57 protein-coding genes and 2 tRNA genes (2 of these 59 only partly in view) are annotated in these 54928 nt (G+C 63.4%); 27 read left to right on the plus strand and 32 right to left on the minus strand.

The window, feature by feature from the left end; genetic code table 11:
• A protein-coding gene (locus tag ACSQ3E_RS14365) for a hypothetical protein (protein WP_436123196.1) crosses the window boundary here: on the minus strand, positions 1 to 56 show its start. The gene continues 3349 nt to the left of window position 1, outside the view; 56 of the gene's 3405 nt are visible here — the first part of the coding sequence; the start codon lies at positions 54 to 56; the stop codon falls past the left edge of the window.
• 103 nt (positions 57 to 159) lie between these two features.
• Here ACSQ3E_RS14365 and bcp point away from each other — a divergent pair, with 103 nt between their 5' ends.
• The 3 genes from bcp (at position 160) to ACSQ3E_RS14380 (ending at position 2291) form a co-directional block, all read left to right on the plus strand.
• The gene (gene bcp, locus ACSQ3E_RS14370) at positions 160 to 627 is read left to right on the plus strand and encodes a thioredoxin-dependent thiol peroxidase (protein ID WP_436123197.1); all 468 of its coding nucleotides are present in this window, start codon (positions 160 to 162) and stop codon (positions 625 to 627) included.
• 24 nt (positions 628 to 651) lie between these two features.
• Positions 652 to 780, plus strand: a complete 129-nt coding sequence (locus ACSQ3E_RS14375; protein WP_436123198.1) for a hypothetical protein — start codon at positions 652 to 654, stop codon at positions 778 to 780.
• A 242-nt stretch (positions 781 to 1022) separates the two neighbouring features.
• Complete coding sequence (locus tag ACSQ3E_RS14380) at positions 1023 to 2291, plus strand: peptidoglycan DD-metalloendopeptidase family protein (protein WP_436123199.1); 1269 nt, start codon at positions 1023 to 1025, stop codon at positions 2289 to 2291.
• Between the two features lie 331 nt (positions 2292 to 2622).
• Here ACSQ3E_RS14380 and ACSQ3E_RS14385 read toward each other — a convergent pair.
• Positions 2623 to 2699: transfer RNA gene (locus tag ACSQ3E_RS14385), tRNA-Asp, on the minus strand.
• 213 nt (positions 2700 to 2912) lie between these two features.
• On the opposite strand from ACSQ3E_RS14385, the gene ACSQ3E_RS14390 reads away from it, so the two are divergent.
• The 3 genes from ACSQ3E_RS14390 (at position 2913) to ACSQ3E_RS14400 (ending at position 5212) form a co-directional block, all read left to right on the plus strand.
• Positions 2913 to 2988 (plus strand) — tRNA-Val (locus ACSQ3E_RS14390).
• A gap of 301 nt (positions 2989 to 3289) precedes the next feature.
• Positions 3290 to 4177: an alpha/beta fold hydrolase gene (locus ACSQ3E_RS14395; protein WP_436123200.1), complete on the plus strand. Its 888-nt coding sequence runs from the start codon at positions 3290 to 3292 to the stop codon at positions 4175 to 4177.
• A 132-nt stretch (positions 4178 to 4309) separates the two neighbouring features.
• Positions 4310 to 5212: a M23 family metallopeptidase gene (locus ACSQ3E_RS14400; protein WP_436123201.1), complete on the plus strand. Its 903-nt coding sequence runs from the start codon at positions 4310 to 4312 to the stop codon at positions 5210 to 5212.
• A gap of 65 nt (positions 5213 to 5277) precedes the next feature.
• On the opposite strand, the gene ACSQ3E_RS14405 is transcribed toward ACSQ3E_RS14400, so the two are convergent.
• The 10 genes from ACSQ3E_RS14405 to ACSQ3E_RS14450 form a co-directional block, all read right to left on the minus strand.
• Positions 5278 to 6105: an aspartate dehydrogenase gene (locus ACSQ3E_RS14405; protein ID WP_436123202.1), complete on the minus strand. Its 828-nt coding sequence runs from the start codon at positions 6103 to 6105 to the stop codon at positions 5278 to 5280.
• Positions 6092 to 6793, minus strand: coding sequence for an ABC transporter ATP-binding protein (locus ACSQ3E_RS14410; protein ID WP_436123203.1), 702 nt, complete (start codon positions 6791 to 6793; stop codon positions 6092 to 6094). Before ACSQ3E_RS14410 ends, ACSQ3E_RS14405 begins: the two co-directional genes overlap by 14 nt.
• The gene (locus tag ACSQ3E_RS14415) at positions 6787 to 7542 is read right to left on the minus strand and encodes an ABC transporter ATP-binding protein (protein WP_436123204.1); all 756 of its coding nucleotides are present in this window, start codon (positions 7540 to 7542) and stop codon (positions 6787 to 6789) included. Before ACSQ3E_RS14415 ends, ACSQ3E_RS14410 begins: the two co-directional genes overlap by 7 nt.
• On the minus strand, positions 7539 to 8522 hold the full coding sequence (locus ACSQ3E_RS14420; protein ID WP_436123205.1) for a branched-chain amino acid ABC transporter permease: 984 nt from the start codon (positions 8520 to 8522) through the stop codon (positions 7539 to 7541). Before ACSQ3E_RS14420 ends, ACSQ3E_RS14415 begins: the two co-directional genes overlap by 4 nt.
• A gap of 19 nt (positions 8523 to 8541) precedes the next feature.
• Positions 8542 to 9456 (minus strand): branched-chain amino acid ABC transporter permease, encoded by a 915-nt coding sequence (locus ACSQ3E_RS14425; protein WP_436123206.1) that lies wholly within the window; start codon positions 9454 to 9456, stop codon positions 8542 to 8544.
• A gap of 78 nt (positions 9457 to 9534) precedes the next feature.
• On the minus strand, positions 9535 to 10698 hold the full coding sequence (locus ACSQ3E_RS14430) for an ABC transporter substrate-binding protein (protein WP_436123207.1): 1164 nt from the start codon (positions 10696 to 10698) through the stop codon (positions 9535 to 9537).
• A gap of 27 nt (positions 10699 to 10725) precedes the next feature.
• Positions 10726 to 11700: an MBL fold metallo-hydrolase gene (locus ACSQ3E_RS14435; protein WP_436123208.1), complete on the minus strand. Its 975-nt coding sequence runs from the start codon at positions 11698 to 11700 to the stop codon at positions 10726 to 10728.
• 4 nt (positions 11701 to 11704) lie between these two features.
• A complete protein-coding gene (locus ACSQ3E_RS14440) occupies positions 11705 to 12250 on the minus strand; it encodes a 3-hydroxyanthranilate 3,4-dioxygenase (RefSeq protein WP_067962779.1) in 546 nt (181 codons plus the stop codon).
• Between the two features lie 45 nt (positions 12251 to 12295).
• Positions 12296 to 13255, minus strand: coding sequence for a dihydrodipicolinate synthase family protein (locus tag ACSQ3E_RS14445; RefSeq protein WP_436123209.1), 960 nt, complete (start codon positions 13253 to 13255; stop codon positions 12296 to 12298).
• 38 nt (positions 13256 to 13293) lie between these two features.
• The gene (locus ACSQ3E_RS14450) at positions 13294 to 14727 is read right to left on the minus strand and encodes an NAD-dependent succinate-semialdehyde dehydrogenase (protein WP_436123210.1); all 1434 of its coding nucleotides are present in this window, start codon (positions 14725 to 14727) and stop codon (positions 13294 to 13296) included.
• Positions 14728 to 14916: 189 nt separating this feature from the next.
• Between ACSQ3E_RS14450 and ACSQ3E_RS14455 the strand changes: the two genes are divergently transcribed.
• Positions 14917 to 15828 (plus strand): LysR family transcriptional regulator, encoded by a 912-nt coding sequence (locus ACSQ3E_RS14455; RefSeq protein WP_436123211.1) that lies wholly within the window; start codon positions 14917 to 14919, stop codon positions 15826 to 15828.
• Between the two features lie 3 nt (positions 15829 to 15831).
• Here ACSQ3E_RS14455 and ACSQ3E_RS14460 read toward each other — a convergent pair whose 3' ends face one another.
• The 3 genes from ACSQ3E_RS14460 to ACSQ3E_RS14470 are packed head-to-tail and all read right to left on the minus strand — an operon-like array spanning position 15832 to position 18706.
• The gene (locus ACSQ3E_RS14460) at positions 15832 to 16701 is read right to left on the minus strand and encodes an alpha/beta hydrolase (RefSeq protein ID WP_436123212.1); all 870 of its coding nucleotides are present in this window, start codon (positions 16699 to 16701) and stop codon (positions 15832 to 15834) included.
• A gap of 12 nt (positions 16702 to 16713) precedes the next feature.
• The gene (locus ACSQ3E_RS14465) at positions 16714 to 17502 is read right to left on the minus strand and encodes an alpha/beta fold hydrolase (protein WP_436123213.1); all 789 of its coding nucleotides are present in this window, start codon (positions 17500 to 17502) and stop codon (positions 16714 to 16716) included.
• 46 nt (positions 17503 to 17548) lie between these two features.
• Entirely contained in the window at positions 17549 to 18706 is a 1158-nt protein-coding gene (locus ACSQ3E_RS14470) for an FAD-dependent oxidoreductase (protein ID WP_436123214.1), read from the minus strand.
• A gap of 228 nt (positions 18707 to 18934) precedes the next feature.
• Here ACSQ3E_RS14470 and ACSQ3E_RS14475 point away from each other — a divergent pair, with 228 nt between their 5' ends.
• Positions 18935 to 19870 (plus strand): LysR family transcriptional regulator, encoded by a 936-nt coding sequence (locus ACSQ3E_RS14475; RefSeq protein ID WP_436123215.1) that lies wholly within the window; start codon positions 18935 to 18937, stop codon positions 19868 to 19870.
• 303 nt (positions 19871 to 20173) lie between these two features.
• Complete coding sequence (locus tag ACSQ3E_RS14480) at positions 20174 to 21346, plus strand: ABC transporter substrate-binding protein (RefSeq protein WP_436123216.1); 1173 nt, start codon at positions 20174 to 20176, stop codon at positions 21344 to 21346.
• A 132-nt stretch (positions 21347 to 21478) separates the two neighbouring features.
• Here the strand turns inward: ACSQ3E_RS14480 and ACSQ3E_RS14485 are convergent, their stop codons facing one another.
• Together ACSQ3E_RS14485 and ACSQ3E_RS14490 are read right to left on the minus strand one after the other, a co-directional pair.
• Positions 21479 to 22456 (minus strand): MBL fold metallo-hydrolase, encoded by a 978-nt coding sequence (locus ACSQ3E_RS14485; RefSeq protein ID WP_436123217.1) that lies wholly within the window; start codon positions 22454 to 22456, stop codon positions 21479 to 21481.
• A 133-nt stretch (positions 22457 to 22589) separates the two neighbouring features.
• Positions 22590 to 23537 (minus strand): helix-turn-helix transcriptional regulator, encoded by a 948-nt coding sequence (locus ACSQ3E_RS14490; protein WP_436123218.1) that lies wholly within the window; start codon positions 23535 to 23537, stop codon positions 22590 to 22592.
• Positions 23538 to 23826: 289 nt separating this feature from the next.
• Between ACSQ3E_RS14490 and ACSQ3E_RS14495 the strand changes: the two genes are divergently transcribed.
• The 11 genes from ACSQ3E_RS14495 (at position 23827) to ACSQ3E_RS14545 (ending at position 34745) form a co-directional block, all read left to right on the plus strand.
• Complete coding sequence (locus tag ACSQ3E_RS14495) at positions 23827 to 24762, plus strand: NUDIX hydrolase (protein ID WP_436123219.1); 936 nt, start codon at positions 23827 to 23829, stop codon at positions 24760 to 24762.
• 82 nt (positions 24763 to 24844) lie between these two features.
• The gene (gene nadA, locus ACSQ3E_RS14500) at positions 24845 to 25819 is read left to right on the plus strand and encodes a quinolinate synthase NadA (RefSeq protein WP_436123220.1); all 975 of its coding nucleotides are present in this window, start codon (positions 24845 to 24847) and stop codon (positions 25817 to 25819) included.
• Positions 25816 to 27354 carry an L-aspartate oxidase gene (locus tag ACSQ3E_RS14505; RefSeq protein ID WP_436123221.1) on the plus strand — a complete coding sequence of 513 codons (1539 nt, stop codon included), beginning with the start codon at positions 25816 to 25818 and terminating at the stop codon, positions 27352 to 27354. The genes nadA and ACSQ3E_RS14505 overlap by 4 nt, the downstream gene beginning before the upstream one ends.
• Positions 27354 to 28205, plus strand: coding sequence for a carboxylating nicotinate-nucleotide diphosphorylase (gene nadC / locus ACSQ3E_RS14510; RefSeq protein ID WP_436123222.1), 852 nt, complete (start codon positions 27354 to 27356; stop codon positions 28203 to 28205). Before ACSQ3E_RS14505 ends, nadC begins: the two co-directional genes overlap by 1 nt.
• Before the next feature lie 62 nt (positions 28206 to 28267).
• Positions 28268 to 29266: a biotin synthase BioB gene (gene bioB / locus ACSQ3E_RS14515; protein WP_436123223.1), complete on the plus strand. Its 999-nt coding sequence runs from the start codon at positions 28268 to 28270 to the stop codon at positions 29264 to 29266.
• Positions 29263 to 30399 carry an 8-amino-7-oxononanoate synthase gene (locus ACSQ3E_RS14520; protein WP_436123224.1) on the plus strand — a complete coding sequence of 379 codons (1137 nt, stop codon included), beginning with the start codon at positions 29263 to 29265 and terminating at the stop codon, positions 30397 to 30399. The genes bioB and ACSQ3E_RS14520 overlap by 4 nt, the downstream gene beginning before the upstream one ends.
• Positions 30396 to 31061, plus strand: coding sequence for a dethiobiotin synthase (bioD, locus tag ACSQ3E_RS14525; RefSeq protein WP_436123225.1), 666 nt, complete (start codon positions 30396 to 30398; stop codon positions 31059 to 31061). The genes ACSQ3E_RS14520 and bioD overlap by 4 nt, the downstream gene beginning before the upstream one ends.
• Entirely contained in the window at positions 31058 to 32320 is a 1263-nt protein-coding gene (locus ACSQ3E_RS14530; RefSeq protein WP_436123226.1) for an adenosylmethionine--8-amino-7-oxononanoate transaminase, read from the plus strand. Before bioD ends, ACSQ3E_RS14530 begins: the two co-directional genes overlap by 4 nt.
• Entirely contained in the window at positions 32317 to 33300 is a 984-nt protein-coding gene (locus tag ACSQ3E_RS14535) for a beta-ketoacyl-ACP synthase III (RefSeq protein WP_436123227.1), read from the plus strand. The genes ACSQ3E_RS14530 and ACSQ3E_RS14535 overlap by 4 nt, the downstream gene beginning before the upstream one ends.
• 32 nt (positions 33301 to 33332) lie before the next feature.
• Positions 33333 to 33785 (plus strand): aspartate 1-decarboxylase, encoded by a 453-nt coding sequence (gene panD / locus ACSQ3E_RS14540; protein WP_436123228.1) that lies wholly within the window; start codon positions 33333 to 33335, stop codon positions 33783 to 33785.
• 186 nt (positions 33786 to 33971) lie between these two features.
• Positions 33972 to 34745 carry a hypothetical protein gene (locus ACSQ3E_RS14545; protein WP_436123229.1) on the plus strand — a complete coding sequence of 258 codons (774 nt, stop codon included), beginning with the start codon at positions 33972 to 33974 and terminating at the stop codon, positions 34743 to 34745.
• A 102-nt stretch (positions 34746 to 34847) separates the two neighbouring features.
• Here the strand turns inward: ACSQ3E_RS14545 and ACSQ3E_RS14550 are convergent, their stop codons facing one another.
• Genes ACSQ3E_RS14550 through ACSQ3E_RS14570 form a run of 5 tightly spaced genes read right to left on the minus strand, consistent with a single transcriptional unit; the run spans position 34848 to position 38833 of the window.
• A complete protein-coding gene (locus ACSQ3E_RS14550) occupies positions 34848 to 35354 on the minus strand; it encodes a GAF domain-containing protein (protein ID WP_436123230.1) in 507 nt (168 codons plus the stop codon).
• Between the two features lie 14 nt (positions 35355 to 35368).
• Positions 35369 to 36112, minus strand: coding sequence for an ABC transporter ATP-binding protein (locus ACSQ3E_RS14555; protein WP_310326838.1), 744 nt, complete (start codon positions 36110 to 36112; stop codon positions 35369 to 35371).
• Positions 36109 to 36939 carry an ABC transporter ATP-binding protein gene (locus tag ACSQ3E_RS14560; protein WP_436123231.1) on the minus strand — a complete coding sequence of 277 codons (831 nt, stop codon included), beginning with the start codon at positions 36937 to 36939 and terminating at the stop codon, positions 36109 to 36111. Before ACSQ3E_RS14560 ends, ACSQ3E_RS14555 begins: the two co-directional genes overlap by 4 nt.
• Positions 36936 to 37841 (minus strand): ABC transporter permease, encoded by a 906-nt coding sequence (locus tag ACSQ3E_RS14565; protein WP_436123232.1) that lies wholly within the window; start codon positions 37839 to 37841, stop codon positions 36936 to 36938. The genes ACSQ3E_RS14560 and ACSQ3E_RS14565 overlap by 4 nt, the downstream gene beginning before the upstream one ends.
• A complete protein-coding gene (locus ACSQ3E_RS14570; RefSeq protein WP_115733861.1) occupies positions 37841 to 38833 on the minus strand; it encodes an ABC transporter permease in 993 nt (330 codons plus the stop codon). The genes ACSQ3E_RS14565 and ACSQ3E_RS14570 overlap by 1 nt, the downstream gene beginning before the upstream one ends.
• A 227-nt stretch (positions 38834 to 39060) precedes the next feature.
• Between ACSQ3E_RS14570 and ACSQ3E_RS14575 the strand changes: the two genes are divergently transcribed.
• The 4 genes from ACSQ3E_RS14575 to ACSQ3E_RS14590 all read left to right on the plus strand — a co-directional run bounded on the left by ACSQ3E_RS14575 (position 39061) and on the right by ACSQ3E_RS14590 (position 43071).
• Positions 39061 to 39714 carry a helix-turn-helix domain-containing protein gene (locus tag ACSQ3E_RS14575; RefSeq protein WP_436123233.1) on the plus strand — a complete coding sequence of 218 codons (654 nt, stop codon included), beginning with the start codon at positions 39061 to 39063 and terminating at the stop codon, positions 39712 to 39714.
• The gene (locus ACSQ3E_RS14580) at positions 39714 to 41306 is read left to right on the plus strand and encodes an ABC transporter substrate-binding protein (RefSeq protein ID WP_436123234.1); all 1593 of its coding nucleotides are present in this window, start codon (positions 39714 to 39716) and stop codon (positions 41304 to 41306) included. The genes ACSQ3E_RS14575 and ACSQ3E_RS14580 overlap by 1 nt, the downstream gene beginning before the upstream one ends.
• 89 nt (positions 41307 to 41395) lie before the next feature.
• Positions 41396 to 42490 (plus strand): M24 family metallopeptidase, encoded by a 1095-nt coding sequence (locus ACSQ3E_RS14585; protein ID WP_436123235.1) that lies wholly within the window; start codon positions 41396 to 41398, stop codon positions 42488 to 42490.
• A gap of 161 nt (positions 42491 to 42651) precedes the next feature.
• Positions 42652 to 43071: a DUF6636 domain-containing protein gene (locus tag ACSQ3E_RS14590; RefSeq protein ID WP_436123236.1), complete on the plus strand. Its 420-nt coding sequence runs from the start codon at positions 42652 to 42654 to the stop codon at positions 43069 to 43071.
• A gap of 85 nt (positions 43072 to 43156) precedes the next feature.
• On the opposite strand, the gene ACSQ3E_RS14595 is transcribed toward ACSQ3E_RS14590, so the two are convergent.
• The 4 genes from ACSQ3E_RS14595 to ACSQ3E_RS14610 all read right to left on the minus strand — a co-directional run bounded on the left by ACSQ3E_RS14595 (position 43157) and on the right by ACSQ3E_RS14610 (position 48507).
• The gene (locus ACSQ3E_RS14595) at positions 43157 to 43429 is read right to left on the minus strand and encodes an HU family DNA-binding protein (RefSeq protein WP_018427423.1); all 273 of its coding nucleotides are present in this window, start codon (positions 43427 to 43429) and stop codon (positions 43157 to 43159) included.
• A 184-nt stretch (positions 43430 to 43613) separates the two neighbouring features.
• Complete coding sequence (lon, locus tag ACSQ3E_RS14600; protein WP_436123237.1) at positions 43614 to 46028, minus strand: endopeptidase La; 2415 nt, start codon at positions 46026 to 46028, stop codon at positions 43614 to 43616.
• Positions 46029 to 46299: 271 nt separating this feature from the next.
• Complete coding sequence (gene clpX / locus ACSQ3E_RS14605) at positions 46300 to 47574, minus strand: ATP-dependent Clp protease ATP-binding subunit ClpX (protein ID WP_115733862.1); 1275 nt, start codon at positions 47572 to 47574, stop codon at positions 46300 to 46302.
• A gap of 300 nt (positions 47575 to 47874) precedes the next feature.
• Positions 47875 to 48507 (minus strand): ATP-dependent Clp protease proteolytic subunit, encoded by a 633-nt coding sequence (locus tag ACSQ3E_RS14610; protein ID WP_310326823.1) that lies wholly within the window; start codon positions 48505 to 48507, stop codon positions 47875 to 47877.
• A gap of 264 nt (positions 48508 to 48771) precedes the next feature.
• Between ACSQ3E_RS14610 and ACSQ3E_RS14615 the strand changes: the two genes are divergently transcribed.
• Entirely contained in the window at positions 48772 to 49374 is a 603-nt protein-coding gene (locus tag ACSQ3E_RS14615; protein ID WP_436123238.1) for a class I SAM-dependent methyltransferase, read from the plus strand.
• 32 nt (positions 49375 to 49406) lie between these two features.
• Positions 49407 to 50054 (plus strand): CatB-related O-acetyltransferase, encoded by a 648-nt coding sequence (locus ACSQ3E_RS14620; protein ID WP_436123239.1) that lies wholly within the window; start codon positions 49407 to 49409, stop codon positions 50052 to 50054.
• A gap of 3 nt (positions 50055 to 50057) precedes the next feature.
• Here the strand turns inward: ACSQ3E_RS14620 and ACSQ3E_RS14625 are convergent, their stop codons facing one another.
• The 5 genes from ACSQ3E_RS14625 to ACSQ3E_RS14645 form a co-directional block, all read right to left on the minus strand.
• On the minus strand, positions 50058 to 50402 hold the full coding sequence (locus tag ACSQ3E_RS14625; RefSeq protein WP_436123240.1) for a cupin domain-containing protein: 345 nt from the start codon (positions 50400 to 50402) through the stop codon (positions 50058 to 50060).
• Between the two features lie 68 nt (positions 50403 to 50470).
• A complete protein-coding gene (locus ACSQ3E_RS14630; RefSeq protein ID WP_310326813.1) occupies positions 50471 to 51754 on the minus strand; it encodes an O-acetylhomoserine aminocarboxypropyltransferase in 1284 nt (427 codons plus the stop codon).
• Positions 51755 to 51899: 145 nt separating this feature from the next.
• A complete protein-coding gene (locus ACSQ3E_RS14635) occupies positions 51900 to 52421 on the minus strand; it encodes a CoA-binding protein (protein WP_436123241.1) in 522 nt (173 codons plus the stop codon).
• Positions 52422 to 52484: 63 nt separating this feature from the next.
• Positions 52485 to 52907: a VOC family protein gene (locus ACSQ3E_RS14640; RefSeq protein WP_310326809.1), complete on the minus strand. Its 423-nt coding sequence runs from the start codon at positions 52905 to 52907 to the stop codon at positions 52485 to 52487.
• Between the two features lie 2 nt (positions 52908 to 52909).
• On the minus strand, positions 52910 to 53731 hold the full coding sequence (locus ACSQ3E_RS14645; RefSeq protein ID WP_436123242.1) for an enoyl-CoA hydratase: 822 nt from the start codon (positions 53729 to 53731) through the stop codon (positions 52910 to 52912).
• 179 nt (positions 53732 to 53910) lie between these two features.
• Between ACSQ3E_RS14645 and ACSQ3E_RS14650 the strand changes: the two genes are divergently transcribed.
• Positions 53911 to 54357: a PaaI family thioesterase gene (locus tag ACSQ3E_RS14650; RefSeq protein ID WP_436123243.1), complete on the plus strand. Its 447-nt coding sequence runs from the start codon at positions 53911 to 53913 to the stop codon at positions 54355 to 54357.
• A 34-nt stretch (positions 54358 to 54391) separates the two neighbouring features.
• On the opposite strand, the gene ACSQ3E_RS14655 is transcribed toward ACSQ3E_RS14650, so the two are convergent.
• On the minus strand, positions 54392 to 54928 hold the 3' portion of the coding sequence (locus tag ACSQ3E_RS14655; RefSeq protein WP_436123244.1) for an NmrA family NAD(P)-binding protein. The gene runs 309 nt beyond the window's last position; the window shows 537 of its 846 coding nt (coding positions 310-846); the start codon falls outside the window, past its right edge; the stop codon is at positions 54392 to 54394.

The following is a 54928-nucleotide window of genomic DNA, read 5'->3' on the forward strand; positions in this document are numbered from 1 at the left end:
GTAATCTCATCGCGCCTGAACCGGATTTTCTCGTGCCGGGGCACTTCCTGATCCACGCTATGTCCCGTAGTCGTTTCGGTCGTGGACGAATCCAAGTCCGGCATTCTTAACCTGACATCCTTGCCGGCTCACCCCGTAACTTCAAACAAGGGTATCGATATGTCTGAACTCGAGACAGGCCAAACCGCCCCGCAATTCACGCTGCCGCGCGACGGCGGGGGCATTCTGACGCTTTCCGACTTCGGCGGCAAACCTGTTGTCCTCTATTTCTATCCCAAGGACGATACATCCGGCTGCACCGCCCAGGCGATCGACTTCACCCAGCTCAAGCCGCAGTTCGAAAAGGCTGGAGCGGTGGTCATCGGCGTTTCGCCCGACAGCGCCAAGAAACACGACAAATTCAAGGCCAAGCACCAAATTGGCATCGACCTCGTCGCCGACGAAGAGCGAAAGGCGCTCGAGGCCTATGGCGTGTGGACCGAAAAGTCGATGTATGGCCGCAAATATATGGGCGTCGAGCGCTCGACCTTCCTGATCGGCGCGGACGGCAAGATCGCCAGGATCTGGCGCAAGGTGAAGGTGCCCGGCCACGCCGCCGAGGTGCTGGAGGCAGTGAAAGCGCTCTAGCGAAAATCGCCTGCTGCGGAACCGATGCCCTCTCCCGACGTTCTCAACCAGACGATCATCAACGGGAGAATAAAGATGTTCCGCAGCGTCATCCTCTGGATGCTTGGCATTCCCATCCCCATCATCATCCTGCTCTGGCTTTTTCTACGTTAATTCACGTCCATTCGAAACCAGCAAAAGAAAGCCCTCTCGCGAATAGTCTTGCGTTATCAAGACCAGTCGCATGATTTCTTCGCATGACTTGGACTGACAGGAACCCGCCACACCTGAAGTGGCGGGTTTTTGATGTCTGCGCCATCACGGAAGCAGGCCGCTGCGCCGTTCCGGGCAAAGCTTTGTTAACCCTAATAATGTGTAATCGGATCGTCGCTGTCTCGTGATGAGAGTTCGGTCCGGTGAAAGCAGCTAGTCAGTCCGCCGTGTTCGGCAGGCGCAAAGAACCCCATACCGTCATCATTGCACGCGGCAACGAGATCCGGCACTTCACCGTGCGCCCCTGGGTCGCGGCTGCCGCCGGCTCGGCACTCGCAGCGGTGGCCATCGGCTATCTCCTCGCTACCTCCTACCTGGTTCTGCGCGACGATCTGATCGGCGCTGCAACCGCGCGCCAGGCGCGCATGCAGCACGCCTATGAAGACCGCATCTCGGCGCTGCGTGCCCAGGTCGACCGCATCACCAGCCGCCAATTGCTCGACCAGCAACTGATGGAAACCAAGGTCAGCGAGTTGCTGGAGCGGCAATCGCAGCTCAGCCAGCGCAACGGCAGGCTCGGCCCGATCCTCGACAAGGCGGCAGCCTCCGAAGTGACCGAAACCGTGCCTGCCGGCAAGGCCGCTGACGAGCGCGCCAACATCACGCCCACCTTGGGACAGCCCCTCGCCTATGCAGCAGCCGATACTGCTGCCGTGCGCCCATTCTCATTCTGGTCGACAAGAACCGCCGAGCCTGATGGCGAAAGCCGGGCCGACCGCGCCGACAAATTGTTCGTCGCCATCAACAAGTCGCTACGCAGCATCGAGGATGACCAGGCGAAGCGTATCGATGCACTTGCCGACAACGCCTACCAGACCGCGGGCGCCATCACCGACACGCTCGAGAATGCCGGCCTGCCCGTCTCCACGGATTTCGGCAAATCGGGTGTGGGCGGGCCTCTGGTGCCGCTCGACAACCCGATGGCCTTCGATAGCAAGATCAAGGAGCTCGACGAAGCGCTCGACACGCTCGATCGGCTCAAGACGGAGGCGCGCAAGCTGCCGCTCGCCAATCCGGCCGCCGGCCGTTCGATCTCGAGCACGTTCGGGGTCCGCACCGATCCGCTGATCGGCACGCCTGCTCTGCATTCGGGCATGGACTTCCGCGCACCCTACGGCTCGCCCGCGCGCGCCACGGCCGCAGGAACCGTCACCAAGGCGGGCTGGAACGGCGGCTACGGCCGCATGGTCGAGATCGACCATGGCGGCGGCTTCACCACGCGCTATGCGCATCTGAGCAAGATCCTCGTCGCCCCGGACCAGCAGATAGCGGTTGGCGACGAAATCGGCGAAGTCGGCAGCAGCGGCCGCTCGACCGGTCCGCATCTCCACTATGAAGTGCGGCGCGACGGCGAAGCGGTCGACCCGCTTCGCTTCATCAAGACGGGCAAGAAGCTCGGCCAGTATCTCTGAGCCGAAGGCGGCACGCCCGGTAATCCACAGGCTACGACATCATCTATCGTGCATCCCGGGATGCGGGACGCTCGGCGAATCTGCCTGAAGCCAGAATCATTCTGCAAAACAGTGCGCAGCGAAAATAACGAACCCGAAGGATGCTTCCCTGCCAGCACGAATCGCTGGCGACGGACTTTTCCGTCAGCGCGATTCGCGCCTACATGTCGCGAACAACGGCAGCGCAAACATGTGTGGAGATTTGGAGAGATCCTCGGTTCCGGTGCCTTCAGGCACTCGTGGAAAACTTAATCTAGAGGATCAGTCGGCAAAGGCTAAGCCTTTGAAAAACTGGCGCGAGTGACGGGGCTCGAACCCGCGACCTCCGGCGTGACAGGCCGGCACTCTAACCGACTGAGCTACACCCGCGCTCTGGACGTTGGCGCTGGGCGCCGCGTCGTTGGCGGTGAATTACGGGGTTCGATGGGGAGTGTCAAGCGACATCGAAGAGATAATCGACAAACTTTGTCGTCTATTTTTCGATGTCCACAAAACCCGGCTTTCCGACGCCTCCACCTGCCGTTGCGGCATGCATTTGAACTTGCGGATCACAGGCGAACCGCTTATTGGTCCGCGCGGTTGGGGCGATTAGCTCAGTTGGTAGAGCGCTTCGTTTACACCGAAGATGTCGGCGGTTCGAGCCCGTCATCGCCCACCAAACTCCCTCGGATAAATGCTGTAGTTTTCGGCCGTGAGGCGCGCGAACGAAACTCGCGCCAATGGCAAACCAGCAATAGCCGCTGCTCGCCAATGGTCCAGCGCATTCGCCTCGCCCGTCCTGAAGACGCATGTTCCGAACAGCACGCTCTATGCATCAGCAGTTGGCAGAATAAGATCGCAATCGGGCATACCTGGATGTCCGCATTAATGCCATTTTCCTGTACCCATCAAGCAAACCGGCAGCGTGAAGCGCGATTGGCCAAGTGCTGCTTGTCCGCAATCTTTGGGGAAGATTTTTCATGCCAGCTCAGTCGCCATTCAAGTCCGACGCGGCAAGAAACAGGGTTCTTGATGACTATCATTTGCTGCTCGCGCAATGGCCGATACCTTATGAAAGCCGTTTCATCGCTACCGATTTCGGCAAGGCCCATCTTATAGCTTCCGGCAATCCGACGGCGTCTCCACTGGTGTTGCTGCACGGCGGGGGCGGCAATGCGACGATGTGGATTCATAACATCGCCGTGCTCGCTGCGAAGTTTCGCGTCTATGCGCTTGATATCATCGGCGACGTCGGCAGGAGCACAGGCGCGCGGCCAAGCTATGCATCCGGCGGCCACGTTCGCTGGCTGGCCCAAGTGCTCGACGGCCTAGGCCTTGAACAAACGGCATTGGCCGGCACCTCTTTTGGCTCATGGCTCGCTGCCGATTTTGCGCTCAAGTTCCCGGATCGCGTGCGAGGACTTGCATTGCTCGCACCGCCCCATATCGAGCCACTGCGTCTGGGCTTCATGCTGAAGGCGGTCCTAGCGACCATCGCTCCAACCGAAGCAAGAATTCGCGGCTTTTATCGCCTTGTCTCTTCGCCGCACGCGCCGCAGCCGACTGAACTGGTCATGCAGGATTTCGTCACGCGCTGGCAGTCGCAACGGCAAAGCCCGCCGCCGCCGCCAAGGATGTCCGTACAGGATCTGCAACGCTTGCCAGCGCGAACCCTGTTTCTTCTGGGGCAGGATGATGCGCTTTACGATGTAAACAAAGCAGCGGCGCGTATTCGCGCGAATGCGCCAGCTTGCAAACTCGCGCTGTTAGCGCAAGCTGGACATACGCTGACAGTAGATAGGCCTCAGGAGGTCAGCGATGCGCTGGTAGCGTTTCTTGCTGAAGTTCCAGCATCAGCTGCCCTGTAACAGGGGGCTTCAAGAGCCCGCAACGACGGCTGCCATCCAGGAAACCAGACATCGCACGCGTATTGCCGCGACCGACACGCCCACATTCGCCTTCACCCTCGCAACGCTGTCCCCGATTCCTATCTCTAGGCAATGTTCGCAGTCGTCGCCCTGATGTCCTTCGTGTCCGTCGCCTTGCCGCTCGCCTTCTGCTGGCGATTGTGGCGGCTCGACGAGCCAACGCGATTGGGCTGGCTGCTGGTGATGGCAGAAAGCGCGGTGCTGGTGACCTTGATCATGGTCGTGGCGCGATGGGACATCGCCGGGATGTGGAGCCGCGTCGTGCTTGTCGGGCTGTTCGCGGCAGTTGCAGCAGTCTCTGCCTGGCGACATCTGCGGCGACCCTGGTTGCCGGTGGATGGCTCCTCGATCTTCCCCAGCCACATCCCGGCATTCGCCTCGGTGGTGGTTTTCGGCGTTGCACTCGCCTATGTGGCGAGCGGCGTTTTCGGTCGGCACGATCCGCGCGACTTCACTTTTCCGCTCAAGCAAGGAGATTTCGTGGTGGCGCATGGCGGCACGATCGGCGTGCTCAACCATCACAGCGATCACGCTGCGCAACGGCATGCCCTCGACATCGCCGCCGTCAACGCTATGGGTTTCCGCGCGTCGGGGCTCTTGCCGGCCGATCCCGCCCGTTACGTCATCTTCGGCAAGACGGTGGTCAGTCCTTGCGACGGCACGGTCCTGGCCGCGGTGGACGGCCTGCCTGACCTTGCCCCGCCCGTGGCCGACCGCGACAATGCCGCCGGCAACCATGTCGTGGTGTCCTGCCTCGACCTGAATGTCGAGCTTGCGCACCTGCGCAAGGGAAGCGTCGTGGTCGCAGCCGGCGACAGGATCGTGGCGGGCGCTTGGGTCGGCCAGGTCGGAAATTCCGGCAACAGCACAGAACCGCACCTGCACATCCACGCCGTCGACGCACGCTCTGGCACAGGCGTTCAGATGTCGTTCGACGACACCGTACCGGTGCGCAACACGCTCATCACAAGATAGCTCGCGCCCGCCAGGGCGAATCGTCGCCTCGACTCAGCGCGCTGGCTGAGTTCTTCGCCTCGCGCTCAGCGCACCAGCGGCGCGACTGCGTTTTCGATCAGGCGCACGAGGCTGAGCGCTGTCATCTCGGATGATTTCGGGTTGGTCTTGAGAGGCTCATTTTCAAGCCTCAGGTCGAGCTTGCCGAAGGCGCCCGTGGCACTGATCTCGTGGATGTTGCGCGAGGCTGAGGGATCGGCGACCAGCACGACGCGGGTGCGGTCCAGGCCGATGCCCGACAAGGCCGAGATGACGGCTACGTTGGCGTTCTGCGGAAACGCATCCGCCGCCTGGCGCGCCGTACCAGCGAAGAACTCGGTGCGCCTGGCCAGCCTGTCCAGGTCGATCATCTCGGCAGCCCGCGTGCCCTTCCAGGCGAGCGGCGGCTTGACGATGGTGTGCCTGACCTCGTCGATGGGCAGGACTGCAGCGGCTGCGAGCGCGCCAAGGTCGCCGAGCGCGCCCGAGGGCACGACGATGCGGCTGCCGGTTTCCTCGGCGACGGCCAGGAGAAGGCCCAGCATCGCTTCGTCAGTGAAGGCGCTTGCCGAAGATACAACGAAGCTTGCCGCGTGGCGCAGGGCCGCCTCGCCCCAGATGGCAACCGCCTGTCGGCCTGCCACCTCGATCACCATGTCGATGTCGAGCCCCGCCAGTTCATCCGGCCCAGTGATCAGGCGCACGCCTTCCGGCAAGCCGAGGCGTTCGAGTTCCGTATCGCGCACGGCGACCGCCACGATCTTGACGCCGGCCGGCTGCCGCTCGGCGAGCAACTCGCCAACCCGCGAGGCGATGGCGCCCCAACCGACGAAGCAGAGCCGCAGACGGCGCTTGCGCTTGTCAGAGGCCGACATAACGCTGCACCAGTTCGGCATTGTTGGTCAGGTCTTCACCGGTGCCTGACCAGACGGTGCGGCCCTTCTCCAAGATGTAGTGGCGGTCGGCGAGACGCTTCAGCACGTTGAGGTTCTTGTCGATCAAAAGGATCGACTGCCCTTCGGCCTTGAGCGCCTCGATGCAGCCCCAGATCTCGGCGCGGATGACCGGCGCCAGACCCTCAGTCGCCTCGTCGAGGATGAGCAGCTTCGGATTGGTCATCAGCGCGCGGCCGACGACAAGCATCTGCTGCTCGCCGCCCGACAGGGTGCCGGCAGCCTGCCCGGCCCGCTCCTTGAGCCTTGGAAACAGCGCATAGACCCGCTCCAGCGTCCACGGGTCCTTGCGGCCAAGACGGTTGGCGGCGGTGGCGACGAGGTTTTCGCGCACGGTGAGCGTCGAGAAGGTCTGGCGGCCCTCGGGCACCAGGCCGACGCCAAGCCGCGCCACCGTTTCGGGCGTGGCACCGCGCACGTCGCGACCGGTGAAGCTGATTTCACCCGACAGCGGCTTGAGCAGCCCCATGATCGACTTGACGGTGGTGGTCTTGCCCATGCCGTTGCGGCCGAGCAGCGTCACCACCTCTCCATCGCCGATTTCGAGCGCAACATCGAAAAGCACCTGGCTGCGGCCATAGGCCGACTGCAGTTTGGCGACGCTCAGCATAGCTCGTCTCCCTCGCCCAGATAGGCGGTGCGGACTTCCGGATTGTCCCTGATCTCGTCGACGGTGCCAGTGGCGATGATGCGACCATAGACCAGCACCGAGATCCGGTCAGCCAGCGCGAACACCGCCTCCATGTCATGCTCGACGAGCAACATCGAGACCTGGTTCCTGAGACCGCGCAACATCTCGATCATCTGCTGGCTCTCAACATGTCCAAGGCCCGCCATCGGCTCGTCGAGCAGCAGCAGGCGCGGCTTTGTGGCCAGCGCCACGGCAAGCTCGAGCTGCTTCTGCTCGCCATGAGACAGGTTGGCGACCAGCTCGCCGGCCCGGTCGCCCAGGCCGGCAGCATCGAGGAAGCTCCTTGCGCTTTCACGCAGCTGCTGCTCGTGGCGAACATTGCCCCAGAAGCGGAAGCTGTGGCCCTGCCGCACCTGGATGGCGATGGCGACGTTGTCGAGCACCGTGTAGTCGGGCAGCAGGCAGGTGATCTGGAAGGTACGTGCCAGCCCCATCCACACGCGCCTGGCGGTTGGCAAGGTGGTGATCGGCTGGCCGTCGAGTTCGATGGTGCCTTCGTTCTGCCTGAGCTCGCCCATCAGCTGCGATATCAGCGTGGTCTTGCCGGCGCCGTTGGGGCCGATCAGGGCGTGGATTTCACCTGGATTGACGGTGAGGTCGACATGGTCGGTGGCGAGCAGGCCGCCGAAACGCTTGACTATGCCCTTGACGTTGAGGACCGGAGTCATGCGCGCCTCCCGAGCAGACGCGCACCCAGCCCCTGGACGCCGCCCTGGGTGTAAAGCACCACGAACAAAAGGATCAGGCCAAGGCCGAGCTGCCAGTTCTCCGTCCATGAGGCGAGGATCGATTCGAGCACGATGAACACGGCAGCGCCAAGCAACGGACCGAACAGCGTGCCGACGCCACCGAGGATGACCATCACCATCAGTTCGCCCGACTTGGTCCAGTGGATCATGTCGGGGCTGGCATAGCGCAGGAAATTGGCCATCAGCGCGCCGGCCAGGCCACAGCCCATGCCCGAGATGACGAAGGCCATCAGCTTGTAGCGGTAGGCCGGCAGGCCGATCGCCGCCATGCGCTTTTCGCTCTGGCGCAGGCCGACAATGACGTTGCCGAAGCGCGAATTGACGATGCGCCAGAGGACGAAGAAGAACGCAACCGTGATCGCCAGGCAGACAAAATAGACGGTCTGCTTGTCGCGCATGTTGAGCCCGGGCAGTTCATTGGCGCGGCGAATGATCAGGCCATCGTCGCCGCCATAGGTCTTGAGCGAGACGAACAGAAAAAACAGCATCTGGGCGAAGGCGAGCGTGATCATGATGAACTGCACGCCGCCGGTGCGCAGCGACAGCGCACCGATGAGTGCCGCCATCAGGCCGGAGACCACCAGCGCCACGGGGATGGTGATCAAGAGTTGGTTGGTTCCGGGAATGAAGCCAAGCAAAGGCTCGCCCAGCGAATAGTGCTGGTAGAGGATGCCGACGACATAACCGCCGATGCCGAAGAACGCGGCGTGGCCGAAGCTGACCATGCCGCCATAGCCGAGCACGAAGTTGAGGCTGGCGGCGGCAATGCCGTAGATCAGCACGCGGGTTGCGAGCGACGTCAGCGCGGCATAGCCGGTTGCGTCGGCGACCGTCGGCAATGCGATCAGCGCGATCAGCACGCCGGCTAGCAAGACGGGTCGCTTGAGTGTCTTTTCCATGGGCCAGTCAGCGCCTAGTTCAGGAATTTCGGATGAACAGGCCCTTCGGCCTGATGAGGAGGACGATCGCCATCAGCAGGTAGATGCCCATCGAAGAGATACCGGCGCCGAGCGCGTCGGCCTCCGAGCCGACCATGACCTGGCGCAGCAAGCCCGGCAGATAGGCGCGTAGGCCGGTGTCGACGACACCGAGGATGAGGCTCGCGAAGAAGGCGCCACGGATCGAGCCGACGCCGCCGATGACGACGACGACGAAGGTGGTGATCAGGATCTGCTCGCCCATGCCGACCTGGACCGCGAGGATCGGCCCGGCCATGAAGCCGGCGAGACCGGCCAGAAGCGCGCCGAGGCCGAAGACCAGCGTGTAGAGCAGCCGGATGTCGACACCGAGCGCGCGCACCATTTCGCGGTTGGTCGAGCCGGCTCGGACCAGCATGCCGATGCGCGTCTTGTTGATGAGCAAATAGAGCCCGAGCGCCACGAGCAGGCCGACGGCGATGATCGCGAGGCGATAGACGGGATAGACCAGCCCCGGCAGCAACTCGACCGAACCGCCCAGCACTTCCGGCATCGACACGAACAGCGGCTGGCGCCCGAACAGGATGGTGATCGTCTGGTTGAAGATCAGGATCAGGCCGAAGGTCGCCAGCACCTGGTCGAGATGGTCACGGCCATAGAGACGCCGCACGACGAGGAACTCGATTGCAACACCGGTGACGGCAGCCGCAGCAAGCGCTGCCGGAATGCCGAGCCAGAACGAGCCGGTCTCGGCGGCGACCCACGTGCCGGCATAGGCGCCGATCATGTAGATCGAGCCATGCGCCAGGTTGATGACGCCCATGATGCCGAAGATCAGCGTCAGGCCGGCCGCCAGCAAAAAGAGCATGACGCCGAATTGCACGCCATTCAGCATTTGTTCGAGGAAGAGCGTCATCGCCTGTCGCTTCGATTGGAAAAACTGGAAATCTGGCGAGCGGCATCGTGGCCGCCCGCCATGGCAAATTGATCGGGCCTACATCCTGCACTCGGCTGCGTAGGCGTCGCCATGGTCCTTGAGGACCTCGCCGACGGTCTTCAGCATCGGCTTGCCGTCATCGCCCTTCTCGACCTTCAGCGCGTACCAGTTCTGCACCGGATGCTGGTTGGGGCCGAAAGCGAACTTGCCGCGCACGGATTCGAAGTCGGCCTTGCGCAGCGCTTCGCGGAAGGCATCGGCATCGTCGAGGCTGCCGCCGGTGGCCTTCAGCGCCGAGGCGTAAGCAAGGGCCGCATCGTAGCCCTGGCTGGCGTAGTAGGTCACGGGACGGTTGTAGGCCTTGTTCCAGGCCGCCATGAACTTCTTGTTGGCGGCGTTGTCGAAGTCCGAGTTCCAGTGGCTCGTCACGTTGAGGCCAATGGCGGCATCGCCGACGGCTGCGAGCGTGACGCCATCCATCGACGGTTCGGCCACGACCATCGGGACTTCCTTCATCAGGCCGGACTGCTCGTACTGGCGCAGGAAGGTGATGCCGAGGCCGCCGGGATGGAACTGGAACACCACGTCCGGCTTGGCGGCGCGGACCTGGGCGAGCTCGGCGGCAAAATCGGTCTGGTCGAGGCGGGTGTAGATTTCGCCGGCGATCTCGCCCTTGAAGTAGCGCTTGAAGCCGGCGATGGCGTCCTTGCCGGCCTGGTAGTTCGGGGCCAGCACGAAGGCCTTCTTGTAGCCAAGATTGGTGGCGTTCTGGCCGGCACTCTCGTGCAGGGAGTCGTTCTGCCAGGAGACAACGAAGTAGTTCGGGTTGCACTCCTTGCCGGCCATGTTCGACGGCGCGGCGTTGGGGCTGACATAGAAGGCGTCGTTGTCGACGATGTCGGGCACGGTGGCGCCGGCGACATTGGAAAAGACGATGCCGGTGAACAGCTTGATGCCTTCCTCGCCCATGAAGCGTTCGGCGATCTGCTTGCCCTGGCCGGGCTTCAAGCCGTCATCCTCGACCATCAGCTCGACTGGCACGCCGCCGAGCTTGCCCTCCTCCAGCGCCAGCATGAAGCCGTCGCGGATGTCCTGGCCGAGATAACCTGCCGGGCCGGACAGCGTGGTGATCATGCCGATCTTGACCGGATCGGCGGCGAAAGCCGGGACTGCCGCAAATACGGCGACCGACGCGGCAAGAAGTGTTTTCCTCAAGTTCATCCTCAGTTCTCCTCTGGTCGGCGCGTTTCAGCGCGCATTGTTGATTGCCGGGTCGTTTGCAGGCTGGCCGGCTGCCTCGATGTCGAGAGGCACGAACCGGAACGAAGCCGCCTCTGCCGTCAGCCGGCCGAAGACAGGAGCGGGAAAATGGTAGGGCGCGAGCACGGTGCCCCTGGCTGCCGCAGCACCGAGCAGCCCGATCCGCGTCGAACGCGCCAGAACCGGGTCCTCGCAGAAATTGCAGACGATGCCGTCGTCGCCGAGTTGTAGTGGATGATGCACGGCGTCGGCCAGGAACAGCACCTCGCCCTCGCCTGATACAAGCGACACGACCACCATGCCGGGCGAATGTCCCGGCGCCGGCTTCAGCCGCAGCCCCACCGCCACCTCGGCGTCCGAAGCCACCGCCTCGAAGCCGACCGACCGGATGATGGGCAACACGCTATCCGCAAAGGCGCCATGCAGCGTGTTGCCGTCGCTCGAGGCCTCATGGACCTTGGTCCAGTGGGCAAGCTCGGTTTCGGCGACGACGTAGCGCGCATTGGGAAAGGCCGGCCGCCAGGTCTCGCCTTCCCGCCTCGTGTTCCAGCCGACATGGTCGGCGTGCAGATGCGTGTTGATGACGATGTCGACGCGCTCGGGCGAAATGCCAAGCGCGGACAAGGTCTGGAGAAATTGCGTCTCGCGGCGATGCCAGGCCGGCCGGTGCGGTCGTTCCTTGCCATCGCCGATGCCGCCATCGATCAGCGCGATGTAGTCAAGCGTCTCGATGACGTAGCAGTTGAAGCTGAGCGCCACCGTTTCGCCTTCGGGGTCGACGGTGCCAGCGGGCGAACGCCTGAAAGCAGCTTCCAGGTCTTCGCGCGAAAGCCCCGCGAAGATCGCCTTTGCCGGCCAGGCGACATTGGCCATGTCAGGAATGCAGGTCACCACGACCGGACCAGCGTGAAGCTGCTCCAGTTCGATGCCGAGTTCCGGAAAATGTCGCCTGATTACCTTCATGCGCCTAGAGCTTCACCCAGCCTTCCGGCGGGGTCTTGCCCGGATGAAGCGCACCGCATTGCGGGCAGGTGCGCGCCTTCTCGTCGGCGTAGAACGCCTGGTAGATCGGCGGCAGGTCGCGGACGATGCTTTTCAGGGTGACCTCGACGCGCTTGACCAGCCCGTTGCACTCGAAGCAGTACCATTCGAAGGCGTCGAGCAGGCCATCATTGCGCTTCGGCTCGACGACGAGGCCAATGGAGCCTTCCTGCGGGCGCTGCGGCGAGTGGCGCACATGCGGCGGCAGAAGGAAGATCTCCCCCTCGCGGATCGGCACGTCGTAGAAATTGCCGTTGTCCACCACCTTGAGCATCATGTCGCCCTTGAGCTGGTAGAAGAACTCCTCGACCGGATCGTCGTGATAGTCGGTGCGCTTGTTGGGGCCGCCGACGACAGTCACCATCAGATCGGCGTCTTCCCAAATCTGCTGGTTGCCGACCGGCGGCTTGAGCAGATGGGCGTGCTCGTCGATCCACTTCGAGAAGCTGAAGGCCGAAAGGCGTCTGGTCATTATCGTTCCTCCTTTGGGTCGGCGCGCAAGCGTCGGATTGTTCGGTCAGGCTGAGGTCTTCAGCCCGCATGCCTCGAAGGCGGCGCGGGTGGCGCGCTTTTCTTCCTCGGTCAGTTCGAGCAGCGGCGGGCGCACCCGTCCACCCGCCTGCCCCAAAAGCTCCTGCCAGTACTTCTGGTGCGAATGCGGCTTCTCGGCCGGGCGCGTGTTCTTGAGTGCAGCACGCACGGGGTCGAGGCTGTCGCGGATGCGGCGTGCTTCCTCGGCTTTGCCTGAAAAGGCAAGGTCGGTGTATTCACGCATGCGCTTGTCGTGCTTGGTCTGGATCAGATAGGGCGGCGACGAGCAGAGGTAGAGCTGCCAGTTGAGCTCGAGGATGTTGTCGAGCCACTCCTCCTCAGAGGCCGTGCTGACGAGGATGCGGTCGCCGGCGAGTGCCGTCAGTTCCTTGTACATCGGGCGCGGCACCGAATACTTGATGGCGACGACGTTCTCGATGTCGGCGAGCTTGTTGCACAGTTCGGGGCTCATCAGGTAGCCGCTGTCGGGATGGCTCCAGAGCGCGATGCCGATATCTACCTTGTCGGCGATGGTGCGGTAGTAGTTGAGCAGCGTCTCGTCCTGCTCCTTGAAGAAATGCAGGATCGGCGCGTGCACGACGATGTAGTCGGCGCCGCATTTCTGGGCATGCTTGGCCAGATCGATCACCACGTCCATGTTCTGGTCGGAGCAGGACATGATGGTCTGGGCGCGGCCGGCGCAGGCATCGACGGCGAGGTCGAAACTGCGCTTGCGCTCGTCGAGCGACATCGAGAAGAACTCGCCCTGCTTACCGGCAATGAAGAAGCCGTCAATGCCGAGGTCGCCGATCCAGTGGTCGACATTGCTGCGGAAACCGTCCTCGTCGATCGAGAGGTCATCCTTGAACGGCATCAGGCCGGCGGCCCAGATGCCCTTCATTGTCGCCCTCGAATGGGCCTTGGCGGTCTTCTTGTCGTATTTCATCTGATTGCAAACCTTTACGAGGCGATTGCAGGCTTCGGCTAGATTGCCATGCGGTGCGAGACGTTCTTGGCCACCATGTAGTGAAGGATGCCTTCGACACCGCCCTCGCGACCGAAGCCGCTTTCCTTGACGCCGCCGAACGGCGTCTCGGCAACAGAGGCTTCAAGCGTGTTGATCGAGACGTTGCCGGCTTCGAGGTCGTCGGTGATCTGGTCGACATTGGCGGCCGAATTGGTGAAGGCATAGGCGGCGAGGCCGAAAGGCACGCCATTGGCCTTCTCGATCGCCTCTTCCAGCGAGGAGACTGGATTGATCACCGCCAGCGGGCCGAACGGCTCCTCGCGCATCACGCGGGCATCATCGGGCAGCTCGGCAAGAATCGTCGGCGGATAGAAATAGCCGCTATTGCGCGGCCGCTCGCCGCCGAGCAGAAGCTTGGCGCCCTTCGAAACGGCGTCGGCGACCAGCACTTCCATCGCCTCGACACGGCGATGGTTGGCCACCGGACCCATTTCGACCCCCTCTTCCAGACCGTTGCCGACCCTGACTGCGCGGGCGCGCTCGATGAAAGCCTCGGTGAACGACTTGTAGACCTTCTCGTGGACGAAGAAGCGGGTCGGCGAGGTGCAGACTTGGCCGGAATTGCGCACCTTGCGGATGGCCGAGGCGATGCCGGCCTTCACCGGATCGGCGTCGTCGCAAACAATCACAGGGGCGTGGCCGCCGAGCTCCATCAGCGTCGGCTTCACATAGCGGGAGGCGAGACCGGTCAGCGTCCTGCCAACCGCGGTCGAGCCGGTGAAGGCGATCAGGCGAACCTGCTCCTGCGGGATGAGGTATTCGGAAATCTGCGCCGGAATGCCGAAGACGAGGTTGAGCACGCCGGCCGGAAGGCCGGCATCATGAAAGGCACGCGCAATGTGCAGGCAGCCGGCAGGAGTCTCTTCCGCCGCCTTGATGATGATCGAGCAGCCGGCGGCCAAGGCACCGGCGATCTTGCGCGCCGGCTGGCTCATCGGGAAATTCCACGGCGAAAACGCCGCCACCGTGCCGATCGGCTGGTGATGGACGATGTAGCGGATACCGGGCTCGCTGGGGATGACGCGGCCATAAGTGCGCTGGGCTTCACCGGCGTCCCATTCGAAGAATTCAGCTCCACGAATAACCTCGAGACGCGCCTGCTGGAACGGCTTGCCGTGCTCGCGGGTGATGTCCCTGGCGACCTCGTCGATGCGCTCGCGCAGCAGCGCTGCTGCCTTGCGCAGCACCTCGGCGCGGCGGGCGGGCGAGGTCTTGCGCCAGACGGCAAAGCCGCGCTCGGCGGCTTCGAGAGCCGCGTCGAGATCTCCGGTGGAGGCCACCGGAACAGCGCCGATCACGCTCTCGTCGGCCGGGTTGATGACGGGCAGCGTTTCCGCCGTCCGCCGCCAGGCGCCGCCGATGTAAAGCTGGAGATCGGGGTAGTTGGACATCGGGCGCCTCGGCTTCGCAATTGGCATCAATTCGACAGTTCCGGGCAGCGGCCCGTGCCGTCTTGGTGCCAACATCGGCGGAAACCATTATATCGACAAGATGGATTTATCTGATAAATTAAGACTGTTTTCTGTATAAGTTAGCGACGAAATAACCCGGCCATTCGAGCCTGCGCCGCGGAGACCGCCGTGAAGATCACGATCAAGCAGATTCAGCAGTTCCTTGCGGTCGCCGAGCTCGGCAGCTTTTCGCGTGCCTCGAAGCGGCTTGGAACCGCGCAGCCGGCGCTATCGCAGGCGATCCGCGATCTCGAAGCGGAACTGTCGGTGCGCCTGTTCGACCGCACCACCCGCCGGGTTGAACTGACCGATGCCGGCCGCGAGTTCCAGAACTCGGCAACGAAGGTGGTCGAGGAACTGGAGCATGCGGTCGAGGGCGTGCACATGCTGGCCGAACGCCGGCGCGGACGCCTGCGCATCGCCGCCCCGCCGCTGCTCGCCTCCGTCGTGCTGCCGCAGGCCATTGCCGAGTTCCAGAAAAGCTACCCCGGCATATCGGTGCAACTCGCCGATGTCGGCACGGAGCAGATCGTCGAAAGCGTGCGCAGCGGCCAAGCCGATTGCGGCCTCGGCACCTTTTCGCCGGCCGAGGATGGCATCGAAAGGCTGTCCCTGGTGCGTGACAGCCTGATGCTGTTCTGCGACCATGACAGCCCATTCTATGGTTCGGAAACGGTCAAATGGGCCGCTCTGGCGGAGCAGCCGCTGATCACGCTGACCCGCGACAGCGGCATCCGGCTGCTCGTCGAAGTCGGCTTCGAGATGGCGCAGATTCCGTTCAAGCCGGCCTATGAGGTGACGCAGGTGACGACGGCCATCGCCCTTGTCGAGGCAGGCCTCGGCATTGCCGTCCTGCCCACCTATGCGCTGGCGGCGGCGCGTTTCAGGAAGGTCGCCGGCAAGCCGTTGGCCGAACCGACCATCTCGCGCGAGGTGTCGCTGATCCACGCCACCGGGCGTTCGGTCTCGCCTGCCGTATCGGCCTTTGCCGGCGTCGTGCGCCGCTATGCCCAGCAACTGACGCCACGCGACGCCAACTGACGCTCAGCCCTTGATCAGGCGGACCAGCGCCTGCGACAGGAAGGTATCCTCGGAGGCAAGATCGAGCAGCACGTCGAAATGGTTGCGGCCGGGGATTTCCATCAGCTCCGAGGCAAAGCCAGCCTCGCGCCACATCTGGTGATATGCGGTCGACTGCCGCCGGAAGCCGTCGGGCTCGCCGTCGGCATAGGCAACGACGATCGGGCAGCCGACCCTGGGCAAGTTCGTAGCCGGGCTCAGCCGCTCCACCGCCGCCTCGTCCAGCTTGATCCAGTCCTGCACGAACGATCTTGCAATCGGCGCGAGATGAAACAGGCCGCTGATCGGCAGCGCGCCCTTGATGACATCTTCCGGCACGCCAGCCTCGTGGTGCCAGCCGCCCGAGAGCACAGCGCCCGTCAGGTGCCCGCCGGCGGAGCTGCCGCCGGCATAGATGCTCTCGGGAGCGATGCCGAACTCGCGGCCGTTCTTCCACAAAAAGCCGATCGCCGCCCTGACCTCGCGCACGATCTCGTCGAGCGAAGCCTCGGGCGCCAGACGGTAATCGACCACGGCGGTGGCGATGCCGTTCTTCGCCAGCATCGCTGCCATGAAGGCGGAATCGTGCTTGGACAGCATGCGCCAGTAGCCGCCATGGATGAAGACGAAGACCGGCCGCGACTCGCTAGAGGTGCCGTAGATGTCGATCGTCTGGCCGCTCTGCTCGTCATAGACGACGTCGAGATGCGTGGCGTGGCCCCGCATCTCCTCGGAGCGGCTTCGGTAGTCGCGCATCGCGGCATCGAAGACTTCGGGCGTCACGGAAGCCCGCGCACCGTAGTCGCGGTCGAGGACGTCACGCGGCCAATTGGCTTCTTCGGCAAGCACGCTCATGCGCTACTCCTGTCAGGCGACGAAGGCACGGATGGTGTCGGCCACCACCTTGGGCTGCTCGAGCGTCGGGAAGTGCGTCTTGCCGGGCAGCTTGTTGGGCTTGTACCAGTCGTTGCCGGCAGCGAAATCGAGCTGTGCCTGAGCGTATTCCGGTTCGAAGGGCTGCGAATAGATGTGGGTGATCGGACGCTTGTCCTTGAGTGCTGCCATGCGCTGCATCGGGTTGCCCCACTTGCGATAGGCCTTGCCGATCTCCCGCCCGGACCGCGCCCACATCTCGAAGCTGTATTTCGCCATCTCGTTGTTGACGTGGTTGACGATGTCCTGGTTCTCGGTGTCGCCGATCCAGTAGTTGAAGAAATCGCCGCGGCCATTCTCCCAGTTGGTGCGATCCTGGATGTGGTCGATCATGCGGAAGAAATCTTCGTTCGGCGTGGTCTGAATCCAGTCGATGACGACGGTACGCGGGATGCGCGCCACCCCAAGACGGTCCGTCACCTCGATGTTGGCCCAGCCGCCATGCGAGGTCGACACCGGCACGAGCCTGTCGATGTTCATCTTGTCGAGGAAGGCGACGACGTCGGACGCCTGGTCGTCGACGGTGAAGTCGCCATCATGCTCGCGATGCTCGCCATGGCCGCGCCAGTCCAGGCGGATGACGCGATGGGTCCTGGCGAGTTCGGGCGCCAGCGTCTTGAACAGGCGGTGGTCCTGGCACCAGCCCGACAGAAGCAGCAGCACCTCGCCCTCGCCTGCCTCGTCGTAGGAAAGGGTGTTGGCGCCGATCTGGATGGATTTCATCTGATGTCTCCGAATTCTGGGGCGCATCGCACCCGATGTTCCCTGGTCAGGCGAGCGGCTCGGTGGCGGTCGGCGCATAACGCGCCGTCTTCATGCGCTCGGCGCCGAGTTCGCGGCTCTTGCCGGTGATCTTCATCACCTCAGAGCGCAGCTTGTCGGGCCAGAAATTCATGTCGCCGAGCCGCTCGGCGGTGTCCTGGGTGTGTTCGGTGATCGGCCGCTCACGCTCTTCCCAGGCAGCCAGCGCCTGCTCGATGTCGGCCGCATTTGCCACGGCAGCGGCGAGCCCAAGGCCGTTCATCAGCGCGCAGCCGCCGCCCTGCCCGAGATAAGGCGGCATGGCGTGTGCTGCGTCTCCCAGGATCGCCGCACGGCCTTTGCTCCATTGCTTGAGCTTGACCACCTCGAAGGCGTCCCAACGACCGGCATCGCCGAAGCGCGAGACCAGATGGGCGAGATGCGGGAAGGATTCGGTCCACAGCGCGCGGTCGGCCGGAACCTTGAGCGCCGCAGCGTCATCGGCGGCGCAGCAGAGCGCGACGTAGAGGTCGGTGGCGCTGGCCGGGGTGTAGAGAATGCGGCGGGTGCCGGTGAAATATTCGATGTAGCGGTCGCGGTCCTCTGCCGGTACGTCGGCATCGTCGCGGCCAATCAGCATGCGGATCGCGCCATAGCCGAGATGCTTGCGGTACATCATCAGGTCGAGCGAGTCGCGCACCTTTGAGTTGATGCCGTCCGCGCCGACGACAAGGTCAGCCTTGCGTCGCGTGCCGTCGGCGAGCAGCAATTCGCCCTCTGGCGTCGCGCCGACCGCTTCCGAGTTGGTCAGGATCTCGACGCCGCTGCGTCGGCAGGTGTCGACGAGCGAATTGATCAGCTGCTCGCGCAGGATGGTGATCAGCCTGGCATCACCCTGACCGTTGATGGGGATTTCTTCCATCGTGGTGTTGTCGTGGTCGCGGGTGTGGAACTGCGGTCCGATATGGGCGCCGACGACGGCCTGCTCATAGGCGCCGATCGCCTTGAGCACGCGCAGGCCGTTGCTCCAGATGTAGATCCCGGCGCCGAAGGTGCGCAGGTTCGGCGCGCGCTCGTGCACGGTCACCGACCAGCCACGCTGGGCCAGTGCGGCAGCCGTGGTCAGCCCGCCAATTCCAGCGCCCGCGATCTCCGCGTGGCGCCCGGCTCCGGTTTTCTCGGTCATGTCTGGATTGTCCTCCCCGTGCGGCAAATCCTGCCGACGTCTGGGGCCCGGCCGCAACGAGGCGACTCGGGCCGAAATACCTCCGCGCGCTGGCAACGCCTCGCGCCGCCAACGCCTCCTCATGGCAAGTTTCCAGCGATTGGACATTCAGACAAGTGAATTCTCTGGAAATTCCTATGAGGATTTGGAATATCAACCTGAACGCAACGACTTGAAAGCAAGGCTCCGATGAAACTCGTCACTAGCCGTCTCACCATCCGCCATCTGCGCATGGTCGTGGCGATCGTCGAAGAGGGCAATCTTGTGCGCGCCGCCAAGCGGCTGAACATGACCCAGTCGGCGGTGACCAAGGCGCTGCAGGAAATCGAGGCGCTGACCAAGGCGAGGCTGTTCGACCGCACCAATCGCGGCGTCGTGCCGACGATGTTCGGCGACACGCTGGCCGAGCATGCGCGCCTCGTCATCACCCAGTTGGCGCATGCCGAGGAGCATCTCGCCGACCTGCGCGACGGCACCGGCGGCCGCGTCGCCATCGGCACCTTGCTGTCGGCCTCGGCCGAATTGCTGCCGACGGCCATCGCTCGCCTGCGCAAGGAGCGGCCCAAGCTCGTCGTCAAAATCGTCGAGGGCACCAACGACGTGCTGATCCCAGCCTTGCGCGCTGGCGAACTGGACATGGTGGTCGGGCGCCTGTCCGAGCAGCGCGACCGGCTGAATGTCGTGCAGGAGACGCTGATGGACGACATCGCCTGCGTGGTCGCGCGTCGCGGCCATCCGCTGGCCGAGCGCAGCGAACTCAACCTTGCCGACCTGATCGGCTGGGAATGGATCCTGCCGCCGCAGGAAACCAGCCTGCGCCGGCAGATCGACATCGCCTTCCGCGAGGAAGGGCTGGAACCGCCGTCGCATGCGGTGGATTCCGTTTCGCTTTTGACCAACAGGGCGCTGCTGATCGACGCCGACTATCTCGGCGTGTTCCCCGCCCAGGTCGCCCGCCGTGAGGCCGCCGCCGGCGCCATCGTCATATTGCCGGTGACCTTGCGCGCCACGGCCATGCCGATGGGCATCACCACCCGGACAAACGCGCGGTTGTCGCCAGCGGCTGAAGTCCTGGTGGAGACGCTGCGCCGGACTGCCGCCGACCTCGCGCGCCATGACGTATAAGTAATCACTAGACGATTGATATTCCCTGACGTCATGGCTGGATGACGAGTTTTCCATTTACCGGAATGCTGGTTGGGCCAAGCTTGGGCGATTGGACAACACTGCGGAGGAGCAGCTGTTGCCAGCGGTTTATGCCGAACGAAGGCCGGTGAGCTTATGCCCCGGCTTCGCGAAAGTGCGCGCCGCCTGCCCCGCTGCCCCTCCCTTTGAAACGTTCACTGCGACGGCCAGTTCACCCCGCGATCGAGGATTGTGGAGGCTTTGCCTAAGCGGTGGGGAATTTTGGGGAAGAGGAATAATCTAATGCATTTCAAGGGAATCTTGTCGGCCGCCATCATGGCATTGTCGGTCAGCGCGGCCTATGCCGAAGACCCGCTCAAGATCGGCATGATCACCACGCTTTCGGGCCCCGCTGGCTATCTCGGCCAGGACATACGCGACGGCTTCCAGTTGGCCATCGACGCCAATAAGGGCCAGCTCGGCGGCAAGGCCGTCGAACTGGTTGTCGAGGACGACAGCCTGAAGCCGGGCAACGCCAAGCAGATCGCCGACAAGATGCTGTCCGAGCAAGGCATCAAGCTGTTCACCGGCATGGTGTTCGCTAACGTCGCCTTCGCCGCCCTGCCCGACATTCTCGACGGCGACGCGATCTATGTCAGCGCCAACACGGCATCCGCCACCTTCGCGGGCAAGGAATGCCATCCGAACTATTTCGTCAGCTCCTGGCAGGATGACAGCCAGGGCGAAAGCGCCGGTGCCCTTGCCCAGTCGCTCGGCTACAAGAAGGCCTTCCTGATCGCACCGAACTACCAGGCCGGCAAGGAAACGATGGGCGCCTTCAAGCGCTTCTACAAGGGAGAGGTCGTCGGCGAGACCTATACCGGCCTCGACCAGACCGACTTCGCCGCTGAGATGGCGCAGATCCGCGCCGCCAAGCCCGACGTCGTCTACGAATTCGAGCCGGGCGGCCTCGGCATCGCCTTCATGCGCCAGTACCAGCAGGCCGGTCTGCTCAAGGACATCCCGATGGTCGTCCATCCGGCGTCCCTCGACCAGGTCATCGTCGGTGCTGTCGGTGATGCGGCGCTTGGCGTGAAGGTCACCAGCCACTGGAACGACGACTTCGACAATCCCGTCAACAAGGACTTCGTCGCGGCCTGGAAGGCCAAGTTCGGCGACCGTCCGATCACATATTATGCCGCCCAGGGCTATGACGCGGCATTGCTGATCGGCACCGGCCTTGAAAAGTCGGGCGTCGACGACCTGCCGGCCTTCCGCAAGGCGCTGCTGACGTCGGAAATCCCGTCGGTGCGCGGTTCGTTCAAGTTCGGCCCCAACCAGCACCCGGTGCAGGACTGGTATTCGCTCAAGGCGGAAAAGGGTGCTGACGGCAAGATGGTGCTCAAGACCGAAAGCAAGGTGCTGACGGCGCACAGCGACAGCTACGCCGCCGACTGCAAGATGTCGACGGACTAAACCAAAAAAGACACGCGTCCCGGGCGGGTGGTCCCGGGACGCGTGCTCCACCAGGCTGCGCGAGGGGGGACTACGCTGCAGCCCGGCAGCAGTCGCCAGTTGGGATCGGCAGATCCGCGTGGCGACTTGCGTTCAGGCAGTGGCGGCGTGATTGCCGAAGTAGAAGACCTCCCGATCGAGATCCGCGATGTCCTTGGCGCCGAGGCTGATGCCCGGGCTGTTCAGCATCTTGAAGCGGCCTTTCCCCTTCACCCATTCATCGGCCGGCTGCAGCGTCGACAGCGTGTAGGTCGTCGTCTCGTTGAGATAATGGGTGGGAATGATCACCTTGGGCTTCAGCCGATCGACGATCGCATCCGCCTGGGCATAAGACAGGATGTGCTGCGAGCCATCGACGGGAAGTGTCAGCACATCGATCCGGCCCACCGCATCCCAGAAGGCATCGGCCGGATCCGGCCTGTTGTCGCCCCAGATCAGCGTGCGCACGCCGCCCGTCTCGATGACATAGGTGACCATGTCCATGTGCCCGACATTGTTGGGCGGGCAGGCCTCGGCGCCAAACTCCTTGAGTGCGTTGGTCCATTTGTACCAACCCGGCGCCAGGCAGGCGTGCTTGTCGGCAAAACCCGATATCTTGATGTCGGCGAACTCGAAATGTCCGGCCATCCGGTCCAGCACCATCGTCGATGACGGCCGGTCGATGGCATCGTGGTCGAAATGGGTGTGGGTCGACATGGTGATGTCGACGACGGTTTCGGGGAACTTGTTCTTGAACCACAGGCCCCAGGCGCCCGATGGATCGTCGCGCCACGGGTCGAAAAGCACCGAGGCGCCGCCAGGCGAGGTGATTTTCAGCGCGCAGTGCCCATAGTAGTCGAATGTCACGGGTCCATCGGCGAAGGACGTCGTCCCCTGCAGCACCAGGACACGGTTGTTGTTGCCGGCCTGGGTCCAGTCGGTCGATTGCGCTGCGGCAGGACGCGTCATGATGGCTGCCGCAGCACCTATGCCGGCGGCGCCCGCGGCCATGAAGAACGACCGGCGCGACAGCCTCGTTTCTTCCGCCTCGTCGCCCCAGCGGTAAGCAATCGGCTCCAGCTTCACGTCCATTCGCAGTTCCCCTTGTTTTCGGCTCGCTGGCCGTCCGCGCTTCGATGGCGCGGTATGGAGACGAACTTACGTTTGGGAACCAGACGGCAATACGAGGGAAGATCGGGGTCAGACTATGGGGAAAAACCCCAAGCTAGCCGCGAAGGGAATTGAGGTGGCTGCGCAAGCTGACTTTCTGCGAATTCAGCCCCAGCTTGCGGCGGATGTTGTTGCGATGGAAATCGACGGTGCTCATGGCGCGGTTGATCGCCCGCGCGATCTCCTTGGTCGAATGCCCCTGCACGATCATCTGGACGATCTCGCTCTCGGTCGGCGTAAGATCGGCAAGGGTGACCGCCAACCGCCGCGAGAATGTCGACGTCAGGTCCTTGAGCCCCGCTTCAAGCAGGTCCAGCCGCGCACGCGCCGAAGGCGAACTGCCGGCGCGTATCGGCTCGATATGGGGCAGCACGCGCTGCGCCAGCGCGCCGGCGATCTGCTCCTCTGCTTCGCTGCGCGCCTCCTCGAAGCGCCTCAACAGCACGCGCAGGGCAGCATTGGTCTCCGACAGCTCCGCTGTCCTCTCCATGACCCGCTCTTCGAGTTGATCCCTGCTTTGGCTCAACTGATCGAACAGCTTCATGCGCTCCTCGATCATGGCCAGAAGCACGAGGTCGGCGTCTATGGACGCCTTGAACTCGGCGAGCAGCTCGGCGCACTGGGCGGCCTTGGGATTGTCCTGCCCGTCGAGCACGCAGATGGTGCCGAAGATGCGGCCATCCGGCCATGACAAGGGAAAGCCGTGGTAGAACGACATGCCGTGCTTGATATCAGGGTTGTTCCGCCACTTGTCCGAGAGAGAGGCATCGCGAACCAGCAGCGGCGCGTCGTTGTCCATCACCTCGTCGCAATAGAGGCCGGTGTGCAGCGTGAAGTCGTCGCCGACTTCATAAGGATTGCCATCGCTCTTGCTGGAAACAAGCACTGTGTGCTTCGGCGGATTGGCCTCCATGACGAGCCCGGCCGGCACGTCCAGGAGCTCGGCAAGCAGGTTCACGATCCGCTGCCAGCGCGCAATCATCTGGTCGGGAATTACAGTCATTCAGTGCCACCCGATTGTCCCCCCGGGCGAAGAGTGCCAGATATTGGTGCGAAGACAACCGGCGAACACAACCTGCGACCACACGGGGCCACGGCGCTGAGTAGCGACAGCCAAAACACCTTTCCCCATCGTCACGCAGTAATCTCGTCCGGCATGTGGATTTTCTTGGCTTCGCAGGCCAATAACCATCAAACACTAGATGTGATGAAGGGTCGGCGGCAGGCGATTGGGTGTTGACCTTTGATCCATCTGGCTTTCCGATTGCAGCCGGAAATCGACGAAGGGCAAGATGCTGAAGACATCAGGGGCGGACAAGGAAGGTGCATCGGAGCGCCGCGCGATCAGCGCGGATCTGATCGCGGTACTCGTCGCCGCCCCCAACGGAAACCCGGTCGTGCTGACAGTCAAGGAGGGCAGCACCCTGCCCTCGGGTCCGTTCGCGCTTGGTCATCGCTCGCTGCAATCGGGCCTGCGTGACTGGGTGGAGCAGCAGACCGGCCACCCGCTTGGCTATATCGAGCAGCTCTACACCTTTGCCGACCGTGATCGCAGCATCGAGGAAGCCACCCGCCGGGTGATTTCGATCAGCTATCTCGGCCTGACCCGCGAGGAGCCCTCGCACCGCACGCCGCCGGACAGCTGGCGCAACTGGTATGAATTCTTCCCCTGGGAGGACCATCGCACGGGCGCACCCGCACTCATCGACGACATCATCGTGCCACGGCTGCGCCTGTGGGCTGATTCGGCCGAACAGCAGGACAAGCGCCAGAACCGGCTGCGGCGCGCCGCCAGCGCCTTCGGCTTCGACGATCGCCACTGGAACGAAGAGCTGGTGCTGCAGCGCTACGAGCTGCTGTTCGAGGCAGGCCTGGTTGAAGAGGCGGTTCGCACGAAGCGCGGGACTGCTGTGCCGGGCAGAACCATGACCGGCGATCACAGGCGAATCCTCGCCACCGGCATCGGCCGGCTCCGGACCAAGATCAAGTATCGCCCTGTCGTGTTCGAGCTGATGCCGCCGGCCTTCACGCTGCTGCAGCTGCAGCGCGCGGTCGAAGCACTGGCCGGCGTTACCGTGCACAAGCAGAATTTCCGCCGTCTCATCGAGCAGCAGGATCTTGTCGAGGAAACCGGTGAAATGAGCGCCGACACCGGCGGACGCCCGGCGAAACTGTTCCGTTTCCGCCACGCCGTGCTCGACGAACGTCTGGTCGCCGGAACCAAATAGGCAAATCGTGGCTTGACAGAGCTTATGCTCATGCTAAGCATATGTCCCAATTATACTCAGTACGAGCATAATAGGAGCAATGATGTCTGGCATGACCCCTTCCGCCGCCTCGCTCTATGACCGCGTCCAGCGCGTCATTCCCGCCATCGAGTGGCCGGTCTTTTCCGATGACATCGATGCCATCCTGAGGCTCAAGCGCGAGCGCAACGCCGTCATCCTGGCGCACAACTACCAGACCCCTGAGATCTTCCATTGCGTGGCCGACATCGTCGGCGACAGCCTGGCGCTCGCCCGCAAGGCGATGGAGGTCGAGGCCGACGTGATCGTGCTCGCCGGCGTGCATTTCATGGCCGAGACGGCCAAGCTGCTGAACCCGTCAAAGACGGTGTTGATCCCCGACATGGGCGCCGGCTGCTCGCTGGCCGATTCGATCACGTCCGAGGACATCCGCCTGCTGCGCCAGCGCTATCCCGGTGTACCCGTCGTCACCTACGTCAACACCTCGGCTGCGGTGAAGGCAGAATCGGACATCTGCTGCACCTCGGGCAATGCCAAGGCGGTCGTTGAATCGCTCGGCGTGCCGCGCGTGCTGATGTTGCCGGACGAATATCTGGCGCAGAACATCGCCGCCCAGACCGATGTCGAGATCATCGCCTGGAAGGGCCATTGCGAGGTGCATGAGCGCTTCACGCCACAGGACATACGCGAGATGCGCGCCGCCCATCCCGGCGTCACCGTGCTGGCCCATCCGGAATGCCCGCCGGAAGTGGTTGCCGAAGCCGATTTCGCCGGCTCGACGGCCGCGATGTCCGACTATGTCGGCCGTGAGAAGCCGGCCCGCGTCGTTTTGGTGACGGAATGCTCAATGAGCGACAACGTCGCCGTCGACCATCCCGACGTCGAGTTCATTCGCCCCTGCAATCTCTGCCCGCACATGAAGCTGATCACACTCGGCAACATCCGCTCCGCCCTGGAGCGCAACGAACACGCCGTGACCATCGATCCTGCCGTCGCTGTGCGTGCGCGCCTCGCCGTCGAGCGGATGCTCGCGGTATGAACGACGTCGTTCGCCTGGCCGGCCGTCCCGTCATCATCGGCGGCGGGCTTGCCGGCCTGATGACGGCGCTCGAACTGGCACCGAAGCCGGTCGTGCTGCTGTCGGCTGCGCCGCTGGGCGACGAAGCGTCGAGCGCGCTCGCCCAAGGCGGGCTTGCGGCGGCAATCGGCAACGACGACTCGCCCGAACTGCATCTTGCCGACACGCTGGCTGCCGGCGACGGCCTGTGCGACGAAACAGTCGTCCGGCGCATCGTCGAGGCAGCGCCATTGGCTATCGAGAGACTCGCGGAACTTGGCGTCGCCTTCGACCGCGATACCGGCGGCGCCCTGCAGCTCGGGCTCGAAGCTGCCCATGCCCGCAGGCGCATCGTCCACGCGGCAGGTGCCGCGACCGGGCGCGAACTGATGCGTGCACTGGTGGCCGCTGTCCGCAGCACGGCGTCGATTATGGTCATCGAGGGTTTGGCGGCACGCCGGCTGATCACCGAGGACGGTGCGATTTCAGGTGTGCTCGCCGAAGGCAGCTCCGGCAGCATGGCGCTCACCACCAGTCGCGTCGTGCTCGCCACGGGCGGCGTCGGCGGACTTTTTCGCGACACGACAAACCCGCTAGGCTGCTTCGGCCAGGGGCTGGCGCTCGCCGCCCGCGCAGGCGCGGCATTTGCCGATCTCGAATTCGTCCAGTTCCACCCGACCGCACTCGACGGGCTGCTGCGGCCGATGCGGCTGATCAGCGAGGCGGTGCGCGGCGAAGGTGCCGTGCTGATCGACGAAACCGGACGGCGCTTCCTCGCCGACCTGCCCGGCGCCGAGCTTGCCACCCGCGATGCGGTTGCGCGCGGCGTCCATCGCCATCTCGCGCGCGGCCACCGGGTGTTTCTCGACGCGCGGACCTGCCTGGGCATACGTTTTGCCGACCGTTTTCCGACGATTGACGGCTACTGCAACGAGGCTGGTATCGACCCCGCACACGAGCCGATCCCGGTACGCCCCGCCGCGCATTATCACATGGGCGGCGTGGCGGTGGACGGCGAAGGCCGCAGCACCGTGCCAGGTCTCTGGGCCTGCGGCGAGGTCGCCTCGACCGGACTGCATGGCGCCAACCGGCTGGCCAGCAACTCCCTGACCGAAGCCGTCGTCATGGCTGGCTGGGTGGCACGGAGCGTGGCCGCCTCCGCCGATACGCGCCACGCGGCACGCGCCTTGCCACAGGTGCCTGCACGTCCCGATCCGCGCGAGGCATGCGACATCGTCTCGTCCTCGCTCGGCGTCTTGCGCGACGGCGAGAGCCTGCGCGATGCAGCGACGGCATTGCTTCCGATCGCCAGCAGCAATTCGCCGGCGGCGGATCCTGCCGCGGTCGCGCTGATGATGGCTATTTCGGCACTTGGCCGCGAGGAAAGCCGCGGGGCGCACAGCCGCAGCGACTTCCCGCTGCGCAGTGTCGTCGCGCGCCGGTCGCGCATCACACTGGACGCAGCGCTGCAGGCCGCAGCCGCACTCGACACCTCGCTTTTTGCCCGGAGCGCATGATGAACCTTTCGCCCCTGCCTGAGATCATGATCGAGCCGCTGGTTCGCGCGGCCCTGCTCGAAGACCTCGGCCGCGCCGGCGACATCACATCAGATGCCATCGTGCCGGCGGGCCATCAGGCGAAGCTGGTGCTTGCGGCGCGTCAGGCTGGCGTCGTCGCCGGACTTGACCTGGCAGCCCTCGCCTTCCGGCTGATCGAGCCCGCAATCGAGATGAAAGTCGCGAAACCTGATGGCAGCCGCCTCGCCCCGGGCGATGTCATCGCCACGCTGAGCGGCCCGGCGCGTGGCCTTTTGACAGGCGAACGCGTGGCGCTCAACTTCCTGTCCCATCTCAGCGGCATCGCCACCGCCACGGCTGGCATTGTCGATGCCGTCGCCGGCCACAAGGCGCGCATCGTCTGCACCCGGAAAACCACGCCCGGCCTGCGCGCGCTGGAGAAGTATGCCGTGCGCTGCGGCGGCGGCTCCAACCACCGCTTCGGCCTCGACGACGCGGTGCTGATCAAGGACAACCACATCGCCATTTCGGGCGGTGTTCGCCCGGCCATCGAGCGCGCCCGGGCCAATGTCGGGCATCTGGTGAAGATCGAGGTCGAGGTCGACACGCTGGAACAGCTGGACGACGTGCTTAAGCTCGGCGTCGACGCCGTCCTACTCGACAACATGTCCCCGGAAACCCTGACGACGGCAGTCAAAATGGTCGCCGGACGGGCGATCACCGAAGCCTCGGGCCGGGTCAACCTCACTACCGCCCCCGCGATCGCCGCCAGCGGTGTCGACCTCATTTCCGTCGGCTGGCTGACCCACAGCGCGCCGATCCTCGATATAGGACTGGACACGGCCCCCTGACCGGGGCAATGGTCCCGCCCCGAGTGGGGATGGCAACGACACGTCTTGGCAATGGAGAGCGCATGAACGCCGATTTGCACCTGAACGCAGCCGCAACCGAGATCAATGGCGCGCGTCCGCAATGGAGCCGCGCGGAAGCCCAGGCGATCTACGATTCGCCGTTCAACGACCTGCTGTTTAGGGCCCAGACCGTCCATCGCGAGAATTTCGACCCCAACCGGGTGCAGATGTCGCGCCTGCTGTCGATTAAAACAGGCGGCTGCCCCGAGGATTGCGGCTATTGCAGCCAGTCGTCGCGCCATGAGTCGGGCCTCAAGGCCTCGAAGCTTATGGAGGTGCAGCGCGTTCTGGCCGAAGCCAAGAAGGCCAAGGATGCCGGCGCCACCCGCTACTGCATGGGTGCTGCTTGGCGTAGCCCCAAGGAGCGCGACATGGAGGCGGTGGTCGCCATGATCGAGGGCGTCAAGGAGCTCGGCATGGAAACCTGCATGACGCTTGGCATGCTGGATCTCGGCCAGGCGCAGCGCCTGAAGCAGGCCGGCCTCGACTACTACAACCACAACATCGACACGTCCGAGCGCTACTACAACGCGATCATCACCACCCGCACCTTCGCCGACCGGCTGGACACGCTGGCCAATGTCCGAGACAGCGGCATCAAGGTCTGCTGCGGCGGCATCGTCGGCATGGGCGAGGAGAAGGCCGACCGCGTCGACATGCTGCTGACGCTCGCCAACCTGCCCGAGCATCCCGACAGCGTGCCGATCAACATGCTGATCCCGATCGAAGGCACGCCGCTGGGCGAAGCCGATCCGATCGAGCCGATAGAATTCGTCCGCACTATCGCGCTCGCCCGCATCATGATGCCGAAGTCGCATGTGCGCCTGTCGGCTGGCCGCACGGCGATGAGCGACGAGATGCAGGCGCTGTGCTTCTTCGCCGGCGCCAATTCCATCTTTGTCGGCGACACACTTTTGACTGCCGAAAACCCCGGCGAAGACAAGGACAGCGCGCTGTTCCGCCGTCTCGGCATCCAGCCGATGGAGCTCGACGCGGGGTGAGCGGACGAGCCTTGCTCGACCGCTACGAGGCCAGCTTGCGCGGGCTGGCCCGCAAGAGCCGGCTGCGTACGCTCAGCGGCCGCACCGGGTTCGATTTCGCTTCCAACGACTATCTCGGCCTGGCCGGCAGCAAGCGGATGGCCGATGCGGTCGCAGCTGCGCTGGCCAATGGCACGCCCGTCGGCGCCACCGGCTCGCGGCTTTTGCGCGGCAACGACCCCGAGCATGAGGCGCTGGAAGCAAAGGCTGCCGGCTTCTTTGGCGTAGAACGGGCGCTGTTCTTCGGCGGCGGCTATGTCGCCAACTTCGCCGTGCTGACCACCCTGCCCCAAAAAGGCGACCTGGTCGTGCTCGACGAACTGATTCACGCCAGCGCCCATGAAGGCGCGCGTGCCGGCCGCGCCGAGGTGGTGGAGGTCAGGCACAATGACGCCAATGCTGTGGACGACGCCATCAAGACCTGGCGTACGGGCGGTGGCACCGGACGTGCCTGGATCGTCACCGAAAGCCTCTACTCGATGGAGGGCGACCGCGCGCCGCTGGACGACCTCGCCGAGGTCGCCGAGCGGCACGAAGCCTTCCTTTTCGTCGACGAGGCGCATGCCACCGGCGTCTATGGTCCCGATGGCCGCGGTCTGGCGCATCATCTCGAAGGCAGCGACAATGTCGTTGTGCTGCACACCTGCGGCAAGGCCCTGGGCGCTTCGGGCGCGTTGGTCACGGCACCCGCGGTGCTCTGCGACTATCTCGTCAATCGCTGCCGGCCCTTCATCTACGCCACGGCCCCCTCGCCGCTGATGGCGGTGGCGTCGGCTACAGCGCTCGACATCGTCGCCGACGAACCCGACCGCCGTGAGCGGCTGGCGAGACTGGTGAAGCTGGCCGGCGACAAGGCGGAGACGCTTGGCTTTGTGCCGAGCGGCTCGCAGATCCTGCCCATCATCGTTGGCGACAATGCGCGCGCCATGCAACTTGCCGAAGCGCTGCAGGCGCGCGGCTTCGACGTTCGCGGCATCCGCCCGCCGACGGTGCCCGAGGGCACGGCGCGGCTGAGAATCTCGCTGACGCTCAATGTCGGCGAAGACGATGTTGCGGCGCTGTTCGATGCCCTTTCCGAGGAGTGCTCGCGATGACGGCACAGACGCCAGCAAGGATCGTCGTGACTGGCACCGACACCGGCATCGGCAAGACCGTGTTTGCTGCGGGACTGACCGCCCTGCTCGACGGCGTCTACTGGAAGCCGGTGCAGTCGGGCATCGAGGAGGAGACCGACAGCGAGATCGTCGCCCGGCTCGCCCAGCTTTCGCCGGATCATGTGTTGCCGGAAGCCTGGCGGCTGAAGGAGCCGCTGTCGCCGCACCGCGCCGCCGAACTTGACGGCGTCGAGATCGATGCCGATGCGCTCGCTATGCCCGCCACCGCGCGGCCACTGATCGTCGAGGGCGCCGGCGGGCTGATGGTGCCGGTCAACCGGCGCACGCTCTACATCGACGTCTTCGCCCGCTGGGCGACACCCGTCGTGCTCTGCGCCCGCACCGGGCTCGGCACGATCAACCACACGCTGCTCTCCATCGAGGCGTTGCGCGCCCGCTCGGTCCCGCTGCTGGGCGTCGCTTTCATCGGCGACGAGATGGCAGATACCCAGCGCACCATCGCTGAGATGGGTAAGGTGCGCGTGCTTGGCCGCCTGCCTCGGCTCGACCCGCTGACGCCTGGAACACTGGCCGAGGCCATGCGGGTGAACTTCAACGCGGCCGACTTCCTGGAGGCCCGGTTCTTCGAGGCAAAGCCATGAGCCGTTCCGCCGTCTGGCACCCCTTCACCCAGCACGCCACCGAGCCCGTGCCGCCTGTCATCGCGCGCACCGAGGGCGCCTATGTCGAAACAGCAGACGGCAAGCGCATCCTCGATGCGATCTCGTCCTGGTGGGTCATCACCCACGGCCACAGGCATCCGAAAATCATCGAAGCGATCCGAAGCGCGACCGAGACGCTCGACCAGGTCATCTTCGCGGGCTTGACGCATGAACCGGCGGAGCAGCTGGCGTCGGCGCTGGTCGACATGGCGCCTGCCGGCCTCGACTGGGTGTTTTACTCCGACAGCGGCTCGACCAGCGTCGAGGTGGCGTTGAAGATGGCGCTCGGCTTCCACCGCAGCAATGGCGCCGCCCGTACGCGCCTCGTCGTCATGGAGCACAGCTACCATGGCGATACGATCGGCACGATGAGCGTCGGCGCGCGCGGCGTGTTCAACGCCGCCTATGATCCGCTGCTGTTCGAGGTCGACACCATCCCCTTCCCTGCGCCGGGCCGCGAACAGGAGACGCTTGACCGCTTCGAAGCCCTGACCCGCGACGGCAAAGCCGCCGCCGTCATCGTCGAGCCGCTGGTGCTCGGCGCCGGCGGCATGCTGATGTATCCGGCCCGGGTGCTGACCGAACTCAAGCGCATCGCCGAGCGCTCCGGTACGTTGTTCATCGCCGACGAGGTGATGACCGGCTGGGGTCGCACCGGGACCATGTTCGCCTGCGAGCAGGCCGGCATCTCGCCCGACATCCTCTGCACCTCCAAGGGCCTGACCGGCGGTTCGATGCCGCTGGCGGCGACGCTTGCGACCGACGCGATCTTCCGGGCGCATTTCTCCACCGACCGTGCCAAGACCTTTTTTCACTCCAGCTCCTACACCGCGAACCCCATCGCTTGCGCTGCGGCACTCGCCAATGTCGCGATCTGGCGCGACGAGCCGGTCGCCGAACGCGTGACGGCATTGGCGATGATGCAGACGGAGAAGGTCGCGCGCTTCCGCAATGATCCGCGCTTTGAGAATGTGCGCACGGCCGGCACGATTGCCGCGCTCGACCTGCGTGTCGGCAAGGCGGGCTATCTCGCCGCAGTCGGGCCGAAGCTGCGGGCGTTCTTCCTCGAACGAGGGCTGCTGGTCCGGCCGCTTGGCAACGTCATCTACGTGCTGCCGCCCTATTGCGTGACCGCAGGCGAACTCGACCGGCTCTATGACGCCGTCGACGAGGCCGCAGATGTGGCGAACAGCGGATGAACCGTACGACGCGCATCGCCGGCTTTGGCCATCATGTGCCGGGCCGCAAGGTCGGCAACGCCGAGATCGAGGCGAGCCTCGGGCTCGATGCCGGCTGGATCGAAGGCCGCACCGGCATCCGCTCACGCTATTGGGCCGAGCCCCAGGACACGCTGTCGGACCTCGCTGCCAAGGCAGGCGAGATGGCGCTGCAACAGGCGGGTATCGCACGCGAGGACGTCGGCCTGCTGCTGCTCGCCACCTCGACGCCCGACCACCTCTTGCCGCCGAGCGCGCCGCTGGTCGCCCACAAGCTCGGCCTCGCCAAATCAGGGGGCATCGATCTCGCCGGTGCCTGCGCCGGCTTCATCTATGCCCTGACGTTCGCCGACGGTTTCGTGCGGCTGCACAACAAGCCGGCGATCGTCATTGCGGCCAACATTTTGAGCCGCCGTATCAATCCGGCCGAGCGGGCCAGTGCGGTGCTCTTCGCCGACGCGGCCGGAGCGGTCGTGCTGACGCCCTCCGACGATCCCGGACATGGCATACTTGGCGCGTCTGTTTCCGCCGATGGCGGCGGCTACGGCCTGATCCAGATTCCGGCCGGCGGCAGCAACCGGCCTTTCTCAGACGAGCTCGACATCGCCGAAACACGCATGACCATCGCCGATGGACGCGCTGTTTTCGCCAAGGCGGTCGAGATGATGAGCCGCTGCTCCGCGGAGGCGCTCGGCGCGGCGGGCCTGGAGACTTCTGACATCAGCCGCTTTGTGCCGCATCAGGCCAACGCCCGCATCTTCAATGCTGTGGGCAAGTCGCTCGGCATCGCCGACGACAGGATCGTCAAGACCATCGCCGACTACGGCAATTCGTCGGCCGCGACGATCCCGCTGTCGCTGTCGTTGGCGCATCTGAAAGCGCCGTTCCAGCGCGGCGAAAAGCTGCTGCTATCGGCTGCGGGCGCGGGTCTCACCGGCGGTGCGCTGGTGGTTGGAATGTAGCTTCGCGCCGACTGGCGTGTCAGGGAGGAACAATGCGCAAGATCGTCGCCGGCAAGCTGCACGGCATTCACGTCACCGAAGCCAACCTCAACTATCACGGCTCGATCACGCTCGACCCCGACCATTGCGAGGAAGCCGGCATCCTGCCGATGGAGTTCGTCGAGATCTGGAACAAGAGCTCCGGCGCGCGGATTTCGACCTATGTGATCCTCGGCGAGCGCGGATCGCGCTGCTGCATCCTCAATGGCGCCGCCGCCCGCACCTGCCAGGCCGGCGACCAGGTCATCATCTGCAATTCGGTCTATGTGAACGAAAGCGAGATCACGGCGCTCAAGCCGCACGTGCTGACTTTCGACAAGGACAACCGCATTGCCGACCGGCTGACCTATTCGGTCGAGCGCGACCAGGCCGGCCGCTACAGCTTCTCGATCCTCGACGAGGCCAGTGCCAGGCTTCCAATCCCGGCACTGGTCAGCAGTCACTGACAGCTTCCCCTGGCGGCCCGGCCAGACTTGCATCCTCGGTGCGGTGCTCATGCGGGCTGCGGGTGGTTTCATGGCCAGACCATGCCTAGCGATGCAACGCATGCCGCTTCTCGTCGGTTGCAACGCAACTGACTTTCCCGCAGAAATGGATTGGTAGGCATGTGCGGGAAGGATCGTCGGAACAGTATGCAAGGCAGCACGGGGGAGACTGTCAATTTTATCTGGATCGGCGACAAGCTTGGCGGATTGCACGCGGCCTGTATCCGCTCTTTTCAACGACATGGGTATCGCGCGGTGCTGCACGCGTTCGACGCGCCCGGCGACATGCCCGACGGTGTCGAGATTTTCGACGCCTCGCAGTTGCTGTCGAGGAGCGAGATCGTTGCCTACAAACGCGAGAAGAGCCTAGCGCTAACCGCCAACATCTACCGCTACAGGCTGCTTGAGGCTGGGCTCGGTCTCTACGCAGATTGCGACGTCTACTGCTTGCGGCCGTTTCCCCAGCAAGAATGGCTCTTCGGCTGGGAAACGAACGGCGTCATCAACAACGCCGTCCTCAAGGCACCAGCTGACAGCGATCTCGTGAGAAGCCTCGTCCAGAGCACCACCGGCAGGCATTTCATTGCCCCGTGGTGGTCGCCGAGAAAGAAAGCCGCGTACATCCAACTCAAGAAACTCAGCCTTGGTCGCGATATCATACACACCAAATGGGGGACGACCGGCCCCAGGCTTCTCACCCATTTCATCAAGGAATACGGCTTGGCAGACAAGGCGCTTCCCATGGATGCGTTCTACCCTATCCATCAAAAGATGACCGACCTGCTCTTCGACAGCGAGCTCTCGATCAAGGACATAACGACGCCGAGGACCTACGCGATCCATCTGTACAACAACTCGATCGCGCCAACCGTCACACCACCAGCAGGCAGCCCGCTCGCCGAAATCCTTGCGCCTTCCTAGAGCAACAGCGCTGGAGCCATACCGTTTTCAGATGGCCTACCGTTTGTGGCCATCCACCGACGCGCGCCGGTGGATGGATTTCCAACTCGTGCCAAACGATGACTAGCGGCGTTCGAGGTGCTCGACGGCGAGGAAGGCAGCCTTGGCGGCGAGCGAGAGCTGCTTGGCAGCTTCGACACGAGCCGGCGTGTAGTAGTGCTCCTCGTGCAGCATGTTGACGGTGCCGAGCATGGTGTCACCGACGAAGACCGGCCAGTTGAGCACCGAACCGCAGCCAAGCGACCAGATCAACTCATGGTCAGGGAAGACGTCGGCAATGTCCTTGATAGTGTTGGCGACGAAGGGCTGGCGCTGGACGTGGATCGTCTCAAACCAATGCGTGCGATTGATCGGCTTGGTGCCCGAGACGGGATAGGCATCGGGATGGCTGGTATAGGTGCGGCCGGAGACCTCGGTGGCCCAGTCGAGCTTCATCACGGTGAACAGCTTGGCGCCGACGACGACGTCGGCCAGAGCCTGCAGCGCCGCCCACACACCCTCGACCTCTGATGTGGTCGTAATGGCAGCATCGAAGGCGGCCAGCGCCTCGGCGAAATTGGCCTCTGTCATGGTGTACCTCTATTTCAAGTCTTGGGAAGAGACGCGCTGAACCTGGTCAGTTCGCGCGAATAGGGATCGACGAGCTCGCCGCGCTTGAGCTGGTCGACACTAGCTACCTCTACGACCCGGCCATGACGCATCACGGCAAGGCGGTCGCACAGGAACGAAACGACTGGCAGGTTGTGCGTAACCATCAGATAGGTCAGCCCCTGCTCGCGGCGCAGGCGCTTGAGCAAATTGAGGATTTCCGCCTGCACCGACACGTCGAGCGCCGACGTCGGCTCGTCGAGCAACAGCATCCTCGGCTTGAGGATCAACGCACGCGCAATCGCCACGCGCTGGCGCTGGCCGCCCGAAAGCTGGTGAGGAAAACGAAAACGGAAGCGGCGGTCGAGGCCGACCGACTGCATCACTTCGTCGACGCGCTCGCCGCTGTTGCCGATGCCGTGGATGGTCAACGGCTCGCTCAGCGTCGCATCTACAGTCTTGCGCGGATGCAGAGAGCCGTAGGGGTCCTGGAACACCATCTGGCACTGCTTGGCGAAGGCGCGGTCGATGCCGTGCGTGCGCGGCTCGCCGAAGACCGAGATCGAGCCAGTCCAGCTCTTGGCCATGCCGGCTATGGCCTTGAGCACCGTGGTCTTGCCCGAGCCGCTTTCGCCGACAAGCGCGAAGCTCTCGCCCTGTGCGACCTCGAAGCCGATGCCGTGAGTGACCTTCGAATCGCCGTAGGAGATGTCGAGGTTGTCGATCGCCAGCGCGTTCATGTCGAAGCCCCAGTACGTTCGAGGACAGGAAGCTCGTCGCGGCTTTCGTCGAGGCGCGGGATCGAGGCGAGCAGGCCCTGCGTATAGGGATGCTTGGCATTCCGGAGTTCACCGGCATCGCATTCCTCGACCACCTCGCCGCTACGCATCACCAGGATACGATCGCAATAGGCCGAGACGAGGTCGAGGTCGTGGCTGATCAGGATCAGGCCCATGCCCTTGCGCTTGACTAGGTCGTCTATGATCTCGAGCACCTGCGCCTGGACGGACACGTCGAGCGCCGAGGTCGGCTCATCGGCGATCAGAAGATCGGGCTCCGGAATGAGCATCATGGCAATCATGACGCGCTGGCCCATGCCGCCCGAAACTTCGTGTGGATATAGCCCGAGCACGCGCTCGGGATCGTTGATGCGCACAGCTTCCAGCATGGCAAGCGTGCGGCTGCGGATATCGCTGCGGCCCAGCTTCTGGTGGGTCAGCAATGCTTCGGCGATCTGATCGCCAATGGTCATGACCGGGTTCAGCGAGAATTTCGGGTCCTGCATGACCATCGAAATGCGCGCGCCGCGGATCGAGCGCATCTGCTTTTCGGACAGCGACAGAAGGTCGGTGCCGTTGAAGGTCATCTCGTCTGCGGTGACCCGGCCTGGCGAACGGATCAGCCGCAGGATCGAGCGGCCGGTCATCGACTTGCCGGAACCGCTCTCGCCGACGATGCCGAGGCGTTCGCGCCCAAGCGTCAGCGACAGGCCCTTGACCACGTCGACCGGACCACGCGCCGTCGGGAACGTGACCTTCAGGTTGCGGATTTCAAGCAGCGCGTTCATTGCCGATCTCCATGCTTGGGGTCGAGCACATCGCGCAGACCGTCTCCGAGGAAACAGAAGCCGAGACTGACGATGACGATGGCAAAGCCGGGCATCGTCGCCACCCACCACTGGTCGAGGATGAAGGAACGGCCGCGCGAGATCATCGCGCCCCATTCCGGCAGCGGCGGCTGGGCGCCGAGCCCGATGAAGCCGAGGCCGGCGGCCGTCAGGATGATGCCGGCCATGTCGAGCGTGACACGGATGATCATCGAGGACGTGCACAGCGGCAGGATGTGATTGACGATGACACGAAACGACGAGGCGCCCTGCAACTCGACGGCCGAGACGAACTCCGAGTTGCGGATGGTCAGGGTTTCGGCGCGGGCGATGCGGGCATAACCGGGCCAGGTCGCAATCGCGATCGCGATGATGGCATTCTGGATACCGGGTCCAAGTGCTGCCACAAAAGCCAGCGCCAGGATCAGCTTGGGCATCGACAGGAAGATGTCGGTGATGCCCATCAGGATACGGTCGACCCAGCCGCCGAAATAGCCGGCGACAGCACCGATGATCAGGCCGACTGGCGCGGCAAGCACTGCCACCAGCGCGACGATCATCAGCGTGATGCGCGCGCCGTAGACCACCCGGCTCCAGATGTCGCGGCCGAGCTCGTCGGTGCCCATCCAGTTGTCCCAGCTCGGCGGCTTGAGCCGCATGGCGAGGTCCTGGCCAACCGGCGAATGGGTGGCGATCCAGGGCGCGAACAGCGCCACCAGGATCAGCGTCAGCACGATCACCGCGCCGACCATGGCCAAGGGGTTGCGCGCCAGCGCGCGGCTCAGCCGATAGCTGCGGCCAAGCCGGGCCTGCAGGCGAGAGGCCGGCGAATCGTCGAGAAGCCAGTCACGTGTCGTCGCCATCAGCGTGCCCTCGGGTCGAGGACGCGGTAGAGCACGTCCGAAATCTTGTTGATGCCGATGAAGACGGCGCCGATGACCAGCGTCGCGCCCAGAACGGCGTTCATGTCGGCGTTGAGCAGCGCCGTCGTCAGGTAGTTGCCAATGCCTGGCCAGGAGAACACCGTCTCGATCATCACTGACCCTTCGAGCAGGCCGGCATAGGACAGGCCGATGACGGTGATCAGCGGCACGAGGATCGGCCGGAAGGCATGGCGCCACAGCACCAGCCGCTCCGACACGCCCTTGACGCGGGCGGTGGTGACATATTCCTGCGCCAGCTGGTCGAGCATGAAGGAACGCGTCATGCGGGCGATGTAGGCAAGGCTGAAGAAGCCGAGCACCGCAGCCGGCAGCGCGATATGGGTCAGCGCGTTGACGAAGATCTCGGTATCGCCGGCAAGCAGGCTGTCGATCAGAAGCAAGCCGGTGACCGGCTCGACGAGGCCGTCATAGAAGATGTCGATACGGCCCGGACCGCCGACCCACTGCAGCTTGGCGTAGAACAGCGCCAGACCGACAAGGCCGAGCCAGAACGCCGGCACCGAATAGCCGAGTAGGCCGACGACGCGGATGACCTGGTCGACGAGGCTGCCCTGGCGGCTGGCGGCATAGACCCCCATCGGCACGCCCATCAGCACGCCGATGATGATGCCGATCGTCGCCATCTCCAGCGTTGCCGGGAAGACGCGGGCCAGATCCTCGGCGACGGGCCGGCCTGTCGAGACCGACATGCCGAGGTCGCCCGTCAGCACGTTGCCGACATAGTGGAAGAACTGGACGATCAGCGGCTTGTCGAGGCCCATCTCGATGCGCACGGCCTCATAGACGGCACGCGGGGCACGGTCGCCGACGACGGCGAGGACCGGATCGATCGGCACGACACGGCCGATGAAGAAGGTGATGGCAAGCAGGCCGAGGAAGGTGAAGGCGACGGCGACGATGACGCCAAGCACGCCCTTCACTGTTTTCCAGGCGTGCCTCGCATTGCGCGACGAGCCGCCAGGCCCTGTTGGAAGCGCCTTAGCGGCGGAGTCGATTTCTGATGCCACGCGGTCTTTGTTCCTACCACATTGGCCGCGTCGCGGATGCGGCACGGATGTTGTCTGTCGAGCAAAATTCTGCTTGGACTATACAAATAATTTTGCTTAGATCAAAAAAATTTTGATGGGAGCAAAAAAGCGTGTCCTCGGAGGCCAGCAAAAACATGCCGTCGAGCCAGCCCAAGGTTGGCGCGCTGATCCGTGCCCGCCGCCGCCAGCTGTCGATGACATTGCAAGAATTGTGTGACGCAGCAGGCATTTCGGTCGGTTACCTCAGCCAGGTCGAACGCGACCACGCCACCCCCTCGCTCGGCACCCTCGCCCAGATCGCCCGCAGCCTCGACGTGGGTGTGGATTACTTCATCGCCACGCCCAGCGCGGAAGACGGACTGACCCGCGCCGCCGAGCGCAACCGATTCTCGGTCGACGGCTCGTCGATCGTCTACGAGCGCATCGCCGCCGACTTCACCGGCAACGTGCTGTCGTCTTTTGTTCTCAACGTCCCGCCAGGCTACCGGTCCGAGACGGTCAGCCATGAAGGCGAGGAAATCCTGTTCATCCTCGAGGGTTCGATCACCCAGCGCCTCGAGGACGAAGAGATGGTGCTTTCGGCCGGCGACAGCCTGCACTTCCGCGGCAACCGCCCGCATTCCTGGTCGAACGACACCCAACAGTTCGCGCGCATGCTCTGGACCGGCACCTTGCCGATGTTCAGGTCGCGCACGGAGCATCCGGCCCTGCGCGGTTCAAGGGCCGAAGAGAAGACAACGGGAACCAAAAAGGAGAGAAAATGATGAAACTGTTCAAAGCCGCGCTGCTCGCCGCGGCACTGGCGATGCCGATGACGCCCGCTATCAGCCTTGCAGCCACGCCTGCAGGCGTGCTCGTGGTGGCGCAGAACATCGATGACATCGTCAGCATCGACCCGGCCGAGGCCTACGAGTTCTCGTCGGGTGAATATGTCTCCCAGACCTATGACCGTCTCGTTCAGTACGACGCCGCCGACACCAAGACGCTGGCCGCCGGCCTCGCCAAGGAATGGGCCGTCGACGACGCCAACAAGACCATCACGTTTACGCTGCGCGACGGCGTCAAGTTCACCTCGGGCAACCCGCTGCGCGCCGAGGACGTGGTCTATTCGTTCAAGCGCGTCATCGTGCTGAACAAGGCACCGGCCTTCATCCTGACCCAGCTCGGCTGGACGCCTGAGAATTTCGATTCGATGGTCAAGGCCGACGGCAACAAGGTCGTCATCAAGTATACGGGCGACTTCGCTTCGGCCTTCGTGCTCAACGTTCTGGCCGCCCGCCCGGGCTCGATCGTCGATGCGGTGACGCTGCAGGCCAACGAGGCCAATGGCGACATGGGCAATGCCTGGCTGAAGTCGAACTCGGCTGGCACCGGCCCGTTCGTGCTCAAGGCTTTCCGCCCCGGCGAGCTGATCAACCTGACCGCCAACCCCGACTATTTCAACGGCGCGCCCGCGATCAAGGGTGTGATCATCCGCCACGTCGCCGAAGCCGCGACCCAGCAGTTGCTGCTGCAGTCGGGCGATGTCGACATGGCCAAGAACCTGACCTCGGACCAGATCGCGACGCTAGCCGGCAACGACAAGGTGACGACCGAGACCTATCCGCAGGCGGCCGTGCACTTCCTGTCGTTCAACCAGAAGACCGAAACGCTGACGCCGCCGGCCGTCTGGGACGCTGCCCGTTACCTGGTCAACTACAAGGGCATGACCGACACCTTCCTCAAGGGCCAGATGCAGACGCACCAGGCTTTCTGGCCGAAGGGCTTCCCGGGTTCGCTCGACGAAACGCCCTACAGCTACGATCCGGCCAAGGCCAAGCAGATCCTGGCCGATGCCGGCATCAAGACCCCGATCAAGGTGACGCTCGACGTCATCAACTCGACGCCGTTCACCGACATGGCACAGTCGCTGCAGGCAAGCTTCGCCGAAGCCGGCATCAACTTCGACATCGTGCCGGGCACCGGTTCGCAGGTGATCACCAAGTACCGCGCCCGCACGCATGAGGCGATGCTGCTGTACTGGGGCCCCGACTTCATGGACCCGCATTCCAACGCCAAGGCCTTCGCCTACAACACCGACAACTCGGACGGAAACTACCAGTCGACCACCACGTGGCGTAACAGCTGGGCGGTTCCGGAAGAGCTGAACAACGAGACCAAGGCAGCTCTCGCCGAGGCCGATCCGGCCAAGCGCAGCGCGATGTATGTCGACCTGCAGAAGAAGGTGCAGGAGAAGTCGCCGATCGTCATCATGTTCCAGGCCGCGACCCAGGTGGCGCGCGCCAAGAACGTCGAAGGCTACGTCAACGGCGCGACTTCCGATTTCGTCTATTACCGTCTCGTCAAGAAGAACTGACGAGCCGGCCTGGCAGGGACCGCCCATTGGGGCGGTCCCATCGCCCTTACCTGACATTACCCCTCCCCAACTCCAAGAAGGCAGAGACGATGTACGAAGAGCGGATGGCGCGGCTGCGCGAGCGCATGGCTGAGACGGGAACCGACCTTGTGGTCGTTGGCCCCTCCTCGCACCTTGTCTGGCTCGCCGGCATGTCGCCGCATGGCGACGAACGCCCGGTGCTGCTGATAGTTGCCAAGGACCATGCCGGCTTCCTGATGCCGGCGCTCAATGCCGACAGCCAGCGCCCCTTCACCAAGCTGCCTTTCTATCCCTGGGCCGATGCCGACGGTCCGCAGGCGGCCCTGTCGCAGCTTCTCGCCGATTGTGACGTCAAGGGCGGCAACGTCTCGATTGCCTTGGACGAGACCATGCGCGCCGATTTCGCGCTGCTCGCGCTCGATGCCCTGCCCGGCGCCAAGCGCAGCTTCCTGAACGATACAGTGAGCTTCCTGCGCGGCCAGAAGGACGAGGCTGAGTACGCACTGCTCAAGATGAACGCGGTGCTCAACGATGGCGCCATGCGCGCTGGCTTCGCCGCGCTCAGGGAAGGCGTGACCGAGCTTGAAGTGGCGCAGGCGATCCGCGACTTCTACGCCGCCAACGGCGCCAAGCCGGAGTTCACCAGCGTCTGCTTCGGCGAGAACGGCGCCTTCCCGCACCATCACACCGGCGACCGCAAGCTCAAGGCGAACGAGGCCGTGCTTATCGACATCGGCGGCCGCAAGGACGGTTATCCCTCGGACATGACCCGTGTCGGCGTGTTCGGCGACAAGCCGGAAGGGTTTGACGAGGTGCATGGCGTGCTCGAGCGAGCCGTCCAGGCCGCAATCGCTGCTGCCAGGCCCGGTGTTGCCGCCAAGGAAGTCGACAAGGCCGCCCGTGACGTCATCACAGCTGCCGGTTACGGCCCGAACTTCCTGCACCGTACCGGCCACGGCCTCGGCATCGACATCCACGAGCAGCCCTACATCACCGGCACGTCGGAAACCGTCCTTGTCGACGGCAACGTGTTCTCGATCGAGCCCGGCATCTATCTGCAGGGCCGCTTCGGCCTGCGTCTCGAGGAGATCGTCATCCTGCGCGGCAACCGCGCCGAGGTGCTGTCCGACCTGCCGCGCGAGGCATTTTTGGTCAAGGCGTAAGCCTTCGCGATCCAGTCGAACAACGAAAGGGCCGCAGCTGCGGCCCTTTTTTGTTGGGATGCGGCACCTCGCCCGATCAGCTCCCCCACCCGCTGTTATCCAATTTGCGTGTACTAGTGCTATCGTTGCGTTCGGAACCGTGGATTTGCGCTGGAGGGGCCGTGCGTTCTTTGCTCGTGGCGGTGGTCGCCCTGATCTCGATGAATGCCAGTGCTGCCGAACAGACTTTCCCGGCCGACGGCAGCGTCGTCTATTTCAACATGCCCTCAGGCAATGTCGGCTGCCAGTACACGCCGGCAGGCGGATCGGACGTCTACAAACCCGAGGATGGCGGACCGGAACTCGGCTGCGACCGCATCGAGCCGACCTATCTCAGGTTCATCCTCGGCAAATCAGGAAAAGCCAAGCGTTATCAGAACGTTGGCGACACCGGATGCTGCGACGGCTCGCACACGCTTGAATATGGCAACAGCTGGAAGAAAGGGCCATTCAGCTGCACGTCCGACAAGGCCGGGCTGAGTTGCACCCGCAACGACGGCCACGGCTTTTTCATCAGCCGGTCCATAACCCAGGTCTATTGAAACGCCCCCCTGAAACACCCAATTTCAGGCAAAAGAAAAGCCGGGCAAGCCCGGCTTTTCAGTCATGATGTCGGCAAGAAAGCGATCAGTTGACCGCGTCCTTGAGGCCCTTGCCGGCCGAGAACTTCGGGACCGTACGAGCCGGGATCTTCACTTCTGCACCGGTCTGCGGGTTGCGGCCGGTCGACTCCGCGCGTTTTGACACGGTGAAATTTCCGAAACCGACAAGCCGGACATCGCCGCCATTCTTCAGTTCGCCGGTGATGACGGAGAACACCGCATCAACTGCGGACTGCGCATCGCCCTTGGAAAGCTTGGAAGCTTCGGCGACGGCGGACACTAGTTCGTTCTTGTTCATTCAAATTCCCTTCCATGAGAAAACCGGGACATTAGACTCAGCCGGTAGGACACGGACTTTAGGAAAAAGTGCGGGCACAACCAAGTCGAAAAGGCGCGAAAAGCCCGGAATTCCGGGGTTTTTTCACATGAAAAAGCCGGGCATAAGCCCGGCTTTTTTGTTTTGATGGCGACATTAGATGCAACTAATGAGCGAAACCCTTGCCAGCATCGTCGCCGGCATCGGACTTGGAGGCCGGCACGTCGACCGGCTCGGTCCACTCGATCGGCTCCGGCATCCGGACCAGCGCGTGACGCAGCACTTCACCAACCCGGGAAACCGGGATGATCTCCATGCCGCTCTTCACGTTTTCCGGAATCTCCGCCAGATCCTTGGCGTTGTCTTCCGGGATCAGCACCTTCTTGATGCCGCCGCGCAGCGCTGCAAGCAGCTTCTCCTTCAGGCCACCGATCGGCAAGATACGGCCGCGAAGCGTGATCTCGCCTGTCATCGCCACATCGGCCCTGACAGGAATGCCGGTCAGGATCGAAACGATGGCGGTCGCCATGGCGGCGCCTGCGGACGGACCGTCCTTCGGCGTGGCGCCTTCCGGCAAGTGCACGTGGATGTCGCGCTTGTCGAACAGAGGTGGCTCGACACCGAAGTCGAGGGCGCGGCTACGGACATAGGATGCCGCAGCCGAGATCGACTCCTTCATGACGTCGCGCAAGTTGCCGGTGACCGTCATCTTGCCCTTGCCGGGCATCATCACGCCTTCGATCGTCAGCAGCTCGCCGCCGACCTCGGTCCAGGCAAGCCCTGTGACCACGCCGACCTGATCCTCGCCTTCGACCTGGCCGAAGCGATAGCGCTGCACGCCCAGATAATCGTCCAAGTTGGCGGCGGTGACCTTCACCGACTTCTTCTTGGTCTTGATGATCTCGGTGACGGCCTTGCGCCCGAGCTTCATCAGCTCGCGCTCGAGGCTACGCACGCCCGCTTCACGGGTGTAGGTCTGGATCACGGCACGGATGGCATCCTCGGAAACCGAGAATTCCTTGGGCTGCAGCGCGTGGTCGCGAACAACCTTCGGCATCAGGTGCCGCTTGGCGATCTCGACCTTCTCGTCCTCGGTGTAGCCGGCGATACGGATGATCTCCATGCGATCCATCAAGGGCGCAGGGATGTTCAGCGTGTTCGCCGTCGTCACGAACATCACGCTCGACAGGTCGTACTCGACCTCGAGATAGTGGTCCATGAACGTTGCGTTCTGTTCCGGATCGAGCACCTCGAGCAGCGCCGACGAAGGATCACCACGGAAGTCCTGGCCCATCTTGTCGATCTCGTCGAGCAGGAAGAGCGGGTTGGACTTCTTTGCCTTCTTCATCGACTGGATGACCTTGCCGGGCATCGAGCCGATATAGGTGCGGCGGTGACCGCGGATCTCGGCCTCGTCACGCACGCCGCCGAGCGCCATGCGCACGAACTCACGGCCGGTCGCCTTGGCGATCGACTTGCCGAGCGAGGTCTTGCCGACGCCGGGAGGGCCAACGAGGCACAGGATCGGCCCCTTCAGCTTCTTCTGGCGGCTCTGCACGGCAAGATACTCGACGATGCGGTCCTTGACCTTGTCGAGGCCGTAGTGGTCGGTGTCGAGCACCTCCTGGGCAAAGTTTAGGTCCTGCTTGACCTTTGAGTTCTTGCCCCACGGGATCGACAGGATCCAGTCGAGATAGTTGCGCACGACGGTGGCTTCAGCCGACATCGGCGACATCGAACGCAGCTTCTTGAGCTCGGCATCCGCCTTTTCGCGGGCCTCCTTCGACAGCTTGGTCTTCTTGATGCGCGCCTCGATCTCGGCGGACTCGTCGCGGCCGTCTTCGCCTTCGCCGAGTTCTTTCTGGATCGCCTTCATCTGCTCGTTGAGATAGTACTCGCGCTGGGTCTTCTCCATCTGCCGCTTGACGCGGCTGCGGATGCGCTTTTCCACCTGCAGGACGGAGATTTCGGCTTCCATGAAGCCCATCGCCTTCTCGAGCCGCTCCTTGACGGACAGCGTGCCGAGCATCTCCTGCTTTTCGGTGATCTTGATCGCAAGATGCGATGCCACCGTATCGGCGAGCTTGGAATAATCCTCGATCTGGCTGGCAGCGCCAACCACTTCGGGCGAAATCTTCTTGTTCAGCTTGACGTAGTTTTCGAAGTCGGAAACCACCGAACGCGCCAGTGCCTCAACCTCGACCTCTTCCTCTTCAGGCTCGCTCAGGATGAGAGCGTGGGCCTCATGGAAGTCGGTCTTGTCGGTGAAGGACTGAATCTTGGCGCGCGTCGTGCCTTCGACCAGCACCTTGACGGTGCCGTCCGGCAGCTTCAGCAGCTGCAGCACATTGGCGAGCGTGCCGATGTCATAGATCGCATCGGGCTCGGGATCGTCGTCGGCGGCATTCATCTGGGTCGCAAGCAGTATCTGCTTTTCCTGACCCATCACCTCTTCCAGGGCCTTGATCGACTTTTCACGTCCCACGAACAGCGGAACGATCATGTGCGGGAACACGACGATGTCGCGCAACGGCAGGACTGCGAAGGTACCTTCGCTGGAAGAGCGGGATATTTTGGCCATTGTCCAACCTTTCATTTCGCAGCCGCGCGAGCGCCAACCGCGAATCTCATATTAACGACCATGGACGGTTCCGCCTACCGCCGATTACCGCGCGGCATTACAGCACGAAAACCCACCCATCGCCTCTTCTTCGTTAGTTGGAGCTTCGCCGGGTAAACATCAAGGCCAATCACGCTAGCGTTTGCTGGCCTTCGCCGACGAGGCTCCAAAATGCCAACGGCGCCGCTGGGGCGCCGTTCGCTGGAGCGGTTCCAAGGGAAACTGCCAGGCCTCAGGCGCTGACGTTGCCCTTCTTTTCCTTCTGCTCGGAGTAGATGTAGAGCGGCCTTGCGCTGCCGGTCACCACCTCTTCCGAGATCACCACTTCCTGGACGCCTTCCAGCGCCGGAAGCTCGAACATCGTGTCGAGCAGGATCGCTTCCATGATCGAACGCAGGCCGCGGGCGCCGGTCTTGCGCTCGATGGCGCGCTTGGCGATCGCCGAGAGTGCGTTCTCGTGGAACGTCAGGTCGACATTCTCCATCTCGAACAGGCGCTGGTACTGCTTGACCAGCGCGTTCTTCGGCTCGGTCAGGATTTGGATCAGCGCCGGCTCATCGAGGTCCTCGAGCGTCGCCAGCACAGGCAGACGGCCGACGAACTCGGGGATGAGACCGAACTTCAGCAGATCTTCCGGCTCGACGAGGCGGAACACTTCACCGCTGCGCCGATCTTCCGGCGAAGCGACAGTGGCGCCAAAGCCGATCGAGGTCTTGCGGCCGCGATCCGAGATGATCTTGTCGAGGCCGGCAAAGGCGCCGCCGCAGATGAACAGGATGTTGGCAGTGTCAACCTGCAGGAATTCCTGCTGCGGGTGCTTGCGGCCACCCTGGGGCGGCACGGAAGCGACAGTGCCTTCCATGATCTTCAGCAGTGCCTGCTGGACGCCCTCGCCGCTAACGTCGCGGGTGATCGAAGGATTGTCCGACTTACGGCTGATCTTGTCGATTTCGTCGATATAGACGATGCCGCGCTGGGCGCGTTCGACGTTGTAGTCGGCCGACTGCAGCAGCTTGAGGATGATGTTCTCGACGTCCTCGCCGACATAACCGGCTTCGGTCAGCGTCGTTGCATCCGCCATGGTGAACGGCACGTCGATGATGCGGGCAAGCGTCTGGGCGAGCAGCGTCTTGCCGCAGCCGGTCGGGCCGATCAGCAGGATGTTGGACTTCGCCAACTCGACGTCATTGCTCTTCGAGGCATGCGCCAGGCGCTTGTAGTGATTGTGGACGGCCACCGACAGCACGCGCTTGGCGTAAGGCTGACCAATGACGTAGTCGTCCAGAACCTTGAGGATTTCCTGCGGAGTCGGCACGCCCTCGCGCGACTTCACCATCGAGGTCTTGTTCTCCTCGCGGATGATGTCCATGCACAGTTCGACGCACTCGTCGCAGATGAAGACGGTCGGGCCGGCGATGAGTTTGCGTACCTCATGCTGGCTCTTGCCGCAGAACGAGCAATAGAGCGTGTTCTTGGAGTCGCCGCCGCCGTTGCTGACCTTGCTCATCTTGTCCAAGTCCTTTCACTGCCGCCCGGCCGAAGGTCTGGCTCCGGGGCGCATATGCAATCTAACGACGGACGCCGCCACCGCCATCCCATGGCCGCCGCAACGAGCTCCGTACACTCACATTCCAGAAGTCGCTGCAACGAGTCGCGGCACCCTTGAACAACGCTAAGCCGTCGAAGCTCAACGCCGCCTTAACGTAGGCCGACGCTTCCACGGAGGGAACAGCAAAATGTGTCCGAAATGCCGCAGGGCACCTCAAAAATGCGAGATGTGGCCCTGCAGGCAGGTCGAAGCGTCCAATCACGAAGCCGTGGTACCCTCAGCGACGTCGCGGCTTTCGATGACCTTGTCGATCAAACCGAAGTCGCGTGCTTCGTCGGCGGTCATGAAATGGTCGCGATCAAGCGTCCGTTCAATGGTGTCGTAGTCCTTGCCGGTGTGCTTGACGTAGACCTCGTTGAGGCGACGCTTGAGCTTGACGATGTCCTGGGCGTGGCGCTCGATGTCGGAGGCCTGGCCGGAGAAACCGCCCGAAGGCTGGTGCACCATGATGCGGGCGTTCGGCGTTGCGAAACGCATGTCCTTGTGGCCGGCGCAGAGCAGCAGCGAGCCCATCGAGGCGGCCTGGCCGATGCACAGCGTCGAAACCGCCGGCTTGATGAACTGCATGGTGTCATAGATCGCCATGCCCGAGGTCACCACGCCGCCTGGCGAGTTGATGTAGAGGTTGATCTCTTTCTTCGGGTTCTCGGCTTCGAGGAACAGCAGCTGGGCGCAGACCAGCGTCGCCATGCCGTCTTCGACCGGACCGGTAATGAAGATGATGCGCTCCTTGAGCAGGCGCGAGAAGATATCGTAGGCGCGCTCGCCACGGTTGGTCTGCTCGACCACCATCGGAACGAGGTTCATGTATGTTTCGACGGGGTTCTTCATCGACTATCCCTTTATCGTGAGGGGATTCCGGCGCCGGACGGGCAGAATCGGTTCAGAGGCTTTGCCCTGTAAATAGGATGCCGCCTCACCATTGCGCAAGGCCGGTGAACACGCATGATTTCAGCTATCGCTAACTTTCGCTGCAACAGCTGGTTCAATGCCTGGCACTGGAAATTTTAGCACCGGCTGCGGTAGTGGACCCAATCAGATGTCGCCCGGCGGTCTCTACAGCCCATTTCGCCCAAAACTGATATCGGAGCGATCGTGTCGGAAGCCAAAGACAGCGAGACAATCAAGTTCTACTCGAACGAGGCGGAAGCCTACACGACGAGGGGCGTGCCGGCGAGCAAGCGCCATCTCCATACGTTCATGACGCGGTTGCCGGCGGGTGGCCGCGTACTCGAACTCGGCTGCGGCGCTGGACAGGACAGCGAAGCGATGCTGGCCGAAGGCTTCGACGTCACGCCGTCAGACGGTACCGAAGCAATCGCGGCAGCGGCCGCAAAACGTCTTGGCCGAGCCGTCAAGGTCCTTCTGTTTGAAGACATCAAAGAAACTGAAGCCTATGATGGCGTGTGGGCCAATGCCTGCCTGCTGCATGTGCCGCGCGAACATCTTCCGGCAATCATCGCTCGTGTTCAGCGGGCGTTGGTCCCCGGAGGCGTGTTCTATGCGAGCTTCAAGGCTGGCGAGGCCGAAGGGCGCGACCGCTTCGGAAGGTACTACAACTACCCTTCCCCCGAATGGTTGGCAGGCGCGTACGGCGTCCGTGGCTGGAGGGGGCAGATCGAAATCACCAGCGACAGAGGCAGTGGCTATGACGGCCTGCCGACGGACTGGCTTTATGTATTCGCCACCAAGGCCTGAGCGGCAGGGGTGGTTCTGAGGATTTTACGTCTATGACAAACGATACCAAGCACTGGTCCAGGGTAGAGCTCCTGCACGAGACGGTCAGGAACCCGAACATCCATGTTCGCGGCACGCACAGCTACTACAGCGATGCGTGGTCGGGGTCGTTCGAGGACAGCGTGGTGCGCTACCTCTATGGCGACGAGTACAGCCTCAAGGCATGGCAGCCCGCCTGGCCGATCGATCAGCTCCATATCGGCGACTATGTCTGCATCGGCGCCGAGGCGGTGATCCTGCTCGGCGGCAACCACACGCATCGCACCGACTGGTTCAGTCTCTATCCGTTCCCGGAGGTCATTCTGGATGCCTATGCCGGCAAGGGCGACACGATCATCGGCGATGGCGCCTGGATCGGCATGCGCGCCATGATCATGCCCGGCGTGACCATCGGCGAAGGCGCCATCATTGCCTCTGGCGCCATCGTCACCAAGAACGTGGCACCCTACACCGTCGTTGCCGGAAATCCGGCCGTGCCGATCAAGACGCGTTTTCCGCAAGCCGTTGTCGATAAATTGCTGGCGCTCAAGGTCTACGAATGGCCCGCGGAGAAGTTCGAGGCGCTGAAACCGCTGCTGTGCGCGAACGAGATCGACGCGCTGGCCTCGGCATCGGAAAAATTCGACGCTGGAAAAAGCTGACGCTCAGAGCCGGATCACATATTCCTTGCGAGTCGTTTCAAGCACTTCCCAGCTCCCCTTGAAGCCGGGCCTGAGGACGAAGCTGTCGCCCGAACGCACCGTGCGGGCCTCGCCGCCCTCCTCCGCGATGACAGAGACACCCGACAGGATGTGGCAGAACTCCCATTCGTCATATTCGATGCGCCATTTACCCGGCGTCGATTGCCAGATGCCGGCATAAAGGCCGCCATCGGCCTCCTCGGCGTTCCAGGTGGTGAATTTCGGGTCGCCCGAAATCAGGCGGTCGCTGGCCGGCGCACCTGCTTCCGGCTCGATGCCATTGACGTCGATGGTAAGAAATCTCGGCAAGATCGAACTCCCAAACAGCAAAAGGCCCCGGCAGTGCGATCTGCCGGGGCCAACTCTTGCACGGCCGATCAGGCCTTGGCCAGCGCCTGCTCGAGGTCGGCGATGATGTCGCTGACATCCTCGATGCCAACCGAAAGGCGGACGACGTCAGGCCCGGCGCCCGCCGCGATCTTCTGCTCGTCGGAGAGCTGGCGGTGGGTGGTCGAAGCCGGGTGGATGACCAGAGACTTGGTGTCGCCGATGTTGGCGAGGTGCGAGAACAGCTCCAGGCCCTCGACGAACTTGACGCCTGACTCGTAGCCGCCCTTGAGGCCGAAGGTGAAGACGGCACCCGCCCCATTGGGCGAGTACTTCTTCATTAGCGCATGGTTCTTGTCGCTCTTGAGGCCGGGATAGGCCACCCATTCGACCTTGGGGTGGTCGGAAAGCCAGCCGGCAACCGTCAGCGCATTGTCGCAGTGGCGCTGCATGCGCAGCGGCAAGGTTTCGAGGCCGGTCAGGATCAGGAACGAGTTGAACGGCGAAATCGCCGGCCCGAGATCGCGCAGGCCGAGCACGCGCGCGGCAATGGCGAAGGCGAAATTGCCGAAGGTCTCGTGCAGCACGACGCCGCCATATTCAGGCCGCGGCTCCGACAGCATCGGGTACTTGCCCGACTTCGACCAGTCGAAGGTGCCGCCATCGACGATGACGCCGCCGATCGAATTGCCGTGGCCGCCGATGAACTTGGTCAGCGAATGGACGACGATGTCGGCGCCGTGCTCGATCGGGCGAATGAGGTACGGGCTCGCCAGCGTGTTGTCGACGATCAGCGGCAGGCCATGCTTGCGCGCGATGTCGGCGATCTTCTCGATGTCAACGAAGGTACCGCCCGGATTGGCCAGGCTCTCGATGAAGATCGCCTTGGTCTTGGAGTCGATCTGCTTGTCGAAGCTCGCAATGTCGTTGGTGTCGGCCCAGCGCGCTTCCCAGCCGAAATTCTTGAAGGCATGGCCGAACTGGTTGATCGAGCCGCCATAGAGGCGGGTCGCGGCGACGAAATTATCGCCCGGGCGCATCAGATTGTGGAACACCAGCAGTTGTGCGGCATGGCCGGAGGCGGTGGCCAGCGCTGCGGTTCCGCCTTCAAGCGCTGCGATGCGCTCCTCGAGCACGGCCTGGGTCGGGTTCATGATGCGGGTGTAGATGTTGCCGAAAGCCTTGAGCCCGAACAGCGACGCGGCATGGTCGGCATCGTCAAACACGTATGACGTCGTCTGGTAGATCGGCGTGGCGCGAGCGCCAGTTGCCGGATCTGGCTTTGCGCCGGCGTGGACAGCAAGCGTGTTGAAACCAGGGGCGCGCTGGGACATCTTTTTCCTCCAAAGAATAGGTTCGTCAAATCAGCTGGCATCTTTGGCCAAGGCCGTGGCGGAAAGCAAAGACGAAAATTCCACTTCCGCCGTAGCTGACAGACATAATTTGCGCTGCTGGTCAGGAGGTGACGCGAAAACCGGATTATTTTGCGCGGATGCCGAAGCTCTGGAAGCCCTCGCGCATCACCGGGCGCTTCGAGGAGAGCACGCCGGAATTGACGCCGTTCCAGCCGATTTCACCCGCAAGCCGCGCATATTCGATCTTGGGGCAACGGTTCATGACGATCTTGATGCCGGCAGCCTCGGCGCGCGCGGCGGCTTCGTCATGGCGAACGGTCAGCTGCATCCAGGTGACCTTGGGCAGAGGATCGAGCCGGAGCACCTCGTCGACGATGCCAGGCACGGCAGCCGACGCGCGGAAAACGTCGACCATGTCGATTGGCGCTGGGATGTCGGCGAGGCTGGCATAGGTCATGCGGCCGAGGATATCCTTGCCAGCATGTCCCGGATTGACGGGAAAGACCTCGTAGCCTTTGTCGATCAGGTATTTTGTGACGAAATAGCTCGGCCTGACGTCATTGGCGGAAGCGCCGACGACGGCGATCGTCTTCACCGAATTCAGGATGCCCGCGATGTAGGTATTGTCGTAGCTGTCGTGGTTCATGGCCGCCTCGTTCGACGGCTCCTCGATACCGGCTTTCGGCAGGCCGTGCAAACGTATCGCCCCTTACGGCAGCGAGATGCTGCCATCCTCGGCGATGGGGAAATCGGGATTGTGGGCAACCTCCCACAGGTGGCCTTCAGTGTCGGCGAAATAGCCGTACCAGCCGCCCCAGAAAGCGCGTTGCGCCGGCTTGACGATGCGGCCACCGGCTTTCTCGGCTGTCGCCAGGATCTCGTCAACCTCCGCTTCGGAGCGAGTGTTGTAGGCAATCGACACGCCCGAGAAACCGCCCTTACCGTTGGGAACCCCGGCGTCCGATGCCAGTTGCTCGCGCCCCCAAAGACCGAGCACGATCCCTCCCATCTGGAAGAAGGCGACGCCCTCGGTGATCGACTGGTTTCGCGTGAGCCCCATCGCTTCGTAGAAGCGCACGGCACGGCCGAGGTCGTCCACTCCAAGGGTTACAAGCGAAAGGCGTTGTTCCAAACCTATTCTCCCGTCCACTCGGCCTGGCGCTTTTCGATAAAGGCGCCAATACCCTCCTCGGCATCCTTTGCCAGCATGTTGTCGACCATCACCCTCGCTGCATGATCATAGGCCTCGGCGAGGCTCATCTCGGCCTGGGCGTAGAATGCCTCCTTGCCGGTCTTCAGCGTTAGAGGTGATTTTGAAACAATGGCTTGCGTGTATTTTCCGACAATGTGATTCAGGTACTCGCGCGGCACGACGCGGTTGATCAAGCCGAAGTCGCGCGCCGTCGTGGCATCGATGGTCTCGCCGGTCAGAAGCATCTCCATCGCCTGCTTGCGCGAGACATTGCGCGACAGGGCAACCATCGGCGTCGAGCAGAACAGGCCGATGTTGACGCCGGGCGTGCAGAAGGTGGACTGGTCGGAGGCAATGGCCAGGTCGCAACTGGCGACGAGCTGCAGGCCAGCCGCGGTGGCGAGGCCATCGACCTCGGCGATGACAGGCTTGGGGTGGCGCACGATGCTCTGCATCAGCGCCGAACAGCGCGACATTGTAAGTTCGAAAAAGGCGCGGCCGCGATCGGCATCGCTCCGGCGCGCCGTCAGTTCCTTGAGGTCGTGGCCAGCGCAGAACACGTTGCCTTGGGCGGCAATGACGATGGCGCGGACTGCCTTGTCATCCTGGGCGCCGTCCAACTGGGCCTGGAGGGCTGCCATCGTCGCGATCGAGAGCGCATTTGCCGGCGGATTGGAGAGCACGAGGCGCAGCACGCCCTTGTCCAGGCTGGCCCAAACCGGACCTTCCGGTGTGCTACGCTTGATGGCGACGATTTCTGCCATGTTATCCCCAAAGTGAATTCAGCGCGGCGAAGACGAATCGCCAAAGTCGAGCCTCAGCCATATACGTTTGCACACAAACTTGGTTCCCAACTATGTGATTGCAGCACCACCAAAGGTTCACGCGTTCCGCCGAAAAATGGGGCCTAGGCGCGTTACCGGAAAGTCGATGGAAAGAGCTAATGCCCGAGCAGCATGGATTGAGGCCGACGATGACGGCAGCCGAGGTCAACGACCTGCTGACGCAAGTCTACCCCCAGCTCAACGAGCATTATGATTTCTACCGGGTGACCGAAGTTTTCTCCGGCGGCTGCACCGTGCGCCTCAATGCCGACGAACGCCATCTTCGGCCCGGCGGCACTGTCTCGGGGCCCTCACTGTTCACGCTCGCCGACATTGGCGGATATGTCTGCGTGCTGAGCCACGCCGGCCCCGACGCGCTGTCGGTGACGACCAACCTCAACATCAACTTCATGCGCAAGGCCGAAGCCGGCCCGATCGACGGCCACTGCCGCATCCTCAAACTCGGCAAGAGCCTGATGGTGTTCGACATCGACATCGTCGCTGGCCCCGAGCAGCAGACAGTGGCGCACGCGACCGGCACCTATTCGATCCCGCCGAAGCGCTAAGCGCACCGGCGGGACGCTTGCTTACTGGTCTCGTTCAGGCCTTGAGGCGCGCGGCGATGTGGCCGATCGACTGTTCCAGCGAGCGCGGCGCATGGCCCGACAGCACTTCGACGGCGTCGGTGACGCCTGAGGTCCAACCCTCGGCGACGGGATAGAAGATCGCCGCCAGGAGCTCGGCGTAGCCAGGCGTCAGCCCGGCCGCGACCACTTCCGCAACAAACGTGCGATCGTCGATGGGCGTATAGCCGACAGGCCGCCCCAGGGTCGCAGACAACAGCTTCGCCGCTTCGGCATAGCCATAAGCCACCGGGCCGGTCAGCGCGAAGGCCTTGCCGTCGTGCTGGTGGCTGGTCAGCGCACCGGCAGCAGCAGCGGCGACATCGCGGGCATCGACGAAGCTCGACCTACCCTCGCCTGCCGGCACGCGGATTTCGCCACGCCTGACATCGTTCGCCCAGTAGGTGGCAAAGTTGTCGCTGAACCAGTTGGGACGTAGGATGACATGCGGCGCTGCCGAGCCCTGCAGCTTAAGCTCGAGCTGTCGGAGCGGGATGGCATCGTTGGCGTCAAC

The organism is Aminobacter sp. LjRoot7 (assembly GCF_964252895.1).
Classification (GTDB): domain Bacteria; phylum Pseudomonadota; class Alphaproteobacteria; order Rhizobiales; family Rhizobiaceae; genus Aminobacter; species Aminobacter aminovorans_B.

Coding starts and splice junctions, on each gene's coding strand:
- bcp (WP_436123197.1), top strand. CDS start 160: ATGTCTGAACTCGAGACAGGCCAAACCGCCCCGCAATTCACGCTGCCG.
- ACSQ3E_RS14375 (WP_436123198.1), top strand. CDS start 652: ATGCCCTCTCCCGACGTTCTCAACCAGACGATCATCAACGGGAGAATA.
- ACSQ3E_RS14395 (WP_436123200.1), top strand. CDS start 3,290: ATGCCAGCTCAGTCGCCATTCAAGTCCGACGCGGCAAGAAACAGGGTT.
- ACSQ3E_RS14400 (WP_436123201.1), top strand. CDS start 4,310: ATGTTCGCAGTCGTCGCCCTGATGTCCTTCGTGTCCGTCGCCTTGCCG.
- ACSQ3E_RS14405 (WP_436123202.1), bottom strand. CDS start 6,105: ATGTCGGCCTCTGACAAGCGCAAGCGCCGTCTGCGGCTCTGCTTCGTC.
- ACSQ3E_RS14410 (WP_436123203.1), bottom strand. CDS start 6,793: ATGCTGAGCGTCGCCAAACTGCAGTCGGCCTATGGCCGCAGCCAGGTG.
- ACSQ3E_RS14415 (WP_436123204.1), bottom strand. CDS start 7,542: ATGACTCCGGTCCTCAACGTCAAGGGCATAGTCAAGCGTTTCGGCGGC.
- ACSQ3E_RS14420 (WP_436123205.1), bottom strand. CDS start 8,522: ATGGAAAAGACACTCAAGCGACCCGTCTTGCTAGCCGGCGTGCTGATC.
- ACSQ3E_RS14425 (WP_436123206.1), bottom strand. CDS start 9,456: ATGACGCTCTTCCTCGAACAAATGCTGAATGGCGTGCAATTCGGCGTC.
- ACSQ3E_RS14430 (WP_436123207.1), bottom strand. CDS start 10,698: ATGAACTTGAGGAAAACACTTCTTGCCGCGTCGGTCGCCGTATTTGCG.
- ACSQ3E_RS14435 (WP_436123208.1), bottom strand. CDS start 11,700: ATGAAGGTAATCAGGCGACATTTTCCGGAACTCGGCATCGAACTGGAG.
- ACSQ3E_RS14440 (WP_067962779.1), bottom strand. CDS start 12,250: ATGACCAGACGCCTTTCGGCCTTCAGCTTCTCGAAGTGGATCGACGAG.
- ACSQ3E_RS14445 (WP_436123209.1), bottom strand. CDS start 13,255: ATGAAATACGACAAGAAGACCGCCAAGGCCCATTCGAGGGCGACAATG.
- ACSQ3E_RS14450 (WP_436123210.1), bottom strand. CDS start 14,727: ATGTCCAACTACCCCGATCTCCAGCTTTACATCGGCGGCGCCTGGCGG.
- ACSQ3E_RS14460 (WP_436123212.1), bottom strand. CDS start 16,701: ATGAGCGTGCTTGCCGAAGAAGCCAATTGGCCGCGTGACGTCCTCGAC.
- ACSQ3E_RS14465 (WP_436123213.1), bottom strand. CDS start 17,502: ATGAAATCCATCCAGATCGGCGCCAACACCCTTTCCTACGACGAGGCA.
- ACSQ3E_RS14470 (WP_436123214.1), bottom strand. CDS start 18,706: ATGACCGAGAAAACCGGAGCCGGGCGCCACGCGGAGATCGCGGGCGCT.
- ACSQ3E_RS14475 (WP_436123215.1), top strand. CDS start 18,935: ATGAAACTCGTCACTAGCCGTCTCACCATCCGCCATCTGCGCATGGTC.
- ACSQ3E_RS14480 (WP_436123216.1), top strand. CDS start 20,174: ATGCATTTCAAGGGAATCTTGTCGGCCGCCATCATGGCATTGTCGGTC.
- ACSQ3E_RS14485 (WP_436123217.1), bottom strand. CDS start 22,456: ATGGACGTGAAGCTGGAGCCGATTGCTTACCGCTGGGGCGACGAGGCG.
- ACSQ3E_RS14490 (WP_436123218.1), bottom strand. CDS start 23,537: ATGACTGTAATTCCCGACCAGATGATTGCGCGCTGGCAGCGGATCGTG.
- ACSQ3E_RS14495 (WP_436123219.1), top strand. CDS start 23,827: ATGCTGAAGACATCAGGGGCGGACAAGGAAGGTGCATCGGAGCGCCGC.
- nadA (WP_436123220.1), top strand. CDS start 24,845: ATGTCTGGCATGACCCCTTCCGCCGCCTCGCTCTATGACCGCGTCCAG.
- ACSQ3E_RS14505 (WP_436123221.1), top strand. CDS start 25,816: ATGAACGACGTCGTTCGCCTGGCCGGCCGTCCCGTCATCATCGGCGGC.
- nadC (WP_436123222.1), top strand. CDS start 27,354: ATGAACCTTTCGCCCCTGCCTGAGATCATGATCGAGCCGCTGGTTCGC.
- bioB (WP_436123223.1), top strand. CDS start 28,268: ATGAACGCCGATTTGCACCTGAACGCAGCCGCAACCGAGATCAATGGC.
- bioD (WP_436123225.1), top strand. CDS start 30,396: ATGACGGCACAGACGCCAGCAAGGATCGTCGTGACTGGCACCGACACC.
- ACSQ3E_RS14530 (WP_436123226.1), top strand. CDS start 31,058: ATGAGCCGTTCCGCCGTCTGGCACCCCTTCACCCAGCACGCCACCGAG.
- ACSQ3E_RS14535 (WP_436123227.1), top strand. CDS start 32,317: ATGAACCGTACGACGCGCATCGCCGGCTTTGGCCATCATGTGCCGGGC.
- panD (WP_436123228.1), top strand. CDS start 33,333: ATGCGCAAGATCGTCGCCGGCAAGCTGCACGGCATTCACGTCACCGAA.
- ACSQ3E_RS14545 (WP_436123229.1), top strand. CDS start 33,972: ATGCAAGGCAGCACGGGGGAGACTGTCAATTTTATCTGGATCGGCGAC.
- ACSQ3E_RS14550 (WP_436123230.1), bottom strand. CDS start 35,354: ATGACAGAGGCCAATTTCGCCGAGGCGCTGGCCGCCTTCGATGCTGCC.
- ACSQ3E_RS14555 (WP_310326838.1), bottom strand. CDS start 36,112: ATGAACGCGCTGGCGATCGACAACCTCGACATCTCCTACGGCGATTCG.
- ACSQ3E_RS14560 (WP_436123231.1), bottom strand. CDS start 36,939: ATGAACGCGCTGCTTGAAATCCGCAACCTGAAGGTCACGTTCCCGACG.
- ACSQ3E_RS14565 (WP_436123232.1), bottom strand. CDS start 37,841: ATGGCGACGACACGTGACTGGCTTCTCGACGATTCGCCGGCCTCTCGC.
- ACSQ3E_RS14580 (WP_436123234.1), top strand. CDS start 39,714: ATGAAACTGTTCAAAGCCGCGCTGCTCGCCGCGGCACTGGCGATGCCG.
- ACSQ3E_RS14585 (WP_436123235.1), top strand. CDS start 41,396: ATGTACGAAGAGCGGATGGCGCGGCTGCGCGAGCGCATGGCTGAGACG.
- ACSQ3E_RS14595 (WP_018427423.1), bottom strand. CDS start 43,429: ATGAACAAGAACGAACTAGTGTCCGCCGTCGCCGAAGCTTCCAAGCTT.
- lon (WP_436123237.1), bottom strand. CDS start 46,028: ATGGCCAAAATATCCCGCTCTTCCAGCGAAGGTACCTTCGCAGTCCTG.
- clpX (WP_115733862.1), bottom strand. CDS start 47,574: ATGAGCAAGGTCAGCAACGGCGGCGGCGACTCCAAGAACACGCTCTAT.
- ACSQ3E_RS14610 (WP_310326823.1), bottom strand. CDS start 48,507: ATGAAGAACCCCGTCGAAACATACATGAACCTCGTTCCGATGGTGGTC.
- ACSQ3E_RS14620 (WP_436123239.1), top strand. CDS start 49,407: ATGACAAACGATACCAAGCACTGGTCCAGGGTAGAGCTCCTGCACGAG.
- ACSQ3E_RS14630 (WP_310326813.1), bottom strand. CDS start 51,754: ATGTCCCAGCGCGCCCCTGGTTTCAACACGCTTGCTGTCCACGCCGGC.
- ACSQ3E_RS14635 (WP_436123241.1), bottom strand. CDS start 52,421: ATGAACCACGACAGCTACGACAATACCTACATCGCGGGCATCCTGAAT.
- ACSQ3E_RS14645 (WP_436123242.1), bottom strand. CDS start 53,731: ATGGCAGAAATCGTCGCCATCAAGCGTAGCACACCGGAAGGTCCGGTT.
- ACSQ3E_RS14650 (WP_436123243.1), top strand. CDS start 53,911: ATGCCCGAGCAGCATGGATTGAGGCCGACGATGACGGCAGCCGAGGTC.